The 56,641-nt window shown below is 69.7% G+C and carries 51 protein-coding genes, 3 tRNA genes and 1 other RNA gene (2 of these 55 running past the window's edge); 27 read left to right on the top strand and 28 right to left on the bottom strand.

The genetic code is table 11. From position 1 onward, the window contains the following. Nucleotides 1–219: the start of a glutathione peroxidase gene (locus tag MA875_RS10975; protein ID WP_248242323.1), read on the bottom strand. It extends 288 nt beyond the left edge of the window; the window shows 219 of its 507 coding nt (coding positions 1–219); its start codon is at nucleotides 217–219; its stop codon lies beyond the left edge, outside the window. A 57-nt stretch (nucleotides 220–276) separates the two neighbouring features. On the opposite strand from MA875_RS10975, the gene dusB reads away from it, so the two are divergent. From dusB to MA875_RS10950, 5 genes are all read left to right on the top strand, one after another. Beyond that, on the top strand, nucleotides 277–1,443 hold the full coding sequence (dusB, locus tag MA875_RS10970; RefSeq protein WP_248242322.1) for a tRNA dihydrouridine synthase DusB: 1,167 nt from the start codon (nucleotides 277–279) through the stop codon (nucleotides 1,441–1,443). A 4-nt stretch (nucleotides 1,444–1,447) separates the two neighbouring features. Further along, nucleotides 1,448–2,836, top strand: coding sequence for a deoxyguanosinetriphosphate triphosphohydrolase (locus MA875_RS10965; protein ID WP_372492567.1), 1,389 nt, complete (start codon nucleotides 1,448–1,450; stop codon nucleotides 2,834–2,836). Further along, nucleotides 2,836–4,743: a DNA primase gene (dnaG, locus tag MA875_RS10960; RefSeq protein WP_248242321.1), complete on the top strand. Its 1,908-nt coding sequence runs from the start codon at nucleotides 2,836–2,838 to the stop codon at nucleotides 4,741–4,743. The genes MA875_RS10965 and dnaG overlap by 1 nt, the downstream gene beginning before the upstream one ends. Nucleotides 4,744–4,786: 43 nt before the next feature. Continuing rightward, nucleotides 4,787–5,572: an ATP-binding cassette domain-containing protein gene (locus MA875_RS10955; protein ID WP_248242320.1), complete on the top strand. Its 786-nt coding sequence runs from the start codon at nucleotides 4,787–4,789 to the stop codon at nucleotides 5,570–5,572. A gap of 65 nt (nucleotides 5,573–5,637) precedes the next feature. Then, nucleotides 5,638–5,710 (top strand) — tRNA-Asn (locus MA875_RS10950). A 229-nt stretch (nucleotides 5,711–5,939) separates the two neighbouring features. Here the strand turns inward: MA875_RS10950 and def are convergent. Continuing rightward, entirely contained in the window at nucleotides 5,940–6,506 is a 567-nt protein-coding gene (gene def / locus MA875_RS10945) for a peptide deformylase (protein WP_248242319.1), read from the bottom strand. Nucleotides 6,507–6,548: 42 nt separating this feature from the next. On the opposite strand from def, the gene MA875_RS10940 reads away from it, so the two are divergent. Further along, nucleotides 6,549–7,628 carry a DMT family transporter gene (locus MA875_RS10940; RefSeq protein WP_248242318.1) on the top strand — a complete coding sequence of 360 codons (1,080 nt, stop codon included), beginning with the start codon at nucleotides 6,549–6,551 and terminating at the stop codon, nucleotides 7,626–7,628. Nucleotides 7,629–7,644: 16 nt separating this feature from the next. On the opposite strand, the gene MA875_RS10935 is transcribed toward MA875_RS10940, so the two are convergent. Next, nucleotides 7,645–7,721: transfer RNA gene (locus MA875_RS10935), tRNA-Ile, on the bottom strand. A 35-nt stretch (nucleotides 7,722–7,756) separates the two neighbouring features. After that, nucleotides 7,757–9,775, bottom strand: coding sequence for a DUF262 domain-containing protein (locus MA875_RS10930; RefSeq protein WP_248242317.1), 2,019 nt, complete (start codon nucleotides 9,773–9,775; stop codon nucleotides 7,757–7,759). Between the two features lie 152 nt (nucleotides 9,776–9,927). Between MA875_RS10930 and MA875_RS10925 the strand changes: the two genes are divergently transcribed. Beyond that, nucleotides 9,928–10,701, top strand: coding sequence for a hypothetical protein (locus tag MA875_RS10925; protein WP_248242316.1), 774 nt, complete (start codon nucleotides 9,928–9,930; stop codon nucleotides 10,699–10,701). A gap of 181 nt (nucleotides 10,702–10,882) precedes the next feature. After that, nucleotides 10,883–11,386, top strand: a complete 504-nt coding sequence (locus MA875_RS10920) for a DUF3145 domain-containing protein (RefSeq protein WP_248242315.1) — start codon at nucleotides 10,883–10,885, stop codon at nucleotides 11,384–11,386. 154 nt (nucleotides 11,387–11,540) lie between these two features. Here the strand turns inward: MA875_RS10920 and MA875_RS10915 are convergent, their stop codons facing one another. From MA875_RS10915 to MA875_RS10880, 8 genes are all read right to left on the bottom strand, one after another. Continuing rightward, nucleotides 11,541–12,779, bottom strand: coding sequence for a beta-ketoacyl-[acyl-carrier-protein] synthase family protein (locus MA875_RS10915; RefSeq protein ID WP_248242314.1), 1,239 nt, complete (start codon nucleotides 12,777–12,779; stop codon nucleotides 11,541–11,543). A gap of 60 nt (nucleotides 12,780–12,839) precedes the next feature. Next, a complete protein-coding gene (locus tag MA875_RS10910) occupies nucleotides 12,840–13,088 on the bottom strand; it encodes an acyl carrier protein (RefSeq protein WP_124293295.1) in 249 nt (82 codons plus the stop codon). A 68-nt stretch (nucleotides 13,089–13,156) separates the two neighbouring features. After that, the gene (locus MA875_RS10905) at nucleotides 13,157–14,158 is read right to left on the bottom strand and encodes a beta-ketoacyl-ACP synthase III (protein WP_248242313.1); all 1,002 of its coding nucleotides are present in this window, start codon (nucleotides 14,156–14,158) and stop codon (nucleotides 13,157–13,159) included. After that, a complete protein-coding gene (locus tag MA875_RS10900) occupies nucleotides 14,155–15,069 on the bottom strand; it encodes an ACP S-malonyltransferase (RefSeq protein ID WP_248242312.1) in 915 nt (304 codons plus the stop codon). The genes MA875_RS10905 and MA875_RS10900 overlap by 4 nt, the downstream gene beginning before the upstream one ends. Before the next feature lie 94 nt (nucleotides 15,070–15,163). After that, nucleotides 15,164–16,357 carry a PucR family transcriptional regulator gene (locus tag MA875_RS10895; protein WP_248242311.1) on the bottom strand — a complete coding sequence of 398 codons (1,194 nt, stop codon included), beginning with the start codon at nucleotides 16,355–16,357 and terminating at the stop codon, nucleotides 15,164–15,166. An 18-nt stretch (nucleotides 16,358–16,375) separates the two neighbouring features. Beyond that, entirely contained in the window at nucleotides 16,376–19,102 is a 2,727-nt protein-coding gene (gene aceE / locus MA875_RS10890; RefSeq protein WP_248242310.1) for a pyruvate dehydrogenase (acetyl-transferring), homodimeric type, read from the bottom strand. A gap of 109 nt (nucleotides 19,103–19,211) precedes the next feature. Then, nucleotides 19,212–19,284 (bottom strand) — tRNA-Val (locus tag MA875_RS10885). Between the two features lie 31 nt (nucleotides 19,285–19,315). Then, on the bottom strand, nucleotides 19,316–20,281 hold the full coding sequence (locus MA875_RS10880) for an LLM class F420-dependent oxidoreductase (protein WP_248242309.1): 966 nt from the start codon (nucleotides 20,279–20,281) through the stop codon (nucleotides 19,316–19,318). 131 nt (nucleotides 20,282–20,412) lie between these two features. Between MA875_RS10880 and MA875_RS10875 the strand changes: the two genes are divergently transcribed. From MA875_RS10875 to rnpB, 3 genes are all read left to right on the top strand, one after another. Further along, the gene (locus MA875_RS10875; RefSeq protein WP_248242308.1) at nucleotides 20,413–21,144 is read left to right on the top strand and encodes a zinc ribbon domain-containing protein; all 732 of its coding nucleotides are present in this window, start codon (nucleotides 20,413–20,415) and stop codon (nucleotides 21,142–21,144) included. A gap of 34 nt (nucleotides 21,145–21,178) precedes the next feature. Next, nucleotides 21,179–22,912, top strand: a complete 1,734-nt coding sequence (locus MA875_RS10870; RefSeq protein WP_248242307.1) for a bifunctional 3'-5' exonuclease/DNA polymerase — start codon at nucleotides 21,179–21,181, stop codon at nucleotides 22,910–22,912. A 45-nt stretch (nucleotides 22,913–22,957) separates the two neighbouring features. After that, nucleotides 22,958–23,317: RNase P RNA component class A (gene rnpB / locus MA875_RS10865), an RNA gene on the top strand. An 8-nt stretch (nucleotides 23,318–23,325) separates the two neighbouring features. Here rnpB and ppgK read toward each other — a convergent pair. Beyond that, nucleotides 23,326–24,123 (bottom strand): polyphosphate--glucose phosphotransferase, encoded by a 798-nt coding sequence (gene ppgK / locus MA875_RS10860; RefSeq protein WP_248242306.1) that lies wholly within the window; start codon nucleotides 24,121–24,123, stop codon nucleotides 23,326–23,328. A 77-nt stretch (nucleotides 24,124–24,200) separates the two neighbouring features. Between ppgK and MA875_RS10855 the strand changes: the two genes are divergently transcribed. The 6 genes from MA875_RS10855 to MA875_RS10830 are packed head-to-tail and all read left to right on the top strand — an operon-like array spanning nucleotide 24,201 to nucleotide 30,356. After that, on the top strand, nucleotides 24,201–24,422 hold the full coding sequence (locus MA875_RS10855; protein WP_248242305.1) for an SPOR domain-containing protein: 222 nt from the start codon (nucleotides 24,201–24,203) through the stop codon (nucleotides 24,420–24,422). A 59-nt stretch (nucleotides 24,423–24,481) separates the two neighbouring features. Then, on the top strand, nucleotides 24,482–25,819 hold the full coding sequence (gene glnA, locus MA875_RS10850; protein WP_248242304.1) for a type I glutamate--ammonia ligase: 1,338 nt from the start codon (nucleotides 24,482–24,484) through the stop codon (nucleotides 25,817–25,819). Between the two features lie 7 nt (nucleotides 25,820–25,826). After that, the gene (locus MA875_RS10845) at nucleotides 25,827–28,829 is read left to right on the top strand and encodes a bifunctional [glutamine synthetase] adenylyltransferase/[glutamine synthetase]-adenylyl-L-tyrosine phosphorylase (protein ID WP_248242303.1); all 3,003 of its coding nucleotides are present in this window, start codon (nucleotides 25,827–25,829) and stop codon (nucleotides 28,827–28,829) included. A gap of 53 nt (nucleotides 28,830–28,882) precedes the next feature. After that, a complete protein-coding gene (locus tag MA875_RS10840) occupies nucleotides 28,883–29,095 on the top strand; it encodes a three-helix bundle dimerization domain-containing protein (RefSeq protein ID WP_248242302.1) in 213 nt (70 codons plus the stop codon). Nucleotides 29,096–29,121: 26 nt separating this feature from the next. Next, entirely contained in the window at nucleotides 29,122–29,814 is a 693-nt protein-coding gene (locus MA875_RS10835) for a hypothetical protein (protein WP_248242301.1), read from the top strand. Continuing rightward, the gene (locus MA875_RS10830) at nucleotides 29,811–30,356 is read left to right on the top strand and encodes a DUF4352 domain-containing protein (RefSeq protein ID WP_248242300.1); all 546 of its coding nucleotides are present in this window, start codon (nucleotides 29,811–29,813) and stop codon (nucleotides 30,354–30,356) included. Before MA875_RS10835 ends, MA875_RS10830 begins: the two co-directional genes overlap by 4 nt. Before the next feature lie 437 nt (nucleotides 30,357–30,793). Here MA875_RS10830 and MA875_RS10825 read toward each other — a convergent pair whose 3' ends face one another. The 3 genes from MA875_RS10825 to glnA (MA875_RS10815) form a co-directional block, all read right to left on the bottom strand. Next, the gene (locus MA875_RS10825; RefSeq protein WP_248242299.1) at nucleotides 30,794–32,140 is read right to left on the bottom strand and encodes a hypothetical protein; all 1,347 of its coding nucleotides are present in this window, start codon (nucleotides 32,138–32,140) and stop codon (nucleotides 30,794–30,796) included. Nucleotides 32,141–32,171: 31 nt separating this feature from the next. Continuing rightward, a complete protein-coding gene (locus MA875_RS10820; RefSeq protein WP_248242298.1) occupies nucleotides 32,172–32,405 on the bottom strand; it encodes a hypothetical protein in 234 nt (77 codons plus the stop codon). A 145-nt stretch (nucleotides 32,406–32,550) separates the two neighbouring features. After that, a complete protein-coding gene (gene glnA, locus MA875_RS10815) occupies nucleotides 32,551–33,975 on the bottom strand; it encodes a type I glutamate--ammonia ligase (protein ID WP_124293277.1) in 1,425 nt (474 codons plus the stop codon). Nucleotides 33,976–34,111: 136 nt separating this feature from the next. Between glnA (MA875_RS10815) and MA875_RS10810 the strand changes: the two genes are divergently transcribed. Further along, entirely contained in the window at nucleotides 34,112–34,504 is a 393-nt protein-coding gene (locus MA875_RS10810) for an RDD family protein (protein WP_124293268.1), read from the top strand. Nucleotides 34,505–34,508: 4 nt separating this feature from the next. Here the strand turns inward: MA875_RS10810 and MA875_RS10805 are convergent, their stop codons facing one another. Continuing rightward, nucleotides 34,509–35,219, bottom strand: a complete 711-nt coding sequence (locus MA875_RS10805; protein ID WP_248242297.1) for a DUF4191 domain-containing protein — start codon at nucleotides 35,217–35,219, stop codon at nucleotides 34,509–34,511. A gap of 122 nt (nucleotides 35,220–35,341) precedes the next feature. Here MA875_RS10805 and MA875_RS10800 point away from each other — a divergent pair, with 122 nt between their 5' ends. Beyond that, nucleotides 35,342–36,715 (top strand): hypothetical protein, encoded by a 1,374-nt coding sequence (locus MA875_RS10800; protein WP_248242296.1) that lies wholly within the window; start codon nucleotides 35,342–35,344, stop codon nucleotides 36,713–36,715. A 38-nt stretch (nucleotides 36,716–36,753) separates the two neighbouring features. Here MA875_RS10800 and sucB read toward each other — a convergent pair whose 3' ends face one another. The 3 genes from sucB to MA875_RS10785 form a co-directional block, all read right to left on the bottom strand. Beyond that, the gene (sucB, locus tag MA875_RS10795; protein WP_248242295.1) at nucleotides 36,754–38,565 is read right to left on the bottom strand and encodes a 2-oxoglutarate dehydrogenase, E2 component, dihydrolipoamide succinyltransferase; all 1,812 of its coding nucleotides are present in this window, start codon (nucleotides 38,563–38,565) and stop codon (nucleotides 36,754–36,756) included. A 95-nt stretch (nucleotides 38,566–38,660) separates the two neighbouring features. Next, nucleotides 38,661–40,049: a dihydrolipoyl dehydrogenase gene (gene lpdA, locus MA875_RS10790; RefSeq protein ID WP_248242294.1), complete on the bottom strand. Its 1,389-nt coding sequence runs from the start codon at nucleotides 40,047–40,049 to the stop codon at nucleotides 38,661–38,663. Further along, nucleotides 40,046–41,518 (bottom strand): leucyl aminopeptidase, encoded by a 1,473-nt coding sequence (locus tag MA875_RS10785; RefSeq protein ID WP_248242293.1) that lies wholly within the window; start codon nucleotides 41,516–41,518, stop codon nucleotides 40,046–40,048. The genes lpdA and MA875_RS10785 overlap by 4 nt, the downstream gene beginning before the upstream one ends. An 82-nt stretch (nucleotides 41,519–41,600) precedes the next feature. Between MA875_RS10785 and MA875_RS10780 the strand changes: the two genes are divergently transcribed. The 3 genes from MA875_RS10780 (at nucleotide 41,601) to MA875_RS10770 (ending at nucleotide 44,836) form a co-directional block, all read left to right on the top strand. Then, a complete protein-coding gene (locus MA875_RS10780) occupies nucleotides 41,601–42,521 on the top strand; it encodes a proteasome assembly chaperone family protein (RefSeq protein ID WP_248242292.1) in 921 nt (306 codons plus the stop codon). A gap of 239 nt (nucleotides 42,522–42,760) precedes the next feature. Beyond that, nucleotides 42,761–44,125: an RNA polymerase sigma factor gene (locus MA875_RS10775; protein WP_248242291.1), complete on the top strand. Its 1,365-nt coding sequence runs from the start codon at nucleotides 42,761–42,763 to the stop codon at nucleotides 44,123–44,125. A 12-nt stretch (nucleotides 44,126–44,137) separates the two neighbouring features. Further along, nucleotides 44,138–44,836 (top strand): coenzyme F420-0:L-glutamate ligase, encoded by a 699-nt coding sequence (locus tag MA875_RS10770; RefSeq protein ID WP_248242290.1) that lies wholly within the window; start codon nucleotides 44,138–44,140, stop codon nucleotides 44,834–44,836. Nucleotides 44,837–44,846: 10 nt separating this feature from the next. On the opposite strand, the gene MA875_RS10765 is transcribed toward MA875_RS10770, so the two are convergent. From MA875_RS10765 to MA875_RS10755, 3 genes are read right to left on the bottom strand one after another with little or no spacing between them, the layout of a single operon-like run. Then, the gene (locus MA875_RS10765) at nucleotides 44,847–45,767 is read right to left on the bottom strand and encodes an AEC family transporter (RefSeq protein WP_248242289.1); all 921 of its coding nucleotides are present in this window, start codon (nucleotides 45,765–45,767) and stop codon (nucleotides 44,847–44,849) included. 26 nt (nucleotides 45,768–45,793) lie between these two features. Beyond that, the gene (locus MA875_RS10760) at nucleotides 45,794–47,692 is read right to left on the bottom strand and encodes an alpha-amylase family protein (RefSeq protein ID WP_248242288.1); all 1,899 of its coding nucleotides are present in this window, start codon (nucleotides 47,690–47,692) and stop codon (nucleotides 45,794–45,796) included. Nucleotides 47,693–47,713: 21 nt separating this feature from the next. Beyond that, the gene (locus tag MA875_RS10755; protein WP_248242287.1) at nucleotides 47,714–48,532 is read right to left on the bottom strand and encodes a DNA-formamidopyrimidine glycosylase family protein; all 819 of its coding nucleotides are present in this window, start codon (nucleotides 48,530–48,532) and stop codon (nucleotides 47,714–47,716) included. Nucleotides 48,533–48,823: 291 nt separating this feature from the next. On the opposite strand from MA875_RS10755, the gene MA875_RS10750 reads away from it, so the two are divergent. From MA875_RS10750 to MA875_RS10740, 3 genes are read left to right on the top strand one after another with little or no spacing between them, the layout of a single operon-like run. Further along, nucleotides 48,824–49,927 carry a tyrosine-type recombinase/integrase gene (locus MA875_RS10750; protein WP_248242286.1) on the top strand — a complete coding sequence of 368 codons (1,104 nt, stop codon included), beginning with the start codon at nucleotides 48,824–48,826 and terminating at the stop codon, nucleotides 49,925–49,927. A gap of 2 nt (nucleotides 49,928–49,929) precedes the next feature. Then, on the top strand, nucleotides 49,930–50,256 hold the full coding sequence (locus MA875_RS10745; RefSeq protein ID WP_248242285.1) for a helix-turn-helix domain-containing protein: 327 nt from the start codon (nucleotides 49,930–49,932) through the stop codon (nucleotides 50,254–50,256). Next, entirely contained in the window at nucleotides 50,253–51,704 is a 1,452-nt protein-coding gene (locus MA875_RS10740; protein ID WP_248242284.1) for a site-specific integrase, read from the top strand. Before MA875_RS10745 ends, MA875_RS10740 begins: the two co-directional genes overlap by 4 nt. A 23-nt stretch (nucleotides 51,705–51,727) precedes the next feature. Here the strand turns inward: MA875_RS10740 and MA875_RS10735 are convergent, their stop codons facing one another. Both MA875_RS10735 and MA875_RS10730 read right to left on the bottom strand, forming a co-directional pair. Beyond that, the gene (locus MA875_RS10735; protein ID WP_248242283.1) at nucleotides 51,728–52,090 is read right to left on the bottom strand and encodes a hypothetical protein; all 363 of its coding nucleotides are present in this window, start codon (nucleotides 52,088–52,090) and stop codon (nucleotides 51,728–51,730) included. 119 nt (nucleotides 52,091–52,209) lie between these two features. Then, nucleotides 52,210–53,157, bottom strand: coding sequence for an SMP-30/gluconolactonase/LRE family protein (locus MA875_RS10730; RefSeq protein ID WP_248242282.1), 948 nt, complete (start codon nucleotides 53,155–53,157; stop codon nucleotides 52,210–52,212). 107 nt (nucleotides 53,158–53,264) lie between these two features. Between MA875_RS10730 and MA875_RS10725 the strand changes: the two genes are divergently transcribed. Together MA875_RS10725 and MA875_RS10720 are read left to right on the top strand one after the other, a co-directional pair. Beyond that, the gene (locus tag MA875_RS10725) at nucleotides 53,265–54,203 is read left to right on the top strand and encodes a pseudouridine-5'-phosphate glycosidase (RefSeq protein WP_248242281.1); all 939 of its coding nucleotides are present in this window, start codon (nucleotides 53,265–53,267) and stop codon (nucleotides 54,201–54,203) included. Next, complete coding sequence (locus MA875_RS10720; RefSeq protein ID WP_248242280.1) at nucleotides 54,197–55,039, top strand: carbohydrate kinase family protein; 843 nt, start codon at nucleotides 54,197–54,199, stop codon at nucleotides 55,037–55,039. The genes MA875_RS10725 and MA875_RS10720 overlap by 7 nt, the downstream gene beginning before the upstream one ends. Nucleotides 55,040–55,059: 20 nt before the next feature. Here the strand turns inward: MA875_RS10720 and MA875_RS17815 are convergent, their stop codons facing one another. The 3 genes from MA875_RS17815 to MA875_RS10705 all read right to left on the bottom strand — a co-directional run. Then, on the bottom strand, nucleotides 55,060–55,653 hold the full coding sequence (locus MA875_RS17815) for an HAD family hydrolase (RefSeq protein WP_248242279.1): 594 nt from the start codon (nucleotides 55,651–55,653) through the stop codon (nucleotides 55,060–55,062). Nucleotides 55,654–55,717: 64 nt separating this feature from the next. Next, entirely contained in the window at nucleotides 55,718–56,497 is a 780-nt protein-coding gene (locus MA875_RS10710; RefSeq protein ID WP_248242278.1) for an SDR family oxidoreductase, read from the bottom strand. Between the two features lie 30 nt (nucleotides 56,498–56,527). Continuing rightward, nucleotides 56,528–56,641, bottom strand: the end of a protein-coding gene (locus tag MA875_RS10705; protein WP_248242277.1) for a DUF6458 family protein. The gene runs 150 nt beyond the window's last position; 114 of the gene's 264 nt are visible here — the last part of the coding sequence; its start codon lies off the right edge, out of view; it ends in the stop codon at nucleotides 56,528–56,530.

The raw sequence follows: 56,641 nt of genomic DNA, 5'->3' as shown, positions 1-56,641 counted from the left end.
GAACTGGTTGCAGGGGAAGCCGAGGACGATGAAGCCGCGGTCGCCGTAGGTGCGCTGCAATTCCTCGAGCTGCTCGTACTGGGGGGCGAGGCCGCAGCGCGAGGCGACGTTGACGACCAGCACGACCCTGTCGGCGTAGTCGCCGAGCGTCGCGGTGCCGCCGTCGGCGGTCGTGAACGGGATGGAACGCAGATCGCTGAGGGTGGCTTCGGAGGTCATATCCCCAGGCTAAATCCACTTTCGCGACCCTGGCCGCGAGGATGGGAGAATACAGAGGTGTCACTTGCCGTCGCCCCAGCCCCGACCCTTCGGATCGGTCCGCTGACCCTGGACGCACCGGTCGTGCTCGCCCCGATGGCCGGCATCACCAACACCGCTTTCCGGCGGCTGTGCCGAGAGTACGGGGCCGGTCTGTACGTGAGCGAGATGATCACCTCGCGCGCGCTGGTGGAGCGCAACGCCACCACGATGCGACTGATCACCCACCACGAGTCCGAGGTCCCGCGCTCCATCCAGCTGTACGGCGTCGACCCCGCCACCGTCGAAGCCGCCGTGAGGCTCCTGGTGGAGGAGGACCGCGCCGACCACATCGACCTCAACTTCGGTTGCCCGGTGCCCAAGGTCACGCGCAAAGGCGGGGGAGCGGCCCTGCCGTGGAAGCGCGATCTCTTCCGCGACATCGTCACCCGTGCCGCCCGTGCCGGTGGTGCCATCCCGGTCACGGTGAAGATGCGAAAGGGCATCGACGACGACCACCTGACCTATCTCGAGGCGGGCCGGATCGCCGAGGACGCCGGTATCGCCGCGGTCGCCCTCCACGCCCGGACGGCCTCGCAGTTCTACTCCGGCACCGCCGACTGGGCGGCCATCACCGCGTTGAAGGAGGCGGTCACCAGCATCCCGGTCCTCGGAAACGGCGACATCTGGTCTGCCGATGACGCCGTGCGCATGATGGCGGAGACCGGATGCGACGGAGTCGTCGTCGGCCGCGGATGCCTCGGTCGCCCGTGGCTCTTCGGCGACCTCGCGCGCGCGCTCGGCCGGGACGGCAGCGCCGCCGGCGAGCCGGTGGATGCGACCCTCGCCTTCGTCGCGCGGGCATTCCGACGTCACGCGGAGCTCCTCGTGGAGTTCTTCGACGACGAGGGCCGCGGGTGTCGTGACATCCGCAAGCACGTCGCCTGGTACTTCAAGGGTTACCCGGTCGGCGGCGACACCCGGGCTCGGCTGGCGACGGTGTCCACGCTCGCGGAGATCGACGCTCTGCTGGAGACCCTCGACCTCGACGCACCCTACCCGGGTGCCGCCGCGGAGGGGCAGCGCGGCCGCGCCGGCACGCCGAAGCGACCGGCCCTCCCCGACGGGTGGCTGGACAGCCGCGACATCGGGGCCGAGGCCTCTTCCCGCCTTGCCGAGGCCGAGCTCGATCACAGTGGTGGCTGACCCGGTGGGGGCTGGTGCCGTGGTCGGCCACGGCGGGCCCGCGACCTGGAACGGCGGGGCGGGGCTCGGCGTCGCCCCCGGCCGACCGACCGGGTACTCCGATGTGGACGCGGAGCGCTTCCACACTGAGACCCACCGCTCCCAGCGGGACGACTTCGCCCGCGACCGCGCACGCGTGCTGCATTCGGCGGCGCTGCGACGACTGGCGGCCAAGACGCAGGTGCTGAGCCCGGCGAGCCCCGCCGATTTCGCTCGCAACCGGCTGACGCATTCGCTCGAGGTCGCCCAGGTCGGGCGCGAGCTCGCCACCGCCCTTCGGCTCTCGCCCGACGTCGTCGACACCGCGTGCCTCAGCCACGACCTGGGGCATCCGCCGTTCGGTCACAACGGCGAGCGCGCGCTCAACGACTGGGCCGAGAGCATCGGCGGTTTCGAGGGCAATGCCCAGACCCTTCGGATCCTCTCGCGGCTCGAGCCTAAGGTCTTCGACACCGCCGGGCGGAGCGTCGGACTGAATCTCACGCGCGCGAGTCTCGATGCGACCTGCAAATACCCGTGGACCGCCGATCATCCGGTGCCCGACCCGGGGGGCCGGCTGAAGTTCGGCGTGTATCCCGACGACGAGCCGGTCTTCCGGTGGATGCGCGAGGGCGCGCCGGGACGCGTGCGATGCATCGAGGCGGAGGTCATGGACCTCTCCGACGACATCGCGTATTCGGTCCACGACTTCGAAGACGCCGTCGTCAACGGCTACCTCGACCCGGCCCGGCTCGCCGACCGCGCCGAGCACGAGGGTCTTCTCACCGCGATCCAGGCGTGGGTGGGCTTCGACTTCGCCCGCGACGAGCTCGCCGACGCCCTGTACCGCCTCATGCGCCTCCCGGAGTGGATCGCCGAGTTCCGAGGCACCCGCCACGATCTCGCGCGGCTGAAGAACCTCACGTCCGACCTCATCGGCCGTTTCGCCCGAGCGGCGACGACCGCCACCCGGGAGGCGTACGAGACCTCCGTCCTCACGCGCTACCGCGCCCACGTCGTGGTCCCGCGTGTCATCGAGGCCGAGATGGCGGTCCTCAAGGGGATCATCGGTGCCACCGTGGTCTCGATCGACGGCCGGAAGGCCCTTTACAAGGAGCAGCGCCGCGCGCTCAAGCGGCTTGCGACGGCCCTGTGGGACGATCCGGCGCACCTCGACGCCATGCATGCCGAGGACTTCGCCGCCGCCGAGACCGAGACCGCCCGGCGCCGGGTCATCGTGGATCAGGTGGCGAGCCTCACCGATCAGCTCGCCCTGGCCTGGCACACGCGCCTGGTGGGCGAGATCGACGCGGCCGCCCTCGGCATCTGGGCTCCCGGATCGCATCGAGCGACGCCGGACAGGGCGGCGGACTGATGGCCGGCCGCATCCGCCAGGCCGACGTCGAGGAGGTCAAGGCCCGCACCAACATCGGCGACGTCATCGGCGAGCGTGTGGCCTTGAAATCCGCGGGGGTGGGGTCGCTGAAGGGGCTCTGCCCGTTCCACGACGAGCGCAGTCCGAGCTTCCACGTCCGCCCCCAGGTCGGTTTCTACCACTGCTTCGGGTGCGGGGAGTCCGGCGACGTGTACACCTTCCTCCGGAAGATGGATCACGTGTCGTTCACCGAGGCCGTCGAGCGTCTCGCCGGACGGATCGGCTACGCGCTCCACTACGAGGACGGCGGCGCCGCGCCCGAGACGACCGGCCGCAGCCGGCTGTACGCGGCGAACGCCGCGGCGGCGGAGTACTTCCGCTCCCAGCTCGTCACCCCCGACGCCGCGGCGGCGCGCATGTTCCTCGGCGAACGCGGTTTCGACGCCGGCGCTGCCGCGCACTTCGGCGTGGGCTACGCGCCGCGAGGGTGGTCCCACCTGATGGATCACCTCACCGGCCGGGGATTCACCCGGGAGGAGCTGACGACGGCCGGGCTGATCTCCCAGGGGCAGCGGGGTGTCTACGATCGTTTCCGCGGCCGCCTCGTGTGGCCGATCCGGGATGTCACGGGGCAGGTGATCGGGTTCGGCGCGCGCAAGCTGTACGAGGACGACGGCGGCCCGAAGTACCTCAACACCCCGGAGACGCCGATCTACCGGAAGGCGCAGGTGCTCTACGGACTCGACCTCGCCAAGCGCGACATCTCCCGCGATCACCGCGTGGTGGTCGTCGAGGGCTATACCGACGTCATGGCCTGCCACCTCGCCGGGGTGACCACCGCGGTCGCCACGTGCGGCACCGCGTTCGGGTCCGACCACATCACCGTGCTCCGGCGGGTCATGGGCGACGACAGCGCGGCGGGCGAGGTCGTCTTCACCTTCGACCCCGATGCGGCGGGGCAGAAGGCGGCGCTGCGCGCCTTCGGCGACGAGAAGCGCTTCGCCGCGCAGACCTACGTCGCGGTGGCGCCCGAGGGGCTGGATCCCTGCGACCTGCGCATGGCCAAGGGGGATGCCGCGGTGCGCGCGCTCATGGACCACAAGGCCCCCATGTTCGAGTTCGTGATCGACCAGCGGCTGGCGGGATTCGACCTGGCGACGGTGGAGGGGCGGGCCGGAGCGCTCCGCGCGGCGGCGCCCATCGTGGCGGAGATCCGCGACCCGGCGCTTCGCCCCGGGTACACGCGCGTGCTGGCGCGGCGGCTGGGCCTCGACCTCGCGGAGGTCTCCGCCGCGGTCGAACGAGCGGCACGCGGCGCCAGCCGCGGTCCCGACGTCGAAGCCCAGGGCCGGACCTCGCGCGAGCGTGATCGGGAGCGCCCCAGCCCCGACCGAACCGCCGAGGGGGAGCCGAGAGCGGGGGATGCCGACCTCGTCCGGCCGAGTGTCGCCACCCTCCCTCGCACCGCCGACGCCGCGCTGGAGCGCGACGCTCTGACAGGGTTCCTGCAGTTCGGACATCGCATCGACGACGCGCTGCGCACCCGCGCCCTCGGACAGCCGTTCCGGGTACCCGCGCTCGAGGCCGTCCGGCAGACGCTCGCCGCCGTCCCCGATCTCGATCGCGTGGGGTGGGCGGCGGATGCGGTGTCGGCGGTGCGCGAGCCCTACCGCTCGCTCGCCGCCGAGCTCCTCACCCGCGCCTTTCCGGCGCTGACCGACGACGCCGCCGTCGCCTCGACCGCCGATCTCGCCCGCCGCGTCGTGCTGCGGGGGATTGAGGATGAGAAGCGCGAGCTGCTCCGTGCCATCCAGCGCGTGGCCCCCGAGTCCGACGAGGGTCGCGCGGTGCGCCTGCGACTGCGTGAGCTCGATCACGATCGTCAGGCCGTGACGGCCGAGAGCTGACGCGGCGGTCGCCGCCACGCCGTCGACGAGGCATGATGGGGCTATGGCCCCGCCGCGAGACGATGACGTCGCGATCGACAGCCGCGACCTCTCGCTGGCATGGAATCCCCGCCCCGGCGCTCTGCGCGTCGTCGAGGGAGTGTCGTTCCGGCTGCCGCGCGCGGGCACTCTGGCGGTGATGGGGCCGACCGGGGCGGGCAAGTCCAGTCTGCTGGCGATGCTCGCCGGGCATGCGCCGGCCGATCTGGGCGTGGTGGGCGGAGATGCGCTCGTGGAGGGCATCTCGGTACGGCGCCCGGGTCGCAAGCACCGCGTGCTCACCTACGTCGCCGGCTTCCTGCCGCAGAGCGCGGGCGCGAAGCTGCCCGCGCGGCTGACGGTGTCGGAGACGATCGCCGAACCGGTGACCAGCCGCGATCGTCGCGTGAACCAGCGCGCGCTGTCGATCCGCGTCGCGGCGCTCCTGGACGAGATGATGCTCCCCCTCGGCGCGGCGGCGAAGTACCCCTACGAGCTCAGCGCGGGCATGCGCCAGCGCGTCGCCTTCGCGCGCGCCCTCATGCTGCAGCCCACCGTCCTCCTCGCCGACGAGCCGTTCGCCAACATGGACGTCGAGGTTCGTCGGGCAGCGCACGAGGCCATCGCCCGGCGCCGGGACGACGTCGGGATGGCGAGTGTCATCGTCACCAACGAGGACGAGGTCGCGCGCGACCTGGGTGCGCAGGTTCTCGTGCTGCGCGGGGGGCACCCCGTCGCCGCAGGCGCACACCTGGATGATCTGCTGTGGACGCCCGGCGGTGCAGACGATCGGCGGCGCGCCGCCTCCTGATGTCACGGGCACCCTCGCACGTTTGCTAGCATGGTCGGGTTGCCCGCGCTTCGGCGGGGGAGCATTCCTCCATAGCTCAATTGGCAGAGCAATCGGCTGTTAACCGATAGGTTCTTGGTTCGAGTCCAAGTGGGGGAGCGCAAGCGGCTCGGGGCTCCACCCCCGGGCCGCTTCTTCGTGCGCAGCCTCGCCGCGGCAGATGCGGTTCCGCTCGCTCGTGGTCGGCCACGACCCGTCGATGGATGCCGCGGAGTCGGACGCGACCCGTCGATCGATGTCGCCCGGAGACACCCCGGACGACACTTTCTGACGGATCGAAAAGGTCCGAGGGGTCGCGCGCAGCACTGCCGACCCCGTGACGTCGGTGTCAGGCGTCCAGGTCGTCCACGCCCGGCATCCACGACGAGCCCGGGCGGCCCCAGCCGCGCTTGCGCGCGATCTTCTGCACGATCCTGGCGTCCCCGGCATCCAACCGGTCGATGTAGAGGACGCCGTCGAGATGGTCGAACTCGTGCTGCAGGATCCGGGCGCGCCATCCGTCCACATCCAGGGAGACGGGCCGGCCGTCGAGGTCGTGGCCCGTGACACGCACCCGCTCCGAGCGCCGCAGCGGGAACCGTTCCCCCGGGAACGACAGGCACCCCTCCGACTCCTCGTCCGGGTCGGGGTCGCCCGGAACCGTCGGCAGCATCCACAGGTCGGGGTTGATGATCACCCCGCGCCAGCGAAGACCCTCGTCGTCCTCATACGAGTAGGTGAAGATGCGCAGCGGCACGCCGACCTGGGGTGCGGCGAGACCGACGCCGGGTGCTGCGTCCATGGTTTCGAACATGTCCGCGACGAGCGAGCGGATCTCGTCGGTGACGTCCTCCACGGGCGAAGCGGGGGCGTGGAGCACCGGGTCTCCCATGATGCGAATCGGTCGAACGGCCATGTCCCGAGCCTATCGACGGGACTCGCCAGGTATGGTCGAGGGGTGCTGAGCGCAGACGTACAACTGGAGGATGTCGGCGAAGTTCTCGTCGGTGTCTTCCAGAATCCGGGCCTGCTGATCGGCATCCCCCTGGCGCTTCTGGGCGCGGTGTTCATGTCGTTCGGCGCGCAGTATCAGCACCGAGGCGTCGCCAAGGTCGAACAGATCAGCGGCGCCGGGGGAGCAGGCGGGCTCAGCGGCGGTCAGCTTCTGCGTCTGCTGTCTCGCCCGTCGTGGGTGATCGGCACGATGATGCTGGGGCTCGCGATCGTCTGCCAGCTCGCCGCCCTGTCCTTCGCCCCACTGATCGTGGTGCAACCGCTCGGGGCCATCGCCCTGGTCATCACCACGTTGCTCAACGCCCGCATCAGCGGTCACAAGCCCACCAGGCGCTCTCTGATCGCGATCGGCGCATGCGTGGGGGGGATCTTCATCTTCGTCACGATCGCGGCGCTGTTCGCCACGGAGTCGCCGATCTCCGACGGTCAGCTGATCACGATCCTCCTCATCCTGGCCGTGGTCACCGTCGCCTTCGCAGGCCTCTGGGTGTGGCTGCGCAAGCGCATGGGTGCGCTCTTCTACATCATGGGCGCCGGGGTCATCTACGGATTCGTCGCGACGCTGGCGAAGGTGATCATCGTGCGCATCCAGAACCAGAACTTCGAGTGGCTCACCCTCCTCTGCCTCGTCGCGCTGCTGGTGGGAACCGGGGTGGGCGCCTACTTCGTGCAGACCGCGTACTCGTCCGGGCCGCCCGACCTGGTCATCGCCGGTCTGACCGTGATCGACCCGATCGTGGCGATCCTCATCGGCCTCATCGTCCTCGGTGAGGCCGCCACCGCGCCGCTCTGGGCGAACATCGGCTTCTTGATCGCCGGCGTCATCGCGGTGTGGGGCGTGTTCCAACTGGCCCGCTACCACCCGCAGATCGTCAGCGACAGCAAGGAGATCCCGATCCCGCGGGGTTCGGACGGCGCCGGTACGGTCGCCGGTCCGAGCACCGGCTCCATCCGCGTCACCGAGGCCGTCGCGAAGGTCTGGCCGGAACCGCCGGTGCGCGACCGCGACGACCCGCGCCGCTGATCGGCACCGGCACTGCTGGTAGGGCGGGTGGGACTTGAACCCACGATCGTCGGGTTATGAGCCCGCTGCCTTGACCAGCTTGGCCACCGCCCCTCGCATCCGAGCCTAGCGGCCCGGGAACCTGCTCCTCAGCGTCGCACGCCGGTGGACATCACCGCTCCGATGTAGGAGTACTTCACGAAGACCTCCTCCGCGATCCCCGCCTCCGCGAGCACGCCCTGGACGGCGCTGAGCATGTAGCTGGAATCCCACCCCAGATACAGGTGGTGATCGGCATCCAGCGCGTCCCACTGACCGGTCCACGCCCGCTCGGGGTAGATCGGACCGCCCCGACGCGCACTGTAGGCGACGACCGCGTCACGCGCGTCCGCCCAGAGCCGCGCGAAGACGCGGTGGAAGAGGTAGCGGACGTCTTTGACCTCCCAGTGCTCGCCGCGGTACTCGACGTAGTCCCACTCGCGCTCCCATCCCCGCGGCCAGCCGCGCCGGCGGACGGCGTCGAGCACCGGTGTCAAGCCGTCGTCGTCGATCCCCGTGACGGCCGCCCGCGGCCATACCTGCACGAACCGCGCGGTCAGCGCGGCGGACCGCGCGGAGATCTCCCGCGTGCCCCAACGCTCCTGATCTGCCAGCGCCGCAGTCCCGCCCACCGCGGAACGTGCATAGGCGGCGCGCTTCGCCGGGAACGGTGCGTCGAACACCTGCATCCCGCGTTCCTCCTCGATCAGCGCGAGATTGCCGAGGGTGCGCGCGAGAGCCCGGTGGCTGTTCTGCTCATCTTCGGAGTACTCCGCCCAGCTACGCACCCCGTCGCCGGTCCACGTCTCGGCGGGGGAGAGGGGCACGATGTGGTCGACGTCCCAGCCGGCTCCGGGATCGACCCCGAAAAGACGGGTGAGCACGTATGCCGGGTGGGGGAGGTCGGAGTACTTCAGCGCCACCGACACCCGCTCGTCACTTGGCGTGATGCGGTCCATCGCCCGGCTGAGCGCGTCGGCGCCCTCGTGCTCGGCGCGGCAGAGTCGAGCGACGATCCGGGTCGTGCCGATCCCCACGATCGTCCGGCGAAGGAGCATCGACTCGACCTGCCGGAGCAGTGCGAGCAGAGGCTCCCGCCCGAGATCGCCGGCCCGGAAGCGCCGATAGGCCCTCATCACGAGCGGGAAGGCGACGGGGCCGAAGACACCGATGCCGGCCAGACGCCGGGAGATCTCATCGTCGGGTTCGCGCTCGGGTTCGCGGAGGACGCGATGGATCTCCGCGTACTCCCGCCACTCCGAGGCGTGCGTCTCGAGGGTGTCCGCCTCCAGTCGGGGGAACTCGTGACGGAAGACGTCGTACACCCCGCGACCCGCGGCATCCTCGTTCTCGCGTCCCGTCCGCATCACCAGGTACTGCTCCCAGAACGCGGCGATGCTCTCGCCGGTCGCCTGCTCGATCGGAAGCCAGTACTCGTCCTCGATCCTGATCTGCTCGGAATGGGACAGGCCCATGAGGACGTGATTGTGGATGAGCTCGTGATCGCGCAGCGGCTCTCCCGTGGAGTTGAGACTCTCGAAGATCTGCTGAGCGTTGGCGCCCGCACCCAGGCTGATCGCGACGTGCTCGAGCTTCTTCAGGCCTCGCCAGATACGAGGCACCTCATCGGGGGAGACCTGGCTGCGGAAGAAGGAGTAGTTGTCGGCGAAACGGGATTCGCGCACCGCGGGATCGGCGTCGTCACCGAGGATCACAGACCGGAAGACGTCCGCCCAGGCGCGGTGGGGGCGCAGCGTGGTCCGGGGTTCGGCCCCCGGCTCGCCGCCGCGGAGCAGGACACCCTCGAGTTCTGCCGAGAGCGCGGGATCGGTGTCTCCGACCGTGTGATGCAGGGCTGCCACGAGCAGCATCAGCGTCGTGATGCGCTGCTGCCCGTCGATCAGCACGAGCTCCTCGTCGGAGACCGCCGAGAGGACCGAGCCGAGGAAGTGCATATGCCGGTCGTCGAGATCGGCGACCGCGCGGATGTCGGTGAGCAGCTGTTCGCAGTTGCCGATGTCCCATCGATACTGCCGCTGATAGACCGGGACGACGATCGTGCGGTCTCCGGTGGCGAGCCACCGCAGGGTGTTGACGGCGGTGGCATCGACGTTCGTGGCGGTGACCATCGGCGCGGTTCTCTCCTCAGGATGACACGGGCAGGCCGCGTCGAGTCTAATGAACGCGTCTCAGCCCCCCGGGCTCCCGCGCCCGCCGGAGGTAGGCTTGCCTTAGTTGGCCTGTTAAAACGTGCTGGCCACCTACGAAAGGGCATAACGCTATGGGTTACATCAAGTCAGCCGCTCTCGAAGAGACCGGCTACGTGGTGCTGGACAGCTACGGCAAGGAGATCGACCCCAAGGAGTGGCTCGATCTGGAGTACGTGGACTGGAAGTCCTCGGGTGACACCCGCTTCGCGCCGCTCGCGTCGGCGAAGGGCGAGATCGAGTGCAACGGCTTCTGGAACCACAAGCCACCGCGGACCGACAAGGACGGCGTCTGGATCGACTCTCAGACGGCGATCGCGCCGACCCTCACCGAGCGCGCCCTCGAGCCCGGTGCGAACGTGGGACGCTGCCGCATCATCGAGTTGCAGCCGAACTCCTACGCCGACTGCCTCTACAACCTCCACCAGGACGACAACAACCGCCTGAACCCCGACGGCACCGGCTGGGTGGTGCGCGGATTCTTCAACCTCACCGACGACAAGGACAGCTTCTTCGTCCTCCGTGAGAACCGCACCGACCCGCAGGGCGAAGTGCGCATCGCACTGCCGGCGGGCGCGCAGCTGATCATCGACACCCAGCGCCTCTGGCACGCCGCCACGCACCTCGGCAGCGAGCCGCGCTACTGCCTGATCACCTCGTGGGAGTCCGGCCCGGAGCTGGACGCCTACATCGAGAAGTACCACGGCGTTCCCCACGCGCAGAACGTCGAGGTCGCGCAGGACGTGCTCGAGGCCGGGCAGGTCGAGCAGGCACGTCGCGACGCGGCCCGCGCCGCGTACTACGCGGCCAAGGGCCAGCAGGAGAAGCTCGCGATGAGCGAGGCCTGAGCAGCCTGACGCTCTGCACCGGAGGCTCCGCGCGCGCCCGCGCCGGAGCCTTCGGCGTGTCGGGGAATCACACGCTTGTGATTCCCCGGTCCGCAGGTGATAATGGCCGCACAACCGAACATGCCGGAGCTGTCGTTTCGCAGGTCGTAGGGGAAGACGTACCTGAGGAAACGGAGACATCATGGCGACAACCACTGCGCGTGGAGTGATCTACATCCACTCCGCGCCACGCGCGTTGTGCCCCCACCTGGAGTGGGCGGTGGGACGTGCTTTGGGTCGGCCCGTCACCTTCGAGTGGGCCGACCAGCCGGTGCTGTCCGGAAGCCGTCGCGCGGAGTTCTACTGGGAGGGCCCTGCCGGGACAGGCGCCGCCCTGGCCACCGCGATCCGCGGTTGGGAGCACCTGCGATTCGAGGTCTCGGAAGACCCCACACCGCGCAGCGACGGCGGTCGGTGGCTCCACACCCCGGGTCTTGGAATCCACTACGCCCAGACGGATGCCGCCGGCAACATCGTCATCGGGGAGGATCGCCTCCGCTATGCGATGGAGATCGCCGCCGGTGACGCTCAGGAGCTGCAGCGAGAACTCCACGTCGCGCTGGGCGCCGCCTGGGACGACGAGCTGGAACCGTTCCGTCACGCCGGCGACGAGGCATCCGTCGTTTGGTTGCACAAGGTGGGATGACGCCTCGGATGAGGTGAGACGGGAATCCCGTGCGCGAGGCGCCACTACCGGTGGATCGGTGATCACTCCCGGGGATCGGGACCGCGAATCGACGCACGGAGACAGGTGAGGCCCCCGACCGGAGTCGGGGGCCTCTGCCGTGCCGGGGCGGGGTTCAGACGCTGGCGAAGGCCGCCACGGCGTTGTGTCCGCCGAAACCGAAGGAGTTGCTGATCGCGAGCTGATCGCCCTGACCGAGCTCGACCGGCTTCCCCGAGATGCGGAACGGCACCTCGGGATCCTGCGTGGTGATGTTGATCGTGGGCGGGGCGACGCGGTCGCGGAGCGCCAGCACCGTGAAGATCGCCTCGAGGGCACCGGTGCCGCCGAGGAGGTGCCCCGTGGACGCCTTGGTGGCCGACACCGGCACCTCGTCGATCCGTTCGCCGAACACGGTTCTCAGGGCGGTGTACTCGTTCGGGTCGCCGACCGGTGTCGAGGTGGCGTGGGCGTTGACGTGCGTGACGTCGTCGGGGGAGGCATCGGCCATCTCCAGGGCCATCCGCACGGCCCGGGCGGCACCGACGCCCTCGGGGTCGTTCGCGGTGATGTGGTACGAATCGGCCGTGACGCCGCCGCCGACGACCGCGGCGTAGATCTTCGCACCGCGTGCACGCGCGTGCTCCTCGGTCTCGAGGATGAGCACTCCCGCGCCCTCGCCCATGACGAAGCCGTCGCGGTCGACGCTGCAGGGCCGCGACGCGGTCGCAGGATCGTCGTTGCGCCGCGACAGGGCCTGCATCGAGGCGAACGACGCGATCGTGATCGGATGGATCGCCGACTCCGTACCGCCGGCGATCACGACGTCCGCGAGCCCCGCGCGCAGGTGCTCGACGGCGTTGACGATCGACTCCGTGCTCGACGCGCACGCGCTGGCGACGGTGCGCGCGAAGGCTCGGGCACCGAAGTGGAGCGAAAGGTTCCCCGCCGCGGCATTCGGCATGAGCATCGGCACGGTCATGGGCATGACCCGGCGGGGCCCCTTCTCCCGCAGGGTGTCCCAGGCGTCCAGCAGCGTCCACACGCCGCCGATTCCGGTGGCGAAGTCGATGCCCAGCCGCTCAGGATCGACGTCGGGCTTCCCCGCGTCCTCCCACGCCTCCATGGCGGCGACCATGGCGAATTGCGACGCGGGGTCGAGTCGCTTGGCCACCGGTCGCTCCAGGACGGTGTCGGGACGCACCTTGGCCTGTGCGGCGAAGGTGACGGGCAGCTGGTACTGCTCGACCCATTCGTGCTCGAGCGTCCGCGTTCCGGACGCTCCGCCCAGCAGTGCCTCCCAGCTCTCCGGCGCGGTCGCGCCGATGGGGGAGGAGGCACCGATACCGGTGACGACGATGCGAGAGGTGCTCATACGAAGGTGTTTCCTCGGTGGGTCGTGCCGGTGGGGGCGCAAAGCCCCCACCGGAGGGCGCTACGCCTGGTTCGACGTGATGTAGGTGACGGCGTCGCCGACGGTCTTGAGGTTCTTCACCTCGTCGTCGGGAATCGTCACGCCGAACTTCTCCTCGGCGTTGACGACGATCGTCATCATCGAGATCGAGTCGATGTCGAGGTCGTCGGTGAACGACTTCTCCAGGGCGACCTCGTCGGCCGAGATGCCGGTCTCGTCGGTGATGAGCTCTGCGAGCCCGGCGAGGACCTCGTCGTTGGTGAATGCCATGGTTTCTCCTGTTTTCTCGGGGGAAGCCCGGTCGGGCCCCGTTCAGTTTAGGGTCGTCGCTCCCGCGCTCACGGGAGGACGATCACCTGCGCGCCGAAGACGAGTCCTGCGCCGAATCCGATCTGCAGGGCCAATCCGCCACTGAGTTCGGGGTGTTCCTCCAGCAGTCGGTGCGTGGCGAGGGGTATCGATGCGGCCGAGGTGTTGCCGGTGGTCTCGATGTCGCGGCCGACGACGACCGTCTCGGGGAGCTTCAACTGCTTGGCGAACTCATCGATGATGCGCATGTTCGCCTGGTGCGGGATGAAGGCGGCGAGGTCGGATGCCGCGACACCGGCGGCCTCGAGGGCTTCGCGCGCGACCTTGACCATCTCCCACACGGCCCACCGGAAGACGGTGGGACCCTCCTGGCGGAGGGTCGGCCAGGGTGCCTTCCCGTCGCGGAAATCCGTCAGGGTGTGGTTCATCCCGACGGCGTCGGACTTGGAGCCGTCCGATCCCCAGACGGTCGGGCCGATCCCGGGGGTGTCGCTCGGCCCCACGACGACCGCGCCGGCACCGTCGCCGAGCAGGAACGAGATGCTGCGGTCGGTCGGATCGACGACGTCGCTGAGCTTCTCGGTGCCGACGACGACGGCGTAGTGCGCAGCTCCGGCCCGGATCAGGGCGTCGGCCTGGGCGACCCCGTAGGCGAAGCCCGCGCACGCGGCGTTCACGTCGTAGGCAGCGGCCGGATTGGCCCCCACGCGGTCGGCGACGATGGCCGACACCGAGGGCGTCTGCTTCGGGTTGCTGATGGTCGCGCAGATCACCAGGTCGACATCCGACGGATCGATGCCGGAGCGCTCGATCGCCTCCCGAGTGGCCTCGGTGGCCAGGTCGATCGCGTCGGTTCCGGGTTCGGCCCGCATTCGCGTCACGATGCCCGTGCGCTGGCGGATCCATTCGTCGCTGGAGTCGATGGGCCCGACGAGGTCGTCGTTGGGCACCGCGAGCTCACCGCGCGCGGCGCCGTAGGAGTAGATGCGGGTGTGGGCGACGCCGGTGGGCTGACGCAGGGAGACGGTCATGCGGCGGATCCTTCCCAGAGCTCGACGGCGGCGGCGAGATCGTCCGGGGTCTTCACGGCGACGGTCGGGATGCCGCGGAGCGCCCTCTTGGCGAGCCCGGTGAGGGTCCCCGCGGGGGTGAGCTCGATGAGGCCGGTGACCCCGGCGGCGGCGAAGCTCGTCATGCAGAGGTCCCACCGGACGGGCGAGGCCACCTGCTCGACGAGAAGGTCGATGAAGGCCCGGCCGGTCGTCACCGCCGAGCCGTCGCGGTTGGTCCAGATCGTGCGGAGCGGATCGGCGCCGACCGTCCGCGACGCCGCCTCGCGGAGCGCGGCCACCGCAGGCGCCATGTACTCGGTGTGGAACGCCCCTGCGACCTGCAGGGGGATGACGCGGGTGCCGGGGACGGGCTCGGCAGAGAGCCGCTCGAGGTCGGCTCGGGCGCCGGCGGCCACGATCTGGCCGGCGCCGTTGTGGTTGGCCGGGGTCAGCCCGAGGACGGAGAGTTTCTCGAGGACGGCGGCCTCGTCACCGCCGATGACGGCGCTCATCCCCGTGTCGGCCTGGGCCGCGGCATCCGCCATCGCCCGCCCGCGCACACCCACGAGTCTCAGCACCTCGGCGTCGGGGAGGATCGCCGCCGCCGCGGCGGCGGTGAACTCGCCGACGGAGTGCCCCGCGACCCCGGACACCTGGCGAGGCCTGCCGAGCTCGCCCCAGGCCAGAAGGCCGGCGGCGACGATGAGCGGCTGCGCGACCTGGGTGTCGCGGATGCGATCGGCATCCCACTGCGTCCCGGCCGCGACGAGGTCGACTCCGGCGGCGTCGGAGTACACCTCGATCGTCTCTCGGGCTCCCGGGATGTCCAACCACGGGGCCAGGAAGCCCGGTGTCTGCGAACCCTGCCCGGGGAAGACGGCGATGATCACGGTTCCATCCTTTCAACGATCCCGCCGCACCTGCTGGAGGTGGCGGCACAGAAACGGCCAGAGGCTTTGTGCGATTCGCACAGTCGCGAGGGTGTCATCCGACCCGGCGGGGCCCCGGGGAACGCCGGCGGGTGGCATCCGTACCGATCGATCCGAGGATGAGCGCCGTCTGCAGAATGAGCGCTTCGCGCGGCCCGGTCGCATCCCAGCCGATCACCTCGGAGACGCGCTTGAGCCGGTACCGCACGGTGTTCGGGTGGACGAAGAGCTCTCGCGCGGTCGCCTCGAGCGACCGGCCGTTGTCCAGGTAGCTCCACAGCGTCGTCACGAGATCGGAGCTGTGGCCCTGCAGCGGGCGGTAGATCCGCTCGACCAGGGTCTGCTTGGCGAGCGGGTCGCCCGCGAGGGCGCGCTCGGGAAGCAGGTCGTCGGCTTCCACGGGTCGCGGGGCGTGGCGCCATGCGCGCGCGACGGCGAAGCCGGCGAGCGCGGCCCGGGCGCTCTGACTGGCGTCGACGAGGGCGGGGACGGCGGGCCCCAGCACGAGGTACCCCGCTCCGAACCCGGGTTCGAGGCGTCGGGCGATCTCATCGAAGGGCAGATCCGTCGGGGTGTCCTCACCGCGCGGGGAGTCGGCGCGACCGACGACCAGGACGAGTCGCGAACCCTGCACCCCGATCAGCACGTCGACGCCCAGCTTGCGTGCCGTCCGCCGCAGCTGATCGACGTCGAACTGCGGGGGAGTGGTGCCCACGAGAACCGCCACCTCGCCGTGGCCGTGCCAGCCGAGGGCGGCGATACGGCTCGGCAGCTCTTCGTCGGCCTCGCCGGTGAGGATGGAGTCCACCACGAGCGCTTCCAGCCGCGCATCCCACAGGCCCCGCGCCTCCGCGGCCCGGGCGTAGACGTCGGCCGCGGCGAAGGCCACCTCGCGCGAGTAGAGCAGGATCGCCTCGCGGAGGTTCTCATCCTTCCCGGCCACCCGCTCCTCGGTCACCTCGACGGTGACGCGGATGAGCTGCAGCGTCTGCGTCAGCGAGACGCTGCGCAGGAGCTCGCGGGGTGCGGCGGCGAAGATGTCCGCCGCGATCCACGGCGTCGATCCCGGATCGTCGTACCACTGGATGAAGGAGCTGATCCCCGCCTGGGCGACCAGGCCCACCGCCGACCGGCGGGCCGGCGGCATCTCCGCGTACCAGGGCAGCGAGTCTTCCAGACGCTGGATCGTGGCCGTGGCGAGGTCACCCGCGATGCGCCGGAGCCAGGCGAGGGTTTCGGCCTTGTCCATCGTCGGAGCCGTACCCGATCAGCTCTCGCCGCCCGCGTTCCCGCTCGTGCCCGCGCTGACATCGTACAGACGGTACTTCTCGATCGCCTGGGCCGACAGCGAGCGATCCACCGTGCCCTCGGCGGCAAGCGCCTGCAGGGTCTTCACGACGATCGAGGGTCCGTCGATCTTGAACCACCGGCGTGCGGCCGGGCGGGTGTCGGAGAAGCCGAAACCATCGGCGCCCAGGGTGTGGAAGTTGTGCTGCACCCAGGGACGGATCTGATCCTGCACGGCGTGCTCGAAGTCGCTGACCGCGATGACGGGGCCGGGCGTGCCTGCGAGCTTCTCGGTGACGTAGGCGCTGCGCTGCTCGCCCTCGGGGTGGAGGAAGTTGTGCTCGTCGGCGGCGAGCCCGTCGCGACGAAGCTCGCCCCACGAGGTCACCGACCACACGTCGGCCTGGACGCCCCAGTCGTCGCGCAGCAGCTGCTGCGCCTCGAGGGCCCAGGGCACGCCCACGCCCGAAGCGAGGATCTGCGCCCGTGCGCCGTCGCCCGTGGCGGGGGCGATCCGGTGGAGGCCGCGGACGATGCCCTCCACGTCGACTCCCTCGGGCTCGGCGGGCTGGACCATCGGCTCGTTGTACACCGTGAGGTAGTACATGACGTTCGGGTCGGGGTGGTTCCCGCCGTACATCCGCTCGATGCCCGCCCGCACGATGTGGGCGATCTCGTAGCCGTAGGCCGGGTCGTAGCTGACGACCGCCGGGTTGGTGGAGGCCAGGAGCGGCGAGTGCCCGTCGGCGTGCTGGAGGCCCTCGCCCGTCAGGGTGGTGCGCCCCGCGGTGGCGCCGATGAGGAATCCGCGCGCCATCTGGTCGCCTGCCGCCCACAGGGCGTCGCCGGTGCGCTGGAAGCCGAACATCGAGTAGAAGACGTAGACCGGGATCAGCGGCTCGCCGTGCGTGGAGTACGTCGTGCCGGTGCCGGTGAACGCCGCCAGGGCGCCCGCCTCGTTGATGCCGACATGGACGATCTGGCCCTGCGGGCTCTCCTTGTAGGCCAGGAGCAGCTCGCGGTCGACCGAGGTGTAGTGCTGGCCGTTGGGGTTGTAGATCTTCGCCGTCGGGAAGTAGGCGTCCATACCGAACGTGCGTGCCTCGTCGGGGATGATCGGCACGATCCGGTGGCCGAAGTCCTTCACCCGGAGCAGGTCCTTCAGAAGGCGCACGAAGGCCATCGTGGTGGCGACCTCCTGCGTCCCCGATCCCTTCTTGGGAAGGGCGTAGGCCTGGTCTCCCGGCAGTTCCAGACCGACGTGGTGGGTGCGCCGCTCGGGCAGGTATCCGCCGAGGGCACGGCGACGCTCGTGCAGGTACTGGATCGTCTCGTCGTCCGGTCCGGGGTTGTAGTACGGCGGCAGGTACGGGTTCTCCTCGAGCTGCGCGTCGCTGACGGGGATGTGCATCGCGTCGCGGAAGAGCTTGAGGTCGTCCAGCGTCATCTTCTTCATCTGGTGCGTGGCGTTGCGACCCTCGAAGTGCGGACCGAGGCCGTAACCCTTGATGGTCTTGGCGAGGATGACGGTCGGCTGGCCCTTGTGCTCGGCGGCCGCCTTGAACGCGGCGTAGACCTTGCGGTAGTCGTGCCCGCCTCGCTTGAGGTTCCAGATCTGCTCGTCGCTGTAGTCCTTCACCAGAGCGGCAGCACGCTCGTCGCGCCCGAAGAAGTGCTCGCGGACGTACGCACCGTTCTCGGCCTTGTACGTCTGGTAGTCGCCGTCGGGGGTGACGTTCATGAGATTCAGCAGCGCACCCTCGCTGTCGCGGGCGAGGAGGTCGTCCCACTCACGGCCCCAGATGACCTTGATGACGTTCCAGCCGGCGCCGCGGAAGAAGCTCTCGAGCTCCTGGATGATCTTGCCGTTGCCGCGGACGGGACCGTCCAGGCGCTGCAGGTTGCAGTTGATGACGAAGGTGAGGTTGTCCAGGCCCTCGTTCGCAGCGACCTGCAGCTGGCCGCGGCTCTCGACCTCGTCCATCTCGCCGTCGCCGAGGAACGCCCAGACGTGGCTGTCGGAGACGTCCTTGATCCCGCGGTTGGTCAGGTACTTGTTCGTCATCGCCTGATAGATGGCGTTGATCGGGCCGAGCCCCATCGACACCGTCGGGAACTGCCAGAACTCCGGCATCAGACGAGGGTGAGGGTAGGAGGGGATGCCGTTCGGGGCAGCGGACTTCTCCTGCCGGAAGCCGTCGAGCTGGGCTTCGGTGAGCCGACCCTCGAGGAACGCGCGCGCGTAGGTGCCGGGCGACGCGTGGCCCTGGATGAAGATCTGGTCGCCGCCGGAGGGATGGTCCTGACCGCGGAAGAAGTGGTTGAAGCCGACCTCGTAGAGGGCGGCCGACGAGGCGTAGGTCGAGATGTGACCGCCGACGGAAATGCCCGGGCGCTGAGCGCGGTGAACCGTGATCGCGGCGTTCCACCGGATCCACGCGCGGTAGCGTCGCTCGACCTCCTCGTCACCGGGGAAATCGGGCTCGTTCTCGGCCGCGATGGTGTTGATGTAATCGGTGGTGGGAACCATCGGCACGCCGAGGTGGAGTTCCTTCGACGCCTTCAGCAGGCTGAGCATGATCTCGCGTCCGCGCTGCGGGCCCTTGGCCTGCACCAGCTGCTGGAGCGATTCCTGCCACTCCGAGGTCTCTTCCGGGTCGCTGTCCTGCGGGCCCTGAGAGTACGGATCCTGGTCGTGAACAGTCACACGAGACCTTTCTTCGGCTGGCAGATCATGCCAGACATTCACCATGGACGTGCGGATCGCTTTGTTCGCTCCGCACAACACACCATCGACAAGCCTATCGAGTCCTCGGTGGGCCCTGCCGGGATCGAACCGACGACATCCACGGTGTAAACGTGGCGCTCTACCAGCTGAGCTAAAGGCCCCTCCGCCCAGTGTAGGAGGACGGCGTCGGGGTCACATCGCGCGGAGGCGTTCGAGCAGAGGCTCTGCGGCCTCGGCGAGGAACCGGTCCTGGGTGTCGCCGCCGATCTGCACCAGCGCGACGTCGGTGAATCCCGCCTCCAGGTAGGGCCGCACGCTCTCGGCGATCTTGTCGAGATCGGGTCCGCAGGCGATCCCCTCGGCGACGTCCTCGGGCCTGACGAACTGCGTGGCCGAGGCGAAGCTCGCGGGCGTCGGCAGTTCGGAATTGACCGGCCAGCCGAGGCCGAACCACCGGAACTGCTCGTGGGCACGGGCGATCGCGGCATCCTCATCGGGATCCCAGGAGATCGGGATCTGACCGATCCTGCGCGAACCGCCCCCGTGCGCCTCCTCCCACCCCGACACCAGGTCCGCCTCGGGCTCGACGGCGATCATGTGATCGACCAGGGCCGAGAAGCGCTCGATCGATTTCGGACCCGACACGGCCGTCGCCAGGGGAACGCCCGCCTCGGGCGCGTCCCAGACACGCGCCGAGTCGACCCGGAAGTACTGTCCGTCGTAGGTCACGAGATCGCCCGTGTGGAGAGCGCGGATGATCTCTATCGCCTCGATCAGCATGTCCTGGCGCACATCGACCCCGGGCCATCCCTCCCCGACCACGTGCTCATTCAGGCTCTCGCCCGATCCGAGCCCCAGCGTGAACCGCCCGTCGGAGAGCACCTGGAGTGTCGCGGCCTTCTGCGCGACGACCGCGGGGTGGTAGCGCACGGTCGGGCAGGTCACGTAGGTCATGAGTTCGACCCGCTCGGTCACGGCCGCCACCGCGCCGAGCACCGACCACGCGTAGGGGGCGTGCCCCTGCGTGGTCAGCCACGGGGAGTAGTGGTCGCTGGAGACTTCGAAGTCGAAGCCGACGTCCTCGGCCTGGCGGGCGTGGCGCACGAGCTCCTTCGGGCCGCTCTGCTCGGTCATCAGGGTGTAGCCGAAGCTCGTCATGGGTGCTCCTCAGATCTGGTGGCGCCCACGCTACGGAGCCCGGTCGTCATCGACCCAGGCCTTGCGCTCGCGCCGATGATGAGGCAGGAGCGCTCCGGCGGGGTGGGGGATGCGGCGGGTAGGTTGGAGGCGTGAACGCCACCCCTGCCGATCAGCGCCGCCTGCTCGAGATCGCCGACCTCGACACCCGCATCCGCCAGGCAGATCACGCACGACGTCATCCTCCCCAGGCCGAACGCGTGAAGGAGCTCCTGGCTCGGCGCACCGGGCTCACGCAGGAGCTGAGCCGCCGTGCGGGCGTGCGGGACGACCTCCGCGCGGAGATGGCGCGCATCGAATCCGATGTCGCGATCGTCGACGCACGCCGCGCCCGCGACGAGGAGCGCCTGGCGGCCAGCTCCAACTCCCGCGAGGCCCAGGGATTCGAAAGCGAGCTCGCCTCCCTCGCTCGTCGGAAGCGCGATCTGGAGGACGCCGAGCTGGAAGTGATGGAGAAGCTCGAGTCGGCCGAAGCGGCCGTGGTCGAGCAGGAGAAGCTCATTCGCGCCACCAACGACGAGGGTGCGCAGCTCAGCGCCGAGGCCAAGCGCGCGGTGGCCGAGGCCGAGGCCTCGCTCACCGCGGCCCGGCGCGACCGCGAGGCGGTCGCCGGGTCGATCGCCGCCGACCTGCTGGCGATGTACGAACGCCTCGCCGCGCGCGGCGTCGGAGCGGGTCTGCTGCGCCGTCAGACCTGCGAGGGGTGTCACATGATGCTCTCGGGTACCGATGTGCAGAGGATCAGGCAGACCCCGGATGACACGGTGGTGACCTGCCCGGAATGCGGCGGCATCCTCGTCCGCACCGAGGAGTCCGGCCTCTGAGTCCACCCGAGGCCGCGCGAGCGGAGGCCGCCGGATGACCATGCCCTCGGCCGAGGTCGCGTTCGTCGCCCTGGGAAGAGCGGATGACGGGTGGGCGGCCGTGCTCATGGACGGCGACGGTGCCGAGCATCGAACCCAGCTCCTCGCGGCCGACGAGCTCGCACCCTGGGTGACCGCCGTGGAGGAGCAGCACGCACCCCGCTGGGTGTGGTCCGACACCGCCGGGACCTACCGCAGCCTCCTCGCCGCCGGAGTTCGCGTCGCGCGCTGCCGAGATCTGCGCCTCGCGCACGCGATCCTGCGATCACGCCCCGACCTGCCCGCAGATGTCCTCGCGCGAAGCGAGCCGTGGTGGGAGGCACGGCCGACCGTGATCGAGCCAGGGCGGGGTGACGCGCTCTTCTCCCTCGACGCCGATGCCCACACCGCATCGCTGCCGCAGGCGATCGGAGCCGTCCGGCGGGAGTTCGCCTGGCAGCGCCAGGCCGTCGCGGCGACGGCCGCGCCCGGAGCGCTGCACCTCCTCATCGCCGCGGAGTCGGCGGGCGCCCTCGCCGCGGTGGAGATGACCGAGGCCGGCCTGCCGTGGGACGCCGGCGCCCACGATCAGGTGCTGGCGCGCATCCTCGGACCCCGCCCCCGCGGCGACACTCTCCCCGACCGGATGCGGCGTCGTGCCGACCAGGTGCGCGCCGCACTCGGGGACCCGGCGGTGTCGCTGGATTCACCCCCGAAGCTGCTGCGCGCGCTGCACCGGGTGGGCATCCACGTCCAGACGACGAGTCGGTGGGAGCTGGAGCGTCACACCCACCCTGCGATCGCACCGCTGGTGGAGTACAAGCGGATGTCGCGACTTCTCACGGCGAACGGCTGGACCTGGCTCGACGAATGGGTGACCGACGGTCGCTTCCGGCCGGTCTTCGTGCCGGGCGGAGTGGTGACCGGCCGATGGGCGTCGTCGGGCGGAGGCGCCCTGCAGATCCCGCGGGTCCTGCGAGAAGCGGTTCGCGCCGACCCCGGGTGGTGCCTCGTCATCGCCGACGTCGCCCAGCTCGAACCCCGGGTGCTCGCCGCAATGGCCGGAGACCTGTCGCTCGCGGCGGCGGCGCGCGGGCGAGACCTGTACGAGGGGGTGGTCGAGACGGGTGCCGTCTCCCGCCGCGACGACGCCAAGACGGCGCTTCTCGGGGCGATGTACGGAGCGACGACGGGGGAGAGCGGGCGACTGGTGCCGCGACTTCGACGCTCCTTCCCCCGGTCGATGGCCCTCGTCGACGAGGCCGCCCGGATCGGCGAGGAGGGCGGAGTCGTCCACACGCGGTGGGGGCGCACCTCCCCGCCGCCGGGGCCGCACTGGCGTGCGGTCCAGGACGCCGCCGGCCGCTCGGACGCGACCTCATCCGAGCAGGAACGAGCCCGACGCAGCGCCCGCGACCGAGGCCGGTTCACGCGCAACTTCGTCGTCCAGGGCACGGCCGCCGAATGGGCGCTGGCCTGGATCGCCGACCTGCGCGGGCGACTCCACGCGCTCGCCGAGGTCGAGGTCGGACCGCCGGCGCCGGCGTCAGGGCCGGTCTTCTCCCGCCGCCCGCACCTGGCGTTCTTCCTGCACGACGAGATCATCGTCCACGCCCCGCTCTCGCAGGCAGAGGACGTCGCCGAGGCCGTGCGCGCGGCATCCGTCTCGGCGACCCGCCTGCTCTTCGGCGACTTCCCCCTGGATTTCCCCTTGGATCTGCGGATCGCCGAGACCGCGGCGAAGGCCTGACCGACCCGGGTGCGCCGCAGCCCGGCGGTACACTCGAAACGCGAATGGGTCGGCTGGACGGTCGCGTCGCGGGTAATCCGCGCCGAGGAACGTCCGGGCTCCACAGGGCAGGGCGGTGGGTAACACCCACCCGGAGTAATCCGCGAGACAGTGCCACAGAGAACAGACCGCCGGGGGCGACCCCGGTAAGGGTGAAACGGCGGTGTAAGAGACCACCGGGGTCGTGGTGACACGGCCCGCACGGCAAACCTCGCCCGGAGCAAGGCCAGACAGAGGATGCTGACGCGGCTCGCCGAGTCCTCGGGTAGGCCGCTGGAGCGGCACGGCAACGTGTCGCCGAGAGAGATGACCGTCCACGGGGCTCACGCCCCCGGACAGAACCCGGCGTACAGGCCGGCCCATTCGCCCCTCTGTCAGTCGGCGGCGGTGACGTCGGAGAGCTGCGGAGCCGCACCCAGTGACAGCGCCGCCGCGCCGATGATGCCGGCGTTGTTGCGGTGTGTCGCGGGCACGATCGGCGTCTTCAGGGACAGCAGATGCAGGAACTTGTCCGCGTGCTTGCTGACCCCGCCACCGACGATGAACAGATCCGGGCTGAAGAGGAACTGCACGTAGTCGTAGTACCACTGCAGGCGCTCGGCCCACTCCTCCCAGGAGAGCTCCTCGCGCTCCATCGCCGAGTAGGCGGCGAACGCCTCGGCATCCTTGCCGTGCTTGGCGCGCTGCAGGTGCCCCAGTTCGGTGTTGGGGATCAGCACCCCGCGGTACATCACGGCCGAGCCGATGCCCGTGCCGAGCGTGGTGAGGATCACCAGCCCGTCCTGGTCGCGGGCGGCGCCGTATCGCATCTCAGCGACACCGGCGACATCCGCGTCGTTGGCGAAGTAGATGTCGCGACCGAGCCCGTCCTCGAAGAACTTCTCGGCTTCGAATCCGATCCACTTGTCCGACACGTTCGCGGCGGAGAGGGTCGTGCCGTTCTTGACGATGGCGGGGAACGCGACGCCGAGCGGAATGGCATCCTGGGTGATCTCCAGCCGGGAGAGCACCTCCTTGACCGCCTCGAGGACGTCCGGCGGCTCCGCACCCTTCGGGGTGGACACCTTCACCCGGTCGGTGAGGAGGGTGCCGTCCTTCAGATCCACCACCGCACCCTTGATGCCGGTGCCGCCGATGTCGATGCCGACGGCGCGCGTCGCGTCAGAAGCCATGCCCCAAGCCTATCGACGCCCCCGTCGATCAGTAGGATCGACCCAGCGGACGATCCGTGGCGAGCCGAGGAGTCATCGTGGCACACGACAGCGAGAAGTACTGGTACAACCTGACCACCGGCGAGGTCGAGAAGGGCTTCGAATCGCCCGCCATCGACCGTGCGGGTCCGTTCGACACCGCCGAGGAAGCAGCGATGGCGCCCGAGGTGCTGCGCGAGCGCTCCCGGGCCTGGGCTGAGGACGAGGCACGCGAGGACGGCTGGGAGAGCCGCCCCGCCGGCAGCGACAGCGCCAACTAGTCTGACCTCGGCGTGGGGCGTTCGACCCCGCGCCGGCGATACCCGGCGGAAAGGAAGCCATGGACAAGCAGCGGGACTTCGTACTGCGCACGATCGAGGAACGCGGCGTGAAGTTCGTGCGCCTGTGGTTCACCGACGTCATCGGGACGCTGAAGTCGGTGGCGATCGCACCGGCCGAGGTGGAGGGAGCGTTCGCGGAGGGCCTCGGCTTCGACGGCTCCGCCATCGAAGGTCTCACCCGGTCGTACGAGTCGGACCTGCTCGCCCACCCCGACCCGAGCACCTTCCAGATCCTGCCCTGGCGCGGCGAGATCGATCCGACGGCCCGCATGTTCTGCGACATCACGACGCCGGACGGCCAGCCCGCCGTGGCAGACCCCCGCCACGTGCTCAAGCGCGCGCTGGCCAAGGCCGCCGACGCGGGCTTCACCTTCTACACCCATCCTGAGATCGAGTTCTACCTGCTGAAGTCGTCGTCCTTCGGCACCGAGGGCCCCGAGCCGGTCGACTCGGCCGGGTACTTCGACAACGTCCCCGGCGGCACCGCCCATGACTTCCGGCGCCGCTCGGTGCGGATGCTGGAGGATCTCGGGATCTCGGTCGAGTTCAGCCACCACGAGGGCGGTCCGGGTCAGAACGAGATCGATCTGCGCTACGCCGACGCCCTCGCCACGGCTGACAACATCATGACCTTCCGCACCGTGGTCAAGGAGGTGGCGATCGAGCAGGGGGTGTACGCCACGTTCATGCCCAAGCCCCTGGGCGGGAAGCCCGGAAGCGGCATGCACACCCACATGTCCCTGTTCGAGGGCGACGTCAACGCCTTCTACGAGGAGGGCGCGCAGTACCAGCTGTCCAAGATCGGGCGTCAGTTCATCGCCGGGCTCCTGCGCCACGCGAACGAGATCTCCGCCGTGACGAACCAGTTCGTCAACTCCTACAAGCGACTGTGGGGCGGCGACGAGGCGCCGAGCTTCATCACGTGGGGCCACAACAACCGCTCCGCGCTGGTGCGCGTGCCCCTCTACAAGCCGAACAAGGGCCAGTCCTCGCGCGTGGAGTACCGTGCGCTGGACTCGGCCGCGAACCCCTACCTGGCCTACGCCCTCATGCTCGCCGCCGGGCTGAAGGGGATAGAGGAGGGCTACGAGCTCCCGCCCGAGGCGGAGGACAACGTCTGGTCGCTCACCGACGCCGAACGCCGCGCCCTCGGGTACGCGCCGCTCCCGGCGAGCCTGGACCACGCGCTGGAGTACATGGAGGAGTCCGAACTGGTCGCCGAGACCCTCGGCGAACAGGTCTTCACGTACGTCCTGCTGAACAAGCGGCGCGAATGGCAGGAGTACCGCTCGCAGGTGACGCCCTTCGAGCTGAAGAGCAATCTCGAGATGCTCTGACCGGGACATGAGCACGGGCGAGCGCACGTCGTCTCTCACCGAGCTCGCTCGGCTGGGCTTCAGCGACCTCTCCGAGAGTGCGGCGCTGCTGGAGGAGCTGTCGATCGCCATCGACGTGCCCCGCGCCGACCTGCTGCGAGCCGCCGCGGCCGCGGCCGATCCCGACGGCGCGCTTCTGGCTCTCACCCGGATCGCGCGACGCAACGCCGAGCCCGTGCGCACGGTGTACCGAGATCCACAGGCATGGCGCGCCCTGTGGGCGCTCCTGGGCGCCTCGACGGGGTTCGCCGAGTTCTTCCTGCGCCGCCCCGCCGAGCTTGTCCACCTCACCGGCGTCGGCGTCGACCTCCCCAGCCCCGAATCGCTCCGCCGGGAGATGCTCGAGGCCGTCGGCGCCGACGACGGCTTCGCCGCCGAGGGCGGCGAAGAGGCGTGGGTGGGCCTTCGCGTGCGCTACCGACGTCTTCTCGCACGGATCGCCGCGTTCGACCTTCTCCACCCCGACCCGCTCGAGGTGATGCCCGAGGTGGCCGCGCGACTGGCCGATGCCGCAGGGGCGGCTCTGGAGGCATCGCTGGCGGTCGCGCGCACCCGTGTCTCGCGCGGCGCCGCGGGTGCGGGGCTGTTCCCTGCGGATCAGGTGGCACGCACCCACCTGGCCGTCATCGGAATGGGCAAGGCCGGGGCACGAGAGCTGAACTACGTCAGCGACGTCGACGTCATCTTCGTGGCAGGCGCCGACGACGACACCCTGGAAGAGATCGGCGAGAGCCGCGTCGTCGACATCGCCACCCGGCTCGCCGTCCAGACCATGCGCGGCATCTCGGGCGCCGAGATCGAGCCCCCGCTCTGGGAGGTCGACGCCAATCTCCGCCCCGAGGGCAAACAGGGCGCGCTCGTGCGCACTCTCGCCTCGCACCTGTCGTACTACGAGCGATGGGCCAAGAGCTGGGAATTCCAGGCGCTGCTGAAGGCGCGCCCGTTGGCCGGGGACGTCGCCCTCGGCGAGGAGTACGTCGCCGCTCTCGCGCCGAAGGTGTGGACGAGCGCGGCCCGGGAGAACTTCGTCGACAGCGTCCAGCGCATGCGGGAACGGGTCACCGAGCACATCCCCGCCGACGAGGTCGGCGTGCAGATCAAACTGGGTCCGGGCGGAATCCGGGACGTGGAGTTCACCGTTCAGCTCCTCCAACTCGTCCACGGCCTCAGCGACGACCGCATCCGGCAGCGCGGAACCCTTCCGGCCCTCGATGCCCTCGCCTCCGAGGGCTATATCGGCCGCGCCGAAGCATCCGCCTTCTCCCGCGATTACCGCACGCTCCGGCTTCTGGAACACCGGATGCAGCTGCGAAACCTCCGGCGCACGCACCTCATGCCGCAGACACCGGAAGAGTTGAGGGTGCTGGCGCGCGCGACCGGACTCGCCGAGACCGGGGAGCGGGTGTGGCAGACGTGGGAGGCGATCAAGCGCGAGGTCCGCGACATCCACGTCCGGCTCTTCTACCGCCCGCTCCTTTCCGCGGTGGCGAGTCTCCCGGAGGCGGAGAGGTCGCTTTCCCCTGCGCAGGCGCACGACCGACTGGCGGCGATCGGATTCACGGATCCTGCGGGAGCGCTCCGCCACATCGGCGCACTGACGAGCGGCCTCAGCCGCAAGGCCACGATCCAACGACACCTCATGCCGGTGATGATCCGGTGGTTCGCCGACGGCGTCGACCCCGACTACGGGCTGCTCGCCTTCCGACGCATCAGCGAGCGGCTGGGGGACACCCCGTGGTTCCTGCGCATGCTGCGCGATTCCTCGGGTGCCGCCGAGAGCCTGACCCGCGTGCTGTCGGGCTCCCGCTACGTCGGCGAGCTCATGGAATGGATCCCCGAGTCTGCGGCGTGGTTGGACGACCCCGATCTGCTCCGACCCCGCAGCGGGCTGGCACTGCAGGAGGAGGCGCGTGCCATCCAGACCCGCCATGACACCGTGGACGAGGCGATGCGCGCCGTGCGCGCGCTCCGACGCCGCGAGCTTCTGCGCACCGCGATGGCGGCGATCGTCGGCACCCTCACGATCGAGGAACTCGCCGACGCCCTCACCACGATCACCGAGGTGACGATCCAGGCGACCCTGCGGGCCGTGCGGCGCGACGTCCTGGAGCCGGAGGACGCCGCCCTGGACTTCTCGGTGATCGCGATGGGACGTTTCGGCGGCGCCGAGCTCGGGTTCGGATCGGATGCCGACGTGATGTACGTCTACCGGGCCAATGGGCTGGACCCGGAGCGCGCCGCGCGCAAAGCCCTGCAGCTCGTGGGAGCCCTCCGGCAGTATTCGGAGGATCATCGCGCGCCGCTCGACCTCGACGCGGGCCTTCGCCCTGAGGGACGCAACGGGCCGCTGGCTCGCTCGCTGGACGCGTTCGAGGAGTACTACCGCCGGTGGTCGCTGTCGTGGGAGGCGCAGGCGCTCCTGCGCGCCCGCGGCGTGGCGGGAAGCGTCAAACTGATCACCGCCTTCACCGCGCTCGCCAACGAGGTGCGCTATCCCGCTTCACCCGACGCCGCCGGTCTCCGCGAGATCAAGCGCATCAAGGCCCGGGTGGAGAACGAGCGGCTGCCGCAGGGGGCTGATCCGGCCCGGCATCTGAAGCTCGGACCCGGCGGCCTCAGCGATGTCGAGTGGCTGGTCCAGCTTCTGCAGCTGCAGTACGCGCACACCGTTCCGTCGCTGCGCACCACCTCGACCACGATCGCGCTCACCGCGGCCAAGGATGCGGGCATCGTGCCCGAGGCCGACGCCGCCCGGTTGTTCGAGGCATGGCGGCTGGCCAGTCGCCTCCGCTCGGCCAACACCCTCCTGTCGGGGCAGACGAGCGACGTGCTTCCCACCGATCGGAAGCGCTTGGACGGCATCGGGCGACTGCTGGAGTATCCCCCCCGATCGGCGACGCAGGTCGAGGAGGACTGGCTGCGTACCGCGCGCCGCGCACGTCGGAGCTTCGAGCGGCTCTTCTACGGCTGAGTCCGCCGGTGTCCGGCTTGCGCCGGTCGGCGAGTCCGGCGCATCCTTCAGACATGACCCGTGAGATCCCCGACGAGGACGTCGTGTTCGCCGAGATCGCCGATCGCCTGCGGGACCGATACCCGCAGGCCTCGGCGGCTGACATCGATGCGGCGCTCGGCCGCGCCCGAGAGCACTTCCACGACGCGAAGGTGCGCGACTTCGTGCCCGTCCTGGTCGAGCGCGAGGCGCGGGCGCACCTCGACCGGTCGGCGTCATCGGGGTGACCCTCTTCCGGGATAGGGTGTCGGGCGTGACGGTCCCACCCGAGGCTCCCCGCCCCGACGCGCCGCGACCCTCGCGCACCGCCTGGATCGCCCGCACCTGGGATCGCATTCCCACCGGCTGGTTCGCCGGCATGCTCACGGCGGTCTTCCTCGCGGTGACCGCCGCCTTCGGGGGCCTCGCGCAGGCCGCCGTCCCCCCGATCCCCGAGCTCGAGCCGGGCGACACCCACGTCAACGATCAGTTCGCCCTCACGGTCGAGCGGGCCGTGCTCATCGACGAGCTTCCCGAGGCGGGGATCACCACCGAGCCCGGTCAGCGGGTGCTCGCGATCGTCCTGACCGCAGAGAACGTCTGGAACCGGGCACTGCCCTCCGAGGGCACCAGCGGACTGCGCGCCGGGGTGCGCATCGCCGAATTGGGCGACGAACCCGCGGCCGCGATCGCGCGGTTCGACGACACCACGTTCTCTCCCTACCTGCAGCCGCGGGTCCCCGCGGAGTTGGTCCTCACCTGGGCAATCGACCGCGGTGTCCTCGCGGACGGTGACGAGATCGAGGTCGTGCTCCGCGACCTCACCCTGCGAAAGGGCGAGCTCGTCGTCGCGGGGGAGTACTGGGAGACGCCGATCACGGCAGCGACCATGCGGCTCGATGTGACCGATGTCGGTGCCGGTGCCGACGCCGAGGCGGAAGCCGATGCCGAGGGGCAGCAAGGATGAGGCGCTGGATGACCTGGGCGATCGGTCTTGCGCTCGTGGGGGGAGCCTGGGGCGTCATCCAGGTGACCCCCACGCAGGATGACGCAGAGGCGCCGTTCCCGCTGGTTGCGGAGATCGATCAGACGGCGACCGCCCGCGGCTTCGCCGTGACCGTCACCGATGTCCGACTCGGGTCGCGAGCGGTCGCAGGCGCGTGGTCCGCCGAGGGCACCTGGCTGGTCGTCGACCTCGAGGCCGAGGCGACCCAGGAGGAGACGGGCACCCTCCTCGCGCACGCCGAGCTCGTCTTCGACGATGCCGCCTACCGCGCAAGCGAGCGACCCGCGTCGCTCCTGCGCACGGGTCTCACCCCGGGCATTCCGCGCGAAGGGAGCCTCGCCTTCGAGCTTCCGCCCGACGTCGTCCGCGGCACCGCGACACTCGAGCTCGGAGTGAGCGACGATCCCCGACTCGACAGCCTCGTGACCCTCCCGATCGACCTCCGCGCGCTCGAACCCGCAGACGAGGTCGAGCTTCTCGCCACCGGGTGGGCGCAGCGATGACTCCGGAGCCGTCGATCATGGTTCGATCCACACCGGCCCCGCGGTCACGTGGGTGGTGGCGACGCAACGCGCTGGCGCTGGGTGCGGTCGCGGTGCTGCTGCCGGTGGGAGTCCTCGTTCCGGCCGGCGTCGAATGGTGGCGCTGGAGTCAGAGCGACGCGGTGTTCCCCACCACGGCCGCCGCAGGCGAGCGCATCGACTGGGCGGGCGCGTCGTGGGGCCCGGTCACGGTCGAGGACGAGACCGGCGCGTTCGCCGCCGACGCACCGGCCGGAACCCGCGTGCTCGTCGTCGAGATCCCGGTCGACCCCGTCGATGAGACCCCCGGTTGCACCACTCCGGTCCTCCGGGAACTCGCCGGTGCGGGGCGGGAGTGGGGTGCGGCGCTGAACGAGGTGGACTGGCGCTATGAGCAGCCGAGCTCGTGCGAGACGGGTTCACGCGCTCCGTTCACCGTCTCGGTGCCCTACCTCGTCCCCGACGACGCCATCGGTCCGTTCGGCATCGAGCTCACTGTCCCGGACGAGCTGCCGGGCTTCCTTCGACTCGAGGTCGTCCCCTGACGTCACCACGGGCGCGCCGATGAGCGCGCCGACCGTCGCGTCGTAGGTCGCGGCGATGAGCACCGTCCGCAGCGGCTCGACGACCAGGGGGACGAGGAGGAAGAGCGGTGTGGCGGCGATCACCCAGAAGTCGTAGAGGTCGTGCGGCCCGACCAGTCGCGTGAGGAGCACCCGCAGCCCTTCCCCGGCGAAGAGGATGACGGTGTAGAGCAGCACGTACCCGCCGATGAGGAGGGGTCCGCCCCGCCACATCAGCAGGATCGCCTGCCAGATCGGTCGGAACCGGCCGCCGACCTCCGAGCCGAGATCGACCAGGCGCCGGCGGAGCCGCTGGGGGAGCGACCCGTAGCGGGCTCGGGCGCGATCGACGAGGGTTCCACGCAGCTGCACGCCCTGGGGGGAGACGGTGCGACCGTAGATGACGCCGGCGATCGTCAGCCAGGCGAGCGGAACGAAGAGCACCGCTCCGGCCTGGCCGAGAAGCCACTCGGCCGCATCCCAGACCCACCCGAGGGGCGCGAAGAGGTCACCGACCGCCTGCCGGAGATCGGCGAGCCAGACCATCGCCTGACGGGTGTCGACCCAGGCGGTCACCTGTCCGAGCGCCTCACCGAGGAAGTATGCGACGAGGAAGATCCACAGTGCTTCGAGGTACGTCGCCCCGAGCGCGGTCCATCGCGGAAGCGCCTGCTGCCACCGCTTCCACGCCCAACGCCCGGCGAAGGCGAGCACGACGACGGCGATCGTCCACGGCTCCCAGGTGAGGCTGTCCACCGCGCCGGAGGTGTCGACCGAGGTCTGCTCGACGATGGCAGCCCACTGCCGATCGGTCTGCACCGCGAGGGCCACCCGGAGATAGGCGGCGACATCGTCGACGAGGAACCCCAGCACCGCGTAGACCGCGATGAACGGCAGCACCGCCGACAGCAGCGCGTCCCGGAACGACCGGAGGCGCCCGTCAGGATCGAGGGGGCTCGGAGCGATGGCGCTGAGGCGCAGCATCCCGTCCCTGAGGACGAGGAACATCGCCACGACGCTGACGAGCTTCGCGAGGATCGCCAGCGGGAGGAGCAGGATGCCGCCGAGCGCGGAGTAGCCGCCGACGAGACCGGCGAGCTGGATGGACAGGTACCGGCCGAGGGACCCCGCGAGGTACCACGCCAGCAACGCGGGCCAGTGGGCGACGAGAAGCCGAAGCCCCATCCGCATGATCTCCCGCACCGTTACACCGTAGCGGTGCGGGAGCAGTGGTTCAGCAGCTGCCGACGTCGTGGGTGTGCATGCCCGCGAGGTGGCCTTCACCGTCGAAGTCGGAGTAGACCTCGGTCAGGACGTGGTTGTGACAGACCTGCCCCAGGAGGTGCCCGCCGATCCCTCCGCCGTCCTCGGCGTAGCCCGTGAACGGTGTGCCGTCGGCGTTGACCAGCATCACGAGAGGCCCCGACGGATTCTCGCCCGTGTTGTGCGTCGCGTCCTCGATAGCCATGATGTCCCCTTCCCCTGCGGTGGGCGTGCACTCGTGCGCACACCGGGGAGAGACGCCGCGCCGGCGGCGTGATACCCGGGAAAGGGAAACTCCCCCGAGCGCCCACGGTGGGCAGGCGCTCGGGGGAGTGGGAGTCAGACGGTGTTCAGACCCCGAAGTACAGCTCGAACTCGAACGGGTGCGGGCGCTGAGCCATCGGCCGGATCTCGTTCTCGATCTTGTACTCGATCCAGGTCTCGATGAGCTCCGGCGTGAACACGCCACCCTCGAGCAGGAACTGGTGGTCGGCGGCCAGCGCGTCCAGCGAGTCCTGCAGGGAGTTCGGCACCTGGGGGATTCCCTTGGCCTCCTCGGGCGGGAGCTCGTAGAGGTCCTTGTCGACCGGCTCGTGCGGCTCGATGCGGTTCTTGATGCCGTCGATCCCGGCCATGAGCTGCGCGGCGAAGGCGAGGTAGGGGTTGCCCGAGGCGTCGGGCGCGCGGAACTCGATGCGCTTGGCCTTGGGGTTGGAGCCCGTGATCGGGATGCGGATGGCCGCCGAGCGGTTGCCCGCCGAGTACACCAGGTTGACCGGCGCCTCGAAGCCCTTCACCAGACGGTGGTAGCTGTTCAGCGTCGGGTTGGTGAAGGCGAGCACCGCGGGGGCGTGAGCGAGGATGCCGCCGATGTACCAGCGCGCGATGTCGGACAGTCCGCCATAGCCCTTCTCGTCGTAGAAGAGCGGCTTGCCGTCGTTCCACAGCGACTGGTGGGTGTGCATCCCCGAGCCGTTGTCGCCGAACAGGGGCTTGGGCATGAAGGTCGCGACCTTGCCCCACTGCTCGGCGGTGTTCTTGACGATGTACTTGAACTTCAGGATGTCATCGGCCGCGTGCACCATGGTGTCGAAGCGGTAGTTGATTTCCTGCTGACCACCGGTGCCCACCTCGTGGTGCGCGCGCTCGAGCTGCAGGCCCGACTCGATGAGCTTCAGGCTGATGTCGTCGCGCAGATCGGCGGTCTTATCGACGGGGGAGACGGGGAAGTAGCCGCCCTTGTAGGGGGTCTTGTTGGCGAGGTTGCCGCCCTCTTCGACACGACCGGTGTTCCAGGCGCCCTCTTCGGAGTCGACGGAGTAGAAGCTGGAGTTCTGCTTCACCTCGTACCGGACGTCGTCGAAGATGTAGAACTCGGCCTCGGGCGCGAAGAACGCGGTGTCTGCGATGCCGGTGGAGGCGAGGTACTTCTCCGCCTTCTTGGCGACCTGACGGGGGTCCTTGGCGTAGATCTCGCCGTTGCGCGGGTTGTAGATGTCGAACACCATCACGAGCGTCTTGGCCTCGCGGAAGGGATCGAGGTAGGCGGTCGACACATCGGGGATGAGCTGCATGTCGGATTCGTGGATGTTCGCGAACCCACGGATCGAGGAGCCGTCGAAGAGCTGCCCGACGGTGAAGAACTCCTCATCGACGGTGGCGGCCGGAATGTTGAAGTGCTGCTGCACACCAGGAAGATCCGTGAAACGGATGTCGAGGAATTTAACGTCCTCGTCCTTGATGAACCGCAGCACCTCGGATGAATCACTGAACATGGAGACTCCAGAGGTAGGGCATCGGGAACTGCCGCCCGTCGAGCGGGCCTTGAGGCACCGTATCGGCGGGGGATTGCCCGACCGTGACACCTTTGTTTCCGGCATGTTACGCGCCGAGCGCGGGTAGGGTGGAATCGTGGTCGCCAGCGCACAGGACTATCCCGGTGAGCGACTGGGACGTCCCCGCGAGGGGGCCGGATCGATCGGCCGGCTCGGTCGTCGAGTGGGAGCACTGTTCATCGACTACGGTGCCGCGTACCTGATCTCGGGCTTCTTCGGCTGGGATGCCCTGGCGATCCTGCTGATCTTCGGCGCCATCCAGATCGTCTTCCTCCCGACGCTGCAGGGAAGCCCCGGACACCGGATCTTCGGGATGCGACTCGTGCGCCTGGACGGCGGATGGGTGGGCCTGTGGCGACCCGTGCTGCGCACCATCCTGCTCATCCTCGTCATCCCCGCCGTGATCTGGGACGCCGATCAGCGGGGCCTGCACGACAAGGCGGCGGGCACCGTCCTCATCCGCGACTGATCGCTCAGCGCGGCCGCGGAGCCCGCACGCGCTGCGGGTCGATGCCCTTCGGGATCGGCAGCGACGCGACCGTCTGCGACACCGAGTCCATCCGCTTGATGACGGCGGCCATCGTCGCGCGGTCGATCTTCTTCGGCAGGGACTTGATGGCCGGGGCGAGCTTCCCGATCGGCACCTCGTCCTCACCGTGGCCGACGTACAGCACCGTGACCGGAACACCGGATGCCACGCGCTGGGCCTTGCCCCGCTCTTCGTTGACGAGGCGGGTGAGCCGTCCACGCGCCCCCTCGCCGACGATGACGATCCCGCCACGCCCGATGGCGCGGTAGACCGCTTCCTGCGTCTTCGGGTTGATGCCCACCGGCATCTCCGACGCGCGCCAGCGGCGGCCCAGGGCGCTGGAGAGCACGTAGCCCGTCGCCCCGGGCATTCCGTCGATCTTGCGGTACATCGCCTTCGTCGACAGTCGCGTCATCGTCATCAACGCAGCGAGGATGCCGAACATGAATCCCGTGACACCCCACAGGATGATGCTCCAGATGGCACCCGGCGGGATGAGCGCGCCGATCGCGACACCGAGCAGCGTGCCGCCGATCAGGATGCCCACGAGCGCCCACGGGAGCCAGCGGTAGGCCTGGACCGTGAAGGTGTACAGGGTGCGGATCTGGGCGAAGAACCCGGGACGCTTCTCGGGGGCGGTACTGCGTGCGGCCATGTTCCCAGACTACCTTTCCGGCCCCGGCGACCTCTCCTGCACAACCCGGGACCGCGGACCGATCGTCCACAGTTCCCGGGCGGTCGCAAGGGAGGCGGCAGGTCAGCGGCCAGTCTGGGTCGATGGTGGTCGATCCCGCGATTCCGCTCCTGCGGTCCTACCGGCCGGTGCGGCGCGTGGATGCCACGAGTGCCCCGTGGCCGGGGGAGGTCGTGCGCGATCCGGACGGGGCCGCGTGGCTCCTCGTGGATGCCGAGGAGCTCGGCGACGGGTGGAGCGGATGGCACGCGGCGGAGTCGGAGCACCTCCTCACCCCCCGCGACCTCGTGAGGACGCCGTCGGGACACGCCGCCCTCTTCGAGGTCTGCGCCGCGCGGCTCACCGAGCTCGTGACGCGACGCTTCGAGGATCGCGACCCCCTGTCGACGGGGGAGGCTCTCACGGTGGCCGTCAGCGTGCTGCGCGGACACATGGAGGCCGCAGCGTTGTCGGCGGCGAGCACGGGCGTGTGGTGGCTCACCGACGAGGGACGACCCGTACTGGCGATGCAGACGAGCGGACGCGCCGATTCCCCGGACATCCTCCGTCTTCTCGCGACCGGATTCCCCGCGTGGGCGGAGGTGCTCGGCGATGTGCTCGGTGCGATGGAACAGGACCGGCTTCACGCGCGCGATGCGCAGGCCCTGGAGGAGCGGCTCTTCGCGCTGGCGACCCCGCAGCCCCTGCGTCTCGCGCCGCGGGCCGGGCGGGCGACGGCAACGGCGATGGACGTCGCGACGTCGACGACCGGACGCCCGGCGGCCACGCGCTCGGGGACGCGTGCGGCGGCTCGTGCCGCCGCAGCCGGCGACCCGCGCGGAGTGGGGTGGCTCACCCGCATCTCGGCGGTGATGGACCGCGATCTGGCCGACGTGGTCTCTCGCGCGACGACGAGCCTGTGGCGTGCCGCCGGCCCCGCGCGGCCGCGCTCGCGTCGGCGGACGCTCCTTCTCGCCGCGGGGGCGGCCGCGATCGTGCTGGCCGTCGGCCTGGCGTGGCCGACCGACACCGAACAGCCGGCGGCGGCGGAGCAGGAGCTCGCCGCTCCGACGCCGGGGGCGACGGCGGCCGCAGGCGACGAACCGGGCGGGGCAGCCGTCGATACCTCGGCCTCGGCACCCGCCGCGGCGGACGCCTCGCCCGACCTGGCCGCGGTCACCGAAGAGCTGCTGATCGCCCGGGCGGCCTGCGAGAACGATCAGGGGTGCCTCGGTGCGGTGGTGGAGGACCCCACCCGAGCACTCCCCGCGGGGGCCTCCGACCTTCCGCCCGAGGCGCGGTCGGTCACCTTCCTCGACGATCTCGGGGGCGCGGCCGTGCTCCGCGTGGATGCCCGGGAAGCCGCGGAGCCAGCCGGCGGATCTTCCTCATCCCGCGCGTCTCAGCTCGTGGTCATCGTCCGCATCGGCGAGACCTGGGTCATCCGCGACATCCACGACGCGGGGGCGACACCGTGATCACGATGTCGCCCCCGCGGCGTGGAATGTCCGTGCGGTCAGATTCCGAGGTCGCCCTCGAAGTCCGCCTCCTCCAGACGTGCCTTGACCGCGCCGAGGAACCGCGCGGCGTCGGCTCCGTCGATGACCCGGTGGTCGTACGACAGGGCGAGGTAGACGTAGGACCGCACCGAGATCGCGTCGCGACCGTCGACCGACACCACACCCGGGCGCTTGACCACGATGCCCGTGCCGAGGATCGCCGACTGGGGAAGGAACACGACCGGCGTGTCGAACAGCGCACCACGGGACCCGGTGTTGGTCAGCGTGAAGGTGCCGCCGGCCAGCTCGTCGGGCTTCAGCTTGTTGTCACGGGTGCGGGCGGCGAGGTCGGCGATCTCGTGCGCGATCTGCGCCAGGTTCTTCGAGGCCGCGTCTCGGAGCACCGGGGTGAGGAGACCGCGCTCGGTGTCGACCGCGATCGAGAGGTTCTCGGTGGGCGGGTAGACGATGTTCGTGCCGTCCACCGTGCTGTTGATGACCGGGAAGGCCTGGAGAGCCTCCGCGGCAGCGAGCGCGAAGAACGGCAGGAAGGAGAGCTTGTCGCCGGTCTTGGTCTGGAAGTCGCCCTTCACCCGGTCGCGGAAACTGGAGAGCTTGGTGACATCCACCTCCACGACCGTGGTGAGCTGCGCGGTCGCCTGCATCGACGCCACCGCTCGCTCGGCCAGGACCTTGCGCAGGCGCGACATCGGCTGGGTCGTCCCGCGCAGCGGCGAGACCTCCAGCGGAGTGCGCGCCGGAACGGCGGGCGCAGGCGCGGCAACGGCGGGCGCCGGAGCCTTCGCGGCTTCGGCGGCCTTCAGCACGTCCTCCTTGCGGATGCGTCCACCGACGCCGGTGCCCTTGACCGAACCGAGGTCGACGCCCTGCTGCTGGGCGAGGCGGCGCACAAGCGGGGTGACATAGGCCACCTCGTCGTCCGACGAGGCGGCCGGCGCGGCCGAGGACGGGGCGCTCGAAGGCGACGGCTCCTGCTCGGTGGCGACCCCCGTCGAGACCGGCGCGTGCGCGACGACCTTCTCCGGAACGGGCGCAACCTCTGCGGCAGGCTTGTCATCCGCCGGCTTCTGGTCGGCGGGCGTCTCCTCCGCGGCGGGAGCGGATTCGGCCGGCTTCTCCTCCGCGGCGGGCGCCTCCTGGGCCGGTGCGGGCGCGGCGGCCGCGGCACCGTCGCCGATCCGGGCGAGTGCGGAACCGACGGCGATCGTCTCGTCCTCCTGGACCAGGATCTCCTGAAGGACGCCCTTGACCGGGGACGGGATCTCGGTGTCGACCTTGTCGGTGGAGATCTCGAGCAGCGGTTCGTCGACCTCCACAGAGTCGCCGACCTGCTTCAGCCAGCGGGTGACCGTTCCCTCGGTCACGCTCTCGCCGAGCTCGGGGAGCACGACCTCGGTGCCACCGCTGGACGTCGCGTCCGCGGGCGCGGCCTGCGCCGGCGCGGCCGGTCCGTCATCGGCGGGACCGTCGGCGGGCGCGGCCTCCTGGGCGGGCGCCTCGCTCTCGGCGGGCTGCGCGGGCTCGGGCGCCTCCTGGACATCAGCGGGGGCGGGCGCCTCGCCGCCTCCGGAGCCGTCGCCGATCTTCGCCAGGACGGCGCCGACCTCGACGGTCTCGTCCTCATCGACCAGGATCTCCTCGATCACGCCGCTGATCGGGGAGGGGATCTCCGTGTCGACCTTGTCCGTGGAGATCTCGAGGAGCCCCTCGTCGGCCTGCACGGTGTCACCGACCTTCTTGAGCCAGCGGGTGACCGTTCCCTCTGTGACGCTCTCGCCGAGCGCGGGGAGGACCACGGATGTGCTCATGGGCTTGTCTCCTTCGGGGTTGCCGATGTCTTGTCTAGCTTAGTGATGCGCCCGCAGGCCCGTGTCAGGTCCGCGCCGGCGCGAGGTGCGACGGCTCACAGGGCGTGCAGCGGTTTGCCTGCAAGAGCGAGGAAGGCCTCGCCCAGAGCCTCGCTCTGCGTCGGGTGGGCATGGATGAACGGGGCGATGTCTTCGGGGTGAGCCTCCCAGCCGACGACGAGCTGCCCCTCGGTGATGAGCTCCCCGACACGATCACCCACGAGGTGCACGCCGATCACGGGCCCGTCCTTGAGGCGGACGACCTTGACGAGGCCTCCTGTTCCGATGATCTCGCTCTTGGCGTTGCCCGCGAGGTTGTACTCGTAGGCCTGCACCGCGTCCGCACCGTGGACCTCCGCAGCCCGCGCCTCGGTCAGACCGACCGACGCGACCTCGGGGTGCGAGTACGCCACGCGGGGGATGAGCTGCTCGGGGATGATGACGGGGTTCTCCCCGGCGATCGTCTCGGCGACGAAGATGCCCTGCTGGAAGCTGCGGTGAGCGAGCTGGAGGCCGGGGACGATGTCACCCACGGCGTAGACGTGCGGCACCGAGGTCTGCAGCCGCTCGTCGGCGACCACGAAGCCGCGATCCAGACTCACCCCCGCTTCCTCCAGCCCGAGACCGGCGGTGGCGGGACCTCGACCGACGGCGACGAGCAGGTAGTCCGCCTGCAGCTGCGAGCCGTCTTCGAGCGAGACGGTGACGCCGTCGGCGGTCTGGGCGGCCTCGGCGAATCGGACCCCGAGGGTGAAGCCGATTCCCCGGCGGCGGAAGGCGCGCTCGAGGGTTTTGCTCATCGCGACGTCCTCGGCGGGAACGAGGTGGTCCAGGCCCTCGACGATGGTGACGTCGACACCGAAGGACCGCCAGACGCTGGCGAACTCGACGCCGATCACACCGCCGCCGAGGATGATGACGCGGTCGGGGATCTCCTCCAGCTGCAGGGCCTGATCGCTGGTGAGGATACGGCCGCCGATCTCCAGACCTGGCAGAGTGCGACTGTACGACCCGGTCGCGAGGACCACGTCGGTGCCGCGATAGACGGTGTCGCCGACCCGCACCGCGGGCCCGGCCTCGAGCCGACCTTCGCCCTCGACCACGCGGATGCCGCGGGCCTTCAGCAGGCTCTGCAGCCCGCGGTACTTCTTCTCGACGATGCCCTCCCGGTAGGAGCGCACCCGGGCCGGGTCGATCCCGCGGAACTCCGCCTCGACCCCGATCTCGCCCGCATCCCGCACCGCGTCGGCCACCTCGCCGGCGTGGAGGAGGGCCTTCGTCGGTATGCAGCCGCGATGGAGGCAGGTGCCGCCCACCTTGTCCTTCTCGACCACGATGACGGATCGGCCGAGCTCGGCGGCGCGGAGTGCGGCCGCGTAGCCGCCGCTTCCTCCGCCGAGGATGACAACGTCGGCGGAGGTCTGCGAGGAGGCGTCGGGGGTCATCGGACGGCCTCGGTCTGCAGCAGGCGGAGAAGGCTTCGCACGGTCGCCCCGGTCGGCCCCTTGTCGGTGAAGCCGAACCCGCCACCCTTGTTCATCCCCACCCCGGCGATGTCGAGGTGGATCCACGGGATGCGCGCCGCGTCGTCGTCGGCGGTGCGGCCGACGAAGTGGCGCAGGAACAGTCCTGCGAACAGCGAGCCGCCGGCGGGGTCGCCGATCTTGGCGTTCTGCAGGTCGGCGATCGGAGACTCGAGCTCGTCGACCATGTGGGCCGGCAGCGGCAGCTGCCAGGCGAGCTCGGCGACATCCTCGGCGGCCGCCAGGTAGCGGGAGACGGCGTCGTCATCTCCCATGACTCCGGTGTGGCGAGTGCCGAGGGCGATGGTGATGGCCCCCGTGAGGGTCGCCACGTCGATGAGGAGGTCGGGATGCTCGCGGCTGGCGGCGACGAGCCCGTCCGCGAGGACGAGTCGTCCTTCGGCGTCGGTGTTCAGCACCTCCACCGTGGTGCCGTCGGCGATGCGCACGACATCGCCCGGTCGGGTGGCGCGCCCGGAGGGCATGTTGTCGGCGACGGCGAGCCACCCGGTGACGCGCACGGGAAGAGCCTGGGCCGCGGCCGCGCGGACGACGGCCAGAACCGTGGCGGCGCCGCACATGTCGTACTTCATCCCGACCATGGAGGCCGCGGGCTTGAGGGAGAGCCCGCCGGTGTCGAAGGTGATGCCCTTGCCGACGAGGGCGACGTGACGCGTCGCGCCCGCGGGGGCGTAGTCCAGTCGCACCAGGCGCGGGGGCCGCTCCGAGCCCTGACCGACACCCAGGATGCCGCCGAAGCCGCCGTCGCGGAGAGCGGATTCGTCCCACACGGTCACCTCGACGGGCAGGTCGTCGACCTCCTTCACGGCGCGATCGGCGAGATCCGCAGGACCGAGCCACTCCGCGGGGATCGACACGAGATCCTTGACCAGGGCGACCGCCGATGCCGTGGCACGCACCGCGTCGAGGGCCGCCGGGTCGAGGTCGTCGGTCCCGTGCACGATCACGCGGCTGGCACGACGTTTGGGGCCATCCGCCTTGTACCCGTCGAACCGGTAGCCGCCCAGCGCGGCGCCCTCCGCGGCGGCGAGGGTGTGCGCCGGGGAGAACGGCACCGTGACGGTCACGGTCTCGAAGCCCGTCAGGGCGCGAAGGGCCGCGCCGACCGCGTCGCGCACCGCCGCGGCATCCGGCTCGGCGCCCGTTCCGACGACGGCGAGCGGTCCAGACGTGACCTCCGGCGCGTAGATCCGTTGGAACGAGCCGGGCGACCCGCTGAAGCCTGTCGCGACGAGCGCCTCCTTCAGCCCGGGCCAGGCGTCCAGGGACGGCGCGGCGTCCCCGTCGACGGGGGGAAGAGCCACGACGACGGCGTCGGCGTCGATATCGGCGAGGGGAGCGGAACGGTATTCGAGGTCGGGGAACGACATGGGCTCCATCCTATGGAGCGGTGTTCGCTGTCAGCGGCAGCGGCCCGACTCTCGACGTCGCAGCGACTCGTAGCATGGAGCCATGCCTTACGCCGGTCCTCTCTACGAGCGCTCGGTCTCCGCTCCGGCTGTGCCGGCAGGCCTCCCGCTCGTGATCGCCCTCACCGGCTTCACCGATGCCGGGGGAGCGGTGGCTCGTCTCATCGAGTACATCCGCGACGACCTCGACCCGATCCCACTGGCCGTCTTCTCCAACGACATCCTGCTCGACTACCGCGCGCGCCGGCCGATCGTGACCTTCGAGGCGGATCACCTCACCGATTACCGCCCGCCGCGACTCGAGCTCTCGCTCGCGCACGACGCGCTCGGCGCCCCGTTCCTCGTCCTCGCAGGCTACGAACCCGATTTCGCCTGGGACGGCGTGTCGGAGGCCGTCCTCGAGCTGGCCTCGAGCTTCGCCGTCTCCTCGGTCACCTGGGTCCACGCGATTCCGATGCCGGTGCCCCACACGCGCCCCATCGGCACGACGGTGAGCGGGACCCGGGCCGAGCTGACAGAGGCGCATTCGGTCTGGCAGCCCCACACGCAGGTACCCGCGACCGTCGCGCACCTGCTGGAGTACCGCTTCACCGAGCGGGGTGCCGCGGTGGCGGGGTTCGTCCTGCTCGTACCGCACTACCTCGCCGACACCGAGTACCCCGCGGCAGCCCTCGCGGGCTTGGACAGCATCACGGTGGCGACCGGACTCGTCTTCGACGGAGACAACCTGCGGGAGGAGAACCGCGAGTACCTGACGAAGGTCGAGGAGCAGGTCGCCGGAAGCGACGAGCTGTCGCGGATGCTGCAGGGCCTGGAGGAGCGGTACGACGCGTACATGGCCGGCGCGACCAACGCGACCCCCATCCTGCACACCGGCGACCTGCCGAGTGCCGACGAGCTGGCCGCGGAGCTGGAGCGGTTCCTCGCCTCACGTCCGAGCAGCGACGAGGACAAGCGTCCCTGAGCCCGGCGTCGGGGGAATTCCGCGGCTCGCCGAGACGTTGTGCTGTGAGGGTGGGTCGAGGATTCGCGGGGGAGCGCGGATACGAACCGCCCGGACAGATGTGAGACAATGGATGTTCTGACCCATTGTCGTCCCCCGTCCGCTGCCCTGCGTACGGGAACGGGACTTGACAAGGGTCTTACTAGTGTCCGAAAGATACCGCCGCGGCGCTCCGCGTTCGTGACGGTGAAAGGCGAACCGTGACCGCAGGCACGAAGACGACGAACCGCACCACGAAGGACACCGACACCGCCGACACGGTCGAGGAGGTCGAGACCGCCGCCGAGGCTCCCGCGAAGAAGCGGCCCGCGGCGAAGAAGGCTCCCGCGAAGAAGCCCGCCAAGGCACCGGTCAAGGGCGGCAAGAAGAAGGCCGACGCCGACGACGTCGACGAGGAGATGGACGACGTCGAAATCGACGCCGACGAGGAGATCGCCGGCGACGAGGTCGATGAGGCCGACGACTCCGAGGGCGATGCCGACGCTCCGGCATCCAAGTCCGGCGCCGCGGCGACGACGACCGAGGGCGAGTCGGAGGACGACGAAGACGAGACCCCCAAGCCGGTCTTCGCCGAGCCGCTCCCGACGGGCGCCATCGTCATCTCCAACGACGAGGACGACATCCCCGTCTACTCGACGCAGATCACCGGCGCCACCGCCGACCCGGTCAAGGACTACCTCAAGCAGATCGGTAAGGTGCCGCTGCTGAACGCGGCCGAAGAGGTCGAGCTGGCGATGCGGATCGAGGCGGGTCTGTTCGCCGAGGAGAAGCTGTCGCACATGTCGGCGGCCGAGAAGGCGTCGCAGCTGGGCTTGGACCTGCAGTGGGTCGCCCGCGACGGTCAGCGCGCCAAGAGCCACCTCCTCGGCGCCAACCTCCGCCTCGTGGTCTCGCTCGCCAAGCGCTACACCGGTCGCGGAATGCAGTTCCTGGATCTCATCCAGGAGGGCAACCTCGGTCTCATCCGCGCCGTCGAGAAGTTCGACTACACCAAGGGCTTCAAGTTCTCGACCTACGCCACCTGGTGGATCCGTCAGGCGATCACACGCGCCATGGCCGACCAGGCCCGCACCATCCGCATCCCGGTGCACATGGTCGAGGTCATCAACAAGCTCGCGCGTGTGCAGCGGCAGATGCTGCAGGATCTCGGTCGCGAACCCACCCCCGAGGAGCTCAGCCGCGAACTGGACATGACCCCCGAGAAGGTCATCGAGGTCCAGAAGTACGGTCGCGAGCCGATCTCGCTGCACACGCCCCTCGGCGAGGACGGCGACAGCGAGTTCGGCGACCTCATCGAGGACACCGAGGCCGTCGTTCCGGCGGACGCTGTCGGCTTCACCATGCTGCAGCGTCAGCTGGAGTCGCTCCTGGACTCCCTGTCCGAGCGCGAGGCGGGCGTGATCCGCATGCGCTTCGGCCTTGGTGACGGTCAGCCCAAGACCCTCGACCAGATCGGCGACACGTTCGGGGTGACCCGCGAGCGCATCCGTCAGATCGAGTCGAAGACGATGGCCAAGCTCCGCCACCCCAGCCGGTCGCAGTCGCTGCGGGACTACCTTGAGTAAGCGGTCCGTCGCATGACCGGTGAAGCGAACGACGGCAAGGCCCTCACGGTCACCGTCGACGGCGAGTCGTTCGCCCGCATCCCGATCCGCACGCGGGTCGTGATGCCGGGCGATGATCTCGAGGAGTTCGTGCGCGAGTACGCGACGAGCCTCGTGCGGCCCGGCGACCTGCTGTTCGTGACCGAGAAGATCGTCGCGATCACGCAGGGCCGGTCCTACCCCCTGGAGGACATCCAGCCGCGACGCCTCGCACGCTTCCTCTCGCGGTACGTCACCCGTACCCCGCACGGCATCGGACTCGGCATGCCCGAGACGATGGAGATGGCGCTGCGCGAGTGCGGAACCCCCCGGATCCTTCTCGCCGCCGCGGTGTCGGCCGTGACCAAGCTGTTCGGACGCAAGGGCGACTTCTACCGGATCGCCGGCGACAAGGCACGCGCGATCGACGGACCCACCAGCGGCACGATCCCGCCGTACAACAAGGCCGTCGTCCTGGGCCCCGATCGCCCTCGTGAGGTGGCCCGACGACTCAAGGACCTTCTCAACGGCGTTCCCGAGGTTGCGGTGGTCGACATCAACGACCTCGGTGGCAACATCCTGGGATCCACGGTGAGCAGAGCCCGCGAGAACCAGCTCGTCACGATCCTGAAGGACAATCCGCTCGGCCAGGGCCACCAGTCGACGCCGCTGGGGATCATCCGCGCAGCCTGACCGGTGACCCTCAGCTGAGGATCGCGGTCACCGCGAGAAGGACGGGGATGCACCCGATCGTGGTGAGGAATACGCTATCCCGTGCAATCGCCTCGCCGACGTCGAAGCGTTGGGCGTAGTTGAAGACGTTCTGCGCCGTGGGAAGCGCGGCAAGGACGACGATCACGAGCACGTCGGCGCGGGGGAGTGCGAAGACGAGAGCAGCCACCGCCCAGGCGACGGCGGGCATGACCACGAGTTTCAGCGTCGTGGCGAGGATGACGTCACGTCGCCGTCCGTGCGCTCCGAGCACGCGCTGACCGTACAGCGACAGACCGTAGCTGATGAGCAGCACCGGCACGCAGGCGTTCGCCACGAGTTCGGCCGGCGCCATCACGACCTCGGGGAGCTCGATGCCGCTGATGGAGACCGCCGCCCCGAGAGCCGATCCGAGGACGATGGGGTTGGTCACCACGCGGCCGATCGTCTTGGCAAGTGATGACCGACCGGATGTCACGGCGTCGAGGATCGCCATTGTGATCGGAGTGAAGACCAGAAGCTGCAGGAGGATCACCGGCGCCGGAAAGGCCGCATCGCCCAGAAGGTACAGCGACAGCGGGATGCCGATGTTGTTGGAGTTCACCTGGCCGGCGCTGAGGCTCCCGATCGTCGTCTCGGCGACCGAGCGACGCCACAGCAGACGGGCGACGACGGCGTAGAGCGCGATGACCGTCACCGCCGCGATGGCCGATACCGGCAGCAGCGAGGAGAACAGGGTTCTCACATCGGCCTCGGCCAGGACGACGAAGAGCAGGAACGGCGACAGGACGAAGAAGGTGAGCCTCGCCAGCACGGGGCGGGCGTGTTCTCCCAGCAGATTGACGCGTCCGAGGATGTAGCCGATGAGGATCGCGACACCCACCACGACGAAGCCGGTGAGAGCCGAGAGCATCCCTCAAGGCTAGTGCGGCCCGACCCTCAGACCGGCCTCACGCGCAGCCAGACCACGCCGTGCGCCGGCAGCATGAGACCACCCTGCAGCGCGACGGGGGAGTCGGAGACGATCTCCGTGGCATCCGATCGGAAGCCCGAGAAGGTGACCGGCTCGATGAGCACCTCCGAGTCGGCGACATTGCCCAAGACGAGGATCGTCGATGCGGAGGCCACGCGCTGGAAGCCGACGACCTGCGGGAAGGGCGTGTGGAACGGCACGAGCGGATTGCTCGCAGCGAACTCGGGGGAGCGCTGCCGGGCGTGGATGAGGGCCTGGAGCCGGGTGGCGATGCGTCCTGCGACGGTCGACAGATCGTGGCGGGAGGCGTAGGCGCGCTCGTCGCGGTGCGGCCGGTGCACCCACCGACTGTCGTCGGCGTGGGCGGGGTCGTCCCGGTAGCCGTAGTCGTTGAGCTGGCCGACCTCGTCACCGAGGTAGATCAGCGGGATCCCTCCGGTGGACAGGGCCAGGGCATGAGCGAGGATGACGCGGTCCTCACCGCCGGGGTCTCCGGCCTCGACGCCCGCGAGCGAAGCCGTCGTGCCGGCGATCCGGGCGTCGCCCGTCTTCGGGTTCTCCTGGAACGGCTCACCGCGCGAGAAGGTCCCCTCGAAGCGGCCGACGTAGAAGTCATTGAGGAACCGGCGGTGCGGATAGCCGGCGATGCCGAGCTCTGCGGCATCCTCGTCGGCGAATGTCCATCCGATGTCATCGTGACTGCGGACGTAGTTCACCCAGGACGTTCCCGCCGGCAAGGCGTGGCGCTCGTCAAGGGCCTTCTGCAGCAGCCGGGCATCGCGGGTGGCGAGGGCTTCCCACCCGAGCGCCATCTGCAGCGGGTTGTACGACAGCTGGCACTCATCCGGCGAGATGTACGTGATGACCTCGTCGGGGTGGACGATCGCCTCGGACTTGAACAGCACGGAGGGCGCGGCCAGTCGGAGCACGAGGTTGAAGGCGCGCAGGAGAAGGTGCGCCTCCGGGAGCGATTCGCACGGGGTGCCCAGGCGCTTCCAGATGAACGCGACCGCGTCCATGCGGAGCACCTCAACGCCCTGATTGGCGAGGAACATCATCTCCTGCGCCATCGCGCGGAACACTCGGGGGTTGGCGTAGTTCAGATCCCACTGGAAGTGGTAGAACGTCGCCCAGATCCAGCGACCGTCCGGCAGCTGCACGAAGGCGCCCGGGTGGTCGTCGGGGAAGATCTCCCGCACCGTCTCCTCGTACCGGTCGGGCATGGTGCGGTCGGGGAAGATGAGGTAGAAGTCCTCGTAGTCGGGGTCGCCGGCGACGGCCTTGCGCGCCCACTCGTGCTCGTTGCTGGTGTGGTTGAAGATGAAGTCGAGCACCAGCGAGATGCCCGCCTCGCGGAGGTCGGCCGACAGGGCGGCGAGGTCGGCCATGGTGCCGAGGGGCGGGTCGACTTTCCGGTAGCTCGACACCGCGTAGCCGCCGTCGTTGTTCCCCTCCGGCGAGTCGAACAGGGGCATGAGGTGCAGGTAGGTCAACCCCAGCTCCTGGAAGTAGGGGATCTGCGCGCGGATGCCGGCGAGGGTGTCGGCGTAGCGGTCGACGTAGCAGACCCCGCCCAGCATGCGCTCCGACAGGAACCAGTCGGGGTGGGCAATGCGCTCTGCGTCGAGGGCTTTCAGTCCCGCCGGTCGATCGCGCCATCCCACGGCGGCGGCGGCGACCACCTCGGCAAGAGCTTCGCGTCCGTCGTCACGGTCGCCGTACAGCTGGAGGAAGAGCCGGTGCAACTCGGGAAGGACCTCGGCCAGGCGCTCGCTGAAGCCCGGATCGGGGACGCCGAGCGCCGTCCGGGCCGCTGCGGTGGCGGCGTCGAGGTCGAGCCCGGAATCAGGACTGAGACGGGACATGGCGCTCCACATCATCGGGGATCACGACGTTCGCATCGTATCGCTCACGCCTGTCTCCGGCTGGCACCGGGGGCACCACCACGTCCGACGGCGGCCCGGATCGTCGGGCACCTCGGCCGCGACGTGGATCGTCGTCCCGCATCGAAGACAGGGTCGGCCTGCCCGACCGACGACCCAGTGGGTCGAACCGCGGGACCGATTTCCCGTGGTCACCTGGTACATGCCGGGCACGGTGGCGGACAGGAGCAGGCAGCGCGCCGCGAGGCCGACGATCGCCGTGATGTCGGTCGCGCCGATCGGAACGAACGGATGGATGCCGCGGAGGAACGCGAGCTCGTTCACCCAGAGGTTTCCGAGCCCGGCGAGGTTTCCCTGATCGAGGAGCGCAGCGACGGTCGGTCGATCAGGTCGTCTCCTCAGCCGTCGGACCGCTTCGGCGGCATCCCAGTCTCGTCGAAGCGGATCAGGGCCGAGCCGTTCCCGCACCCGTTGCTCGTCGGCGGTCGGCGCGTACTCCATGACCGGCACATCGACGCCCCAGAGCGTCGCGCCGTCGCCGAGGGCGAATCGGCAGCGCACGCGGTGCAGCTCGGCGCGCGGCAGCGGACGTCTCGTCACCGACCACGATCCCTGCATCTTCAGGTGCGTGTGCAGCGACCATCCGTCGTCGAACCGCGTGAACAGATGCTTGCCGTGCGTGTCATACGAGAGGATGCGTCGCCCGTCGAGCTTGGCGCCGGCATGCGCACCGGAGCGGAGTTCACCGGACACGATCGTCCGATCGACCGATGCGCCTTCGAGGCGCCGGGCGAGTCGATAGACGCTGTCACCCTCCGGCATCCCGCAACCTTAGGGCGTACCTGCGACATCCCTACGATCACCGATAATGCACATTATGTCAGCTTGACCACGACATCTTCGCGGCTGATGCGAATTGGCCTCTCCCCTCGACCTCCCTTGTGTGGCGCCGGATGAGCCGACACATCGGTGGCTACTCCCGCAAGGTGTGGTCGCTGCGGACGGCTCCAGCTCGGGATCGAAAATGCCGCTGACCTGGGTGTCGTTGTGTGCACTTGACAGGCGTTCGCGTTTTCTGCGAATGTTTCGCGTAATATGCGAACCTCTCCTCCTGTGGCCCCGGGTGCGGTTCCCGCGCATCTGCGGGCCGCGATCCCGCTGTTCAACGCCGAGGAAGGCGTATGGCTGGCAATGCTGGACGGCTGGGCGGCGCAGCAGCTCGCCCGCAACCTGTCGGCGTCGACGGTGGACAAGCGCCGCACGATCGTGACCCGGTTCCGGCTGTTCGCGGACAGCTATCCGTGGTCGTGGTCCACGCCGATGGTGGACGAGTTCTTCCTCGAGCTGCGCGCACTGCGCGGCGCGTCCCACTCCACCGTGCTGGGCTATCAGAACGCGCTGCGACTCTTCCTGGAGTACCTGACCGACCCCGCCTACGGCTGGGTGCAGCACTGCTGGGACCGCTTCGGCGATCACCCGACGCAGCTGCTGCACGAGTGGAACACCGCCCGCCACTCCCAGGACGCGATGGCCGGCCCTGGCAAGCGCCCCTACACCCGGGACGAGATCCAGGACCTGTTCGACTGCGCCGACGACCGGGTGATGCGGATCCGCCGCGCCGGCGCGAAGGGCTGGGTCGCCGCGTTCCGGATCGCGACGATCATGAAGACCGCCTACGCCTGGGGATTGCGCCGCAACGAGGTTCGGCAGCTGGATCTGGTCGATCTGGCCGCGAATCCTCGCGCCCGCCAGTTCGGTGACGTCGGGATCCTTTATGTCCGATATGGGAAGGCGATGCGCGGCTCTCCCCCGAAACGCCGCACCGTGCTCACCCTGCCCGAGTTCGACTGGATCGTCGAATGCCTCGGCGAGTGGCGGGAGCAGGTCCGCCCGCTGGTGGCCCCGCCGAAGTCCACCGCACTCTGGCCCAGCGAACGCAGCGGCATGCTCGCCGCTGACTCCCTCTCCCGCGCCTTCAACGAGGTCAAACGCGAGGCCGGCCTCGACGACGATCTCGACTTCCACTCGCTGCGCCGCTCCTACGTCACCCACCTGGTCGAGGACGGTTACGACGCGTTCTTCATCCAGCAGCAGGTCGGCCACGAGCACGCCTCGACCACCTCGATCTACACCGGCCTCTCCCCGGACTACCGGGCCCGCGTCGTCGACGACGCGATCGCCCGGATGGCCGCACAAGCAATCACGAAGGAGCACTGAGCATGCAACGTCGAATCGAGCACGGCTGGCGGCTGCGGGAACTGATGGCCGCCCGCGGGATGAACACCATCTCCGACCTGATCCCGCACCTCAGCGATCGCGGCATCCACCTCTCGGACTCGCAGATCTATCGCCTCGTGGGCGGCACCCCGGAGCGCATGAACCTGAACCTGCTGGGCGCGATCCTCGACACGCTGGACTGCAGCTTCGAGGAGCTCTGCCCCATCACGGTCCAGGCCGCGCCCGATCGCGCCACCGGAACCGCCGACGCCGCCCCCGCACAGGGCGCGTTCCGGCCCGCCCGCGCGCGAATCCGCAAACCGCAGTGACCCCTGGAAGGGCGCTGCGGGAGTGCGCGCGCTGCGCGCGCAGCGATGTCAGGTTCGCGACGACTTGGCCAGAGGGATCGATCTGCCGCCGCTGCTACCAACGCGCCACCCGCATCCACGGCACCTGCCGCCCCTGCGGTCAGCACCGCCTGCTGCCCGGCCTCCTGGACGAGACCCCGGTCTGCGTCGACTGCGCCGGCATCCCGAAAGACTTCCACTGCACCCGCTGCGGCCGCGAAGACGAACCCGTCCGCGTCGGCCTCTGCGCCCACTGCTGCCTCACCGACGACCTCACGGCACTCCTCGCCGACCCAACCGGCGCGATCAACCCCACCGTGATGCCGCTCTTCACCGCGCTGACCCAGCAGACCCGCGCCCGCAGCGCCCGCACCTGGCTGACCGTCAACCCCGACGCCACCAGACTGCTCCGAGACCTCGCCCACGACGTCGTCCCCATGGAGCATGCGACGTTCACCGACCACCCCGAGCCCACGAAAGTCGCCTTCCTCCGAGAGCTCTGCATCGAACACCGACTGCTCCCCCCAGTCCACCTCGACGTCGAACGATTCGCCACCTGGCTTGACGCCAAACTCCCCGCCGCGCACCCCGCGGACGCCCGCCTGATCAAGCAATACGCCCGCTGGGTTCACCTCAACAGGCTGCAGCGTCTCGCCGACGCCGGCGACTTGAAGAAGGGCAGCTTTCTCGCCGCGAAGCAATCCACCACCGTCGCACTCGACTTTCTCGCGCACGTCCGCGGCGCAGGACTCGCCCCCGCTACCTGCACCCAGTCCTGCGTCGACGACTGGCTCGCCACCGGCCCCACCACGCGCAGCCTGGCACGCACATTCGTCCGCTGGGCGATCGCGCACCGACACATCCCGTCGCTGACATTCCCCTACCGGGTGGCCAAGACCGAACCCGTCATCACCCAACAGCAACGACTCGAGCACATCGCCCGTCTGATCGAACCAGGCGACAAACTCACAACCGACGAACGCGCGGCAGCCCTCCTGCTCCTCCTCTACGCGCAACCACTCACCCGCATCGTCGGCATGCAGCTCGTCCAAGTCCGCGACGAGCACAACGCGCTCACCGTGTCGTTCACCGACGACGCGCTCACCATTCCCGGCCCGTTCGCGCAGATCATCCGGAACCACCTTGCGGCGCTACCGAATAGGAACACCGCCGCCCATCGCGACACCCCTTGGCTCTTCCCCGGCCGCCGCCCCGGCAAGCACCTGAACCAGACCACGCTGATGAACAAGCTCCGCGACGCCGGAATCGACCTCCGCGGTGCACGAAACGCCGCGATGCGCGCCCTCGTGCTCGAGCTACCCGCGCCCGTCGTCGCCGACTCGCTCAACTACAGCTACAACGTCACCGACAAACACCGCCGCAACGCCGGCGCCACTTTCCTTGACTACACCTCAAGACGAACCCGTTGACCCCTTGCAGTTGGGCCCGTCTCTCACGCGAGTGCAGGGATCCAGGCTGCAGCAACGAACCCTGCGACACCCAACACCAGCAGCACAACGATCCCCGCGCCGACGACCCTGGGCCACCGCCGGGAGAGAAGCACAGTCGCAACGATCGCGGCGAGATACGCGAGTGCGATGACCACAGTCCAAACGGTTGCAGCGGCCAGCCGATCATGAATGAAGCAGTTTCCCGGGCCTGGCAACACGAGAGAACAAGCCTCTGGCCCAACCGGCACGGCGACCCACCAGATCAAGCCGACCGCGACGAGCGCGACCAGAGTCACGACCAATACTCCGATCAGCATGACCGTCGTCGGCCGGGCGGAGGAACGTCGTTCGTCGAGGGCCCTCATTTGCCCATCGTAAGAGGGAGGCCGCGTCCCTTGCATTAGCCGGTCGCGAATCCGCCGGGACAGCACTCACGTCGGTGACGTGGGACGATGTCACGCAGGGAGTCCTCCCCTGCAGCGGGTCAGCGATCCACACGCACCGCGTCGTAGTCGGTCGTGGGCGTCGGCGGGGTTCCGAATCGGGCGTTCGGCAGGTAGAGATCCTGTCGATACGCGGCCACCGTCGTCGGCACACGGAACGCCGCACTCGTGATGATCTCCTCGAGCGTCCCCGCGGTTCCCTGCACGTCGAGGCGGAACGCCGCCACCTGGTTCAGCCGGTTCTGCACCACGTAGAGCGTGCGATTGACCACCAGAAGGCCGTCGCCGTTCACGAGTGAGTAGCCGCCCAGGTCCACGGCCGTGGCGACACCGGTTTCGGGGTCGACGCGGAAGAGGATGCCCGTGGCCGACTGGACCACCAGCAGCGCCTGACGGTTGGTCGTGAGCGCGATGCCGTTGGCGTTGAAGCCTTCCCGCTGCACCCACTCCCCCGTGAGCGGCAGCGTGACGATCTCGGACGGATCGGGCAGATCGCCTGAGCGCGGGACGGGCAGGAAGTACAGCTCTGCGGCCGAGGAATTCGTGAACCACGCGCCATCGCGGGTCAGGACGACGTCGTTGATGAATCCGCCGGGCGCCGTCAGCTGGTAGCGTGCGAGCTCCTCGCCGGTGGCCGCGTCGACGACGCGGGCGACACCCGTGGGTCCGCCCGCGATGAAGAGCCTCCCGCGCTGGTCGACCTTGAGCCCCGCAGCGGGGACGCCCGGCCCGTCACTGATGATCGATCCCTCGCCGCTGCGCACGTCTGCGGCGTAGATGTCGCCGTCCACGAGCGAACCGAAGTAGGCGGTCCCCCGGTTGTCGACCGCGATCCCCTCGGGCTGGAAACCGTCCGGGAGGCGGATCTGATCGACCGACGCGCCCCGTGCTGCCGGTGGTGCTGCGGCGGCTCCGGTCGTCGGCAGCGCTGCGAGGAGACCCGCGACAGCGAGGGCGGGGAGGGCGAGGGCGAAGCGTCGGCGCGTCATGGCCAGAGCCTATGAGCGGTTCCGAGAGGGAAGGGCCGAGATGAGAAAGGTCTCAGACATCAGCCGCCGTCCTGATTGACTGATCCCGACAACCGGACGGAGACCCGATGACCTCACCCCGACACACCCTCGGCGGACTCGTCGTCGCGCCGGACGTGCAGGACGCCCTGGACCGCGGCATCCCCGTCCTCGCGCTGGAGTCGACGATCTTCACCCACGGACTCCCCCGGCCCCGTAACCTCGAGGTCGCGCGGGAAGCGGAAGACCGGCTCCGCGACAGCGGCGTCGTCCCCGCGACGATCGGCGTCGTGGACGGGCGTCCGACCGTCGGCCTCTCCCCCGCGCAGATCGAACGCCTCTCGAACGACGACGCGGTCGTCAAGCTGAGCCTGCGCGATCTGCCGGTCGCCGCGGCAAAGGGTTTGAGCGGTGGAACGACGGTGGCGGCAACGGCATTCCTCGCGCACCGGGCCGGAATCCGCGTGTTCGCCACGGGTGGTCTCGGCGGCGTCCACCGTGATGCGCAGCAGACCTTCGACGAGTCGGCCGACCTGCCGACGCTCGCGGCTCTCCCCCTCGTCGTCGTCAGCGCAGGGGTCAAGTCGATCCTCGACATCCCCCTGACGCTGGAGCGCATGGAGACCCTGAATCTCACTGTCGTGGGCTACCGCACCACGGACTACCCAGGCTTCTACATCGCCGACTCGGGGCTCGACATCGACTACTCCGCCGAGTCCGCCACCGAGATCGCCGACATCGCCCGTGCCCGCGACGCGCTCGGCATCGCCTCGACGCTCCTCGTCGCTCGTCCCGTCGACCCCGAGGTGCAGCTCCCGCCCGCTCTTCACGATGAGGTGCTCGCCCGCGCCCTGCAGGCCGCCGCGGCGGCCGGGATCTCCGGTCACGACACCACGCCGTTCCTTCTGGACCAGATGCAGCGCGAGACCGGGGGACGAAGCCTCGATGTCAACGTCGAGGTGTACCGGGGCAATGTCGCCCTCGGCGCCGAGATCGCCGCCGCTCTCGCCGGCGGCGACGGATGCTGACCGTCATCGGAGATCTCCTGGCCGACATCGTGGTCCTCGGGGCCTCTTCCCTGGAGCGCGGCACCGACAACCCGGTGACGATCACCCACACCCGGGGCGGCAGCGCCGCCAATGTCGCCGCGGTCGCGGCGCCCGCGGCAGCCGTCCGATTCATCGGCAGGGTCGGATCGGATGCCGAGGGCGAGGCGCTCGTCCACGAGCTCGAGCGCTCCGGGGCCGAGGTCTTCGTGCAACGCGCGGGACGAACCGGGTCGATCGTGATCCTCGTCGATGAGCTCGGCGAACGGACGATGCTCACCGACCGCGGCGCCGCCGCGGAGCTGGAAGCGATCGATCCCGCATGGCTCGAGGGCACCCGCTGGCTGCACCTCCCGCTGTACGGGTTCGCCGATGCGCTCTCGCGTGTCGCCCTGCTCTCGGCAGCCGCGTGGGCGCGCGAACGCGCGGTGCCCGTGAGCGTCGATCTCTCCAGCGTCGCGACGATGCGGGCGCTCGGGAGCGAGAGGGTGCGCACCCTCCTCGTCGACCTCTCCCCCGCCGTGGTGTTCGCCAACGCCGAGGAGGCGGTGTTCCTCGACGAGTTGCGGGTCGGCCTCCCGGCAGGGACGGTGTTCGTCGTCAAGCGCGGCGGTGACCCGGTGCAGATCCGTCAGGACGACGACGTCACCCTTGTCGCCGTCGACCGCGTCGCGGATGTGATCGACACCACCGGAGCCGGCGACGCCTTCGCCGCCGGCTATATCGTCGCTGCTCTTCGCGGTGAGGACCCCGCCGGATCCGCCGTCGCCGGGTGCGCGTCGGCACGCGGAGCGCTGCGTCGTCCGGGCGCGCTGTAACCGGTGCGCCGTCGCCTGCCTCACCCGGTCAGCGCAGACTCCAGGTGGCGAGGATCGACGTACAGATGCGTCCGGAAGCCGATGCGCGCCGCCGCACGGATGTTGGGCTCGGCATCGTCGACGAAGAAGCACTCGGCGGGGTCGGAATCCAAAGACTCCGCGACGGCGACGAAGGCCGCGCGGGCCGGCTTGGCCACACCCAGCGTGCTGGAGTTGAAGACGACGTCGAACTCGTCGGACAATCCCAGGCGGTCGAGATCCGCATCCAGCCGCGTCGTGGCGTTGCTGAAGAGGGCGATGGTGCGGCGTCCTCGTTCCCGCCGAAGAAGGTGCAGCACTTCCTCATCGACGCGACCGGCCGGCAGCGACCACTGCGCGACGGCGCGACGGCCACCGGGTCCGAACGATGCTTCGAGCTCGAGGGCGATCTGCTCGCGCCACTCGTCGTCGGTGATCTCACCGGTGACGGCGCGGTGCAGGCGGGCGACATCGTCGAACACAGCCTTACGGAGTCGACCCGCCGGAAGACCGTGCGCTGCCTCGGCATCCGAGATGATCGCTGCGTCCCAGACCCGGAGGACTCCGTCGAAGTCGATCACGAGCGGTCCGATCACGCCGGAAGTCTAGCCCGGGAGGCATCGACCTCCCCGTGCGGGCGGGGCGCCGCAGCTGTCGCGTCTAGCCGGCGGCGAATCCGCCGTTGACCTTCAGCAGCTGTCCGTTGACCCACGAGCCCGCCGGGGACAACAGGAACCGGACGGTGTTCGCGATGTCGTCGGGCGTGCCGAGACGGCCTGCGGGGGTGGCGTCCCGCGTCCATCGCCGGGTGTCGTCATCCATCCAGCCCGTATCGATCGGCCCGGGGTTGATGACGTTCGCACGCAGCCCGCGCTCCCCCAGTTCGACGGCCGCTGCGATGACGATCCGATCCAGCGCGCCTTTGCTGGCGCCGTAGGGCAGGTTGTGCGCGGTGTGATCACTCGTCAGGGCGACTATCGATCCCGTCGCCTGTCCCTCCGTCGCATCCGGACGAAGCCGTTCGGCGAAGGCCTTGATGAGAAGCCACGTCGCCCGTGCGTTGACGGCGAAGTGGCGGTCGAAGCTCTCGACGTCGGTGGTGAGAACGGAACTGTCCACGGACTCGCAGTGAGACATCACCAGCGCTCGGAGGTCGCCTCTCACGGATGCTGCGGAGACGAGCTGCTCCGGCACGGCAGGGTCGGACAGATCCCCGCTGACGACCGTCACCGCCGCGCCCTCTGCGCGGCACGCGTCCGCGATATCGTCCGGGTCGGACGCACCGCGATCCAGTCCGACGCGCTCGTCGTACGCCTCCCAGTGGCTGAGGACCAGGTCCCACCCATCGCGGGCGAGACCGAGCGCGAGCGCGGCACCGATTGACCGACGTCGTCCGACCCCGGTGATCAGGGCGGTACCCGGCGGAGTCGTGGGGCTCATCCCTCGAGCCTACGGTCCGCCGGGCGCGCGTCAGAGTCCGGCGGCGTCGTCGGGACGGCTGGTCGACTGACGCGTGACCCGCTCGTTGGTCGCGGGGTCGACCGTCGTCCGACTGACCGACTCGGTACTCCGGCGACGGGCGAG

The organism is Microbacterium kunmingense (genome assembly GCF_023155745.1).
GTDB classification, from domain to species: Bacteria; Actinomycetota; Actinomycetes; order Actinomycetales; family Microbacteriaceae; genus Microbacterium; species Microbacterium kunmingense.
This window is presented reverse-complemented; position numbering and strand designations above follow the sequence as displayed.

Coding starts and splice junctions, on each gene's coding strand:
- MA875_RS10800 (WP_248242296.1), top strand. CDS start 35,342: ATGGTGGTCGATCCCGCGATTCCGCTCCTGCGGTCCTACCGGCCGGTG.
- MA875_RS10725 (WP_248242281.1), top strand. CDS start 53,265: ATGACCTCACCCCGACACACCCTCGGCGGACTCGTCGTCGCGCCGGAC.
- MA875_RS10910 (WP_124293295.1), bottom strand. CDS start 13,088: ATGGCATTCACCAACGACGAGGTCCTCGCCGGGCTCGCAGAGCTCATC.
- MA875_RS10880 (WP_248242309.1), bottom strand. CDS start 20,281: ATGACGAGCTTCGGCTACACCCTGATGACCGAGCAGAGCGGCCCGAAG.
- MA875_RS10785 (WP_248242293.1), bottom strand. CDS start 41,518: ATGTCGTTCCCCGACCTCGAATACCGTTCCGCTCCCCTCGCCGATATC.
- MA875_RS10820 (WP_248242298.1), bottom strand. CDS start 32,405: ATGGCTATCGAGGACGCGACGCACAACACGGGCGAGAATCCGTCGGGG.
- MA875_RS10830 (WP_248242300.1), top strand. CDS start 29,811: ATGAGGCGCTGGATGACCTGGGCGATCGGTCTTGCGCTCGTGGGGGGA.
- MA875_RS10915 (WP_248242314.1), bottom strand. CDS start 12,779: ATGAGCACCTCTCGCATCGTCGTCACCGGTATCGGTGCCTCCTCCCCC.
- MA875_RS10870 (WP_248242307.1), top strand. CDS start 21,179: ATGACCATGCCCTCGGCCGAGGTCGCGTTCGTCGCCCTGGGAAGAGCG.
- MA875_RS10805 (WP_248242297.1), bottom strand. CDS start 35,219: ATGGCCGCACGCAGTACCGCCCCCGAGAAGCGTCCCGGGTTCTTCGCC.
- MA875_RS10735 (WP_248242283.1), bottom strand. CDS start 52,090: ATGAGGGCCCTCGACGAACGACGTTCCTCCGCCCGGCCGACGACGGTC.
- def (WP_248242319.1), bottom strand. CDS start 6,506: ATGGCCGTTCGACCGATTCGCATCATGGGAGACCCGGTGCTCCACGCC.
- MA875_RS10720 (WP_248242280.1), top strand. CDS start 54,197: ATGCTGACCGTCATCGGAGATCTCCTGGCCGACATCGTGGTCCTCGGG.
- MA875_RS10730 (WP_248242282.1), bottom strand. CDS start 53,157: ATGACGCGCCGACGCTTCGCCCTCGCCCTCCCCGCCCTCGCTGTCGCG.
- MA875_RS10760 (WP_248242288.1), bottom strand. CDS start 47,692: ATGTCCCGTCTCAGTCCTGATTCCGGGCTCGACCTCGACGCCGCCACC.
- MA875_RS10770 (WP_248242290.1), top strand. CDS start 44,138: ATGACCGGTGAAGCGAACGACGGCAAGGCCCTCACGGTCACCGTCGAC.
- MA875_RS10845 (WP_248242303.1), top strand. CDS start 25,827: ATGAGCACGGGCGAGCGCACGTCGTCTCTCACCGAGCTCGCTCGGCTG.
- MA875_RS10765 (WP_248242289.1), bottom strand. CDS start 45,767: ATGCTCTCGGCTCTCACCGGCTTCGTCGTGGTGGGTGTCGCGATCCTC.
- MA875_RS10905 (WP_248242313.1), bottom strand. CDS start 14,158: ATGACCGTCTCCCTGCGTCAGCCCACCGGCGTCGCCCACACCCGCATC.
- MA875_RS10755 (WP_248242287.1), bottom strand. CDS start 48,532: ATGCCGGAGGGTGACAGCGTCTATCGACTCGCCCGGCGCCTCGAAGGC.
- MA875_RS10930 (WP_248242317.1), bottom strand. CDS start 9,775: ATGGTCACCGCCACGAACGTCGATGCCACCGCCGTCAACACCCTGCGG.
- sucB (WP_248242295.1), bottom strand. CDS start 38,565: ATGAGCACATCCGTGGTCCTCCCCGCGCTCGGCGAGAGCGTCACAGAG.
- MA875_RS10745 (WP_248242285.1), top strand. CDS start 49,930: ATGCAACGTCGAATCGAGCACGGCTGGCGGCTGCGGGAACTGATGGCC.
- MA875_RS10895 (WP_248242311.1), bottom strand. CDS start 16,357: ATGGACAAGGCCGAAACCCTCGCCTGGCTCCGGCGCATCGCGGGTGAC.
- lpdA (WP_248242294.1), bottom strand. CDS start 40,049: ATGACCCCCGACGCCTCCTCGCAGACCTCCGCCGACGTTGTCATCCTC.
- glnA (WP_124293277.1), bottom strand. CDS start 33,975: ATGTTCAGTGATTCATCCGAGGTGCTGCGGTTCATCAAGGACGAGGAC.
- MA875_RS10920 (WP_248242315.1), top strand. CDS start 10,883: ATGGCGACAACCACTGCGCGTGGAGTGATCTACATCCACTCCGCGCCA.
- dnaG (WP_248242321.1), top strand. CDS start 2,836: ATGGCCGGCCGCATCCGCCAGGCCGACGTCGAGGAGGTCAAGGCCCGC.
- ppgK (WP_248242306.1), bottom strand. CDS start 24,123: ATGGCTTCTGACGCGACGCGCGCCGTCGGCATCGACATCGGCGGCACC.
- glnA (WP_248242304.1), top strand. CDS start 24,482: ATGGACAAGCAGCGGGACTTCGTACTGCGCACGATCGAGGAACGCGGC.
- MA875_RS10710 (WP_248242278.1), bottom strand. CDS start 56,497: ATGAGCCCCACGACTCCGCCGGGTACCGCCCTGATCACCGGGGTCGGA.
- MA875_RS10955 (WP_248242320.1), top strand. CDS start 4,787: ATGGCCCCGCCGCGAGACGATGACGTCGCGATCGACAGCCGCGACCTC.
- MA875_RS10925 (WP_248242316.1), top strand. CDS start 9,928: ATGGGTTACATCAAGTCAGCCGCTCTCGAAGAGACCGGCTACGTGGTG.
- MA875_RS10780 (WP_248242292.1), top strand. CDS start 41,601: ATGCCTTACGCCGGTCCTCTCTACGAGCGCTCGGTCTCCGCTCCGGCT.
- MA875_RS10840 (WP_248242302.1), top strand. CDS start 28,883: ATGACCCGTGAGATCCCCGACGAGGACGTCGTGTTCGCCGAGATCGCC.